Source organism: Halalkalicoccus paucihalophilus, from assembly GCF_001593955.1.
In the GTDB taxonomy this organism is placed as follows: domain Archaea; phylum Halobacteriota; class Halobacteria; order Halobacteriales; family Halalkalicoccaceae; genus Halalkalicoccus; species Halalkalicoccus paucihalophilus.
In genome coordinates, this window is sequence record NZ_LTAZ01000005.1 from 488,791 (window position 1) to 543,130 (window position 54,340).

Below are 54,340 nucleotides of genomic sequence, written 5' to 3' on the forward strand. Positions count from 1 at the left end.
GCGGCGGTGACGATCAGTGGGATCTCGTAGGCGACGTTCTGTGCGACCGCGCGAAGCCCGCCGAGCATCGAGTACTTGTTGTTCGAGGCGTAGCCCGCCGTCGCCAGTCCCAGCGACGCGATCGAAGCGATCGCGAACACCACCACGAGGCCGGTCTCGGGATCGGCCAAGTGAATACCGCTTCCCATCGGGATCACCGCGAAGCCGAGCATCGCAGAAGAGGCGATCACGAGCGGCGCGAGGTCGTAAGCCGGCCGGTCGACGCCCTCGGGGATGATCAACTCCTTCGCGAGCAGTTGGACGGCCGCCGCAGGGATGATCAGCAGTCCGAAGGGGCCGATCCGGTTGACCGCGATCCGGTCAGTGAAGGCGGCGGTGATCTTCCGTTTGGCCCACGGGCCCGCGACGCCGCTCATCGCGAGCATCAGGTTGGCGATCACGAACGCCGCGAGGAAGGCGGCGACGAACTCACCGAGCGCACCGAATTGGCCCAGCCCGGTGAGGTCGGCGATCCGATCCGGTAGTAACACCTCCTGAAGGGGCAGGACCATTCAGCGATCCACCTCCCCGAGGATGATGTCGAGGCTTCCGAGCGAGGCAACCAGGTCGGCGACGTACTCGCCTTCGGACATCTCGGGCAGCGTATGCAGGTTCGAGAAGCATGGACTGCGAATCTTGAACCGGGCGGGTTTGTCGGTGCCGTCCGCACGGATGTAGATCCCGAGTTCGCCCTTCGCGGCCTCGACCGCTCGGTAGATCTCCGTGTCGGGGTCCGGCCGCAGGGTTCGGGGAACGTTCGACTGGATCTCCCGGTCCTCTTCGGGCCAGTCCTCGAGCAGGTCGATACACTGTTCGATGATCCGCGCGGACTGTTCGACCTCGCGCATCCGCACGAGCAGGCGTGCGTAGTTGTCGCGCCCGTCCTCGGTGACGACGTCCCAGTCGAGTTCGGGATAATACCCATAGGGGTCGTCGCGTCGGAGGTCGTAGTCGATCCCAGAGGCGCGTGCGACGGGGCCGGTCGCGCCGTACTGTTTCGCCGTCTCGGGATCGAGAACGCCCGTATCGACGGTTCGGATCTGGAAGATCTCGTTGGAGGTGATCAGGTCGTGGTACTCCTGGGTCGCCTCCGGTAAGTCGTCGAGGAAGTCCCGCGTCTTCTCGAAGAACTCCTCGCGGGGTTCGGGCAGGTCCCACGCCACCCCGCCGAGCCGGAGGTAGTTGAACATCATCCGGCTTCCCGTCAGATCTTCGAGGAGGTTTTGGACCTTCTCGCGGTCGCGCATCGCGTACATGAAGATCGCGGTGAAGTCCCCGTAGATGTCGAGACAGAAGGTCCCGAGCGCGAGCATGTGTGAACAGATCCGACACAGCTCCGCGCCCATCGTCCGGATGACCTGGGCGTACTCGGGCACGTCGATGTCCGCCAAGTCTTCTGCGGCGCGCGCATAGCCCCACTCGTTCATCAGGCCGCCGGGCGCGTAGTCCCAGCGATCGGGATACGGCATGATCTGGTGGCGATAGGTGCCGTTCTGTGCCATCTGCTCCTCACACCGATGGAGGTAGCCGATGTCCGGGTCGACGTCGACGACCTGCTCGCCGTCGAGCACCGTCTTCAGGTGCAACACGCCGTGGGTCGCCGGGTGGTGGGGACCGATGTTGAGGAACATCGTCTCCGTGTCCGAATCGTAGTGGTCCTCGGCGATCGGGTTCTGGTGTTCGGCGAGCGTGACGATCTGTGGACGGTCCTGATCGTAATCGAGCGCGAGCGGGTGACCCTGCCACGTCTCCGGAAGCAGGATGCGCCGCGGATCGGGGTGGCCCTCGTACTCGATACCGACCAGATCGTAGGCCTCGCGTTCGTGCCAGTCGGCGGTCCGGTAGACCGGTTCTGCGGTCTGACTGACCGGGTCGTCCTTCGACGTGGGAACGACGACGCTGACCTCCTGTGTGGGATCGTCGTACTTCTTCAGGTGGTAGATCGATTCGTACCTGTCCGCGTACTCCTGGGCGGTGACCACCGAGAGGTGGTCGAACCCCGCCTCGTCGCGCAGCGCGAAGAGGACGTCCTGAACCTCGTCGGGCCGAATAACGAACCCTTCGGCGTTGAGGTGCGTCTCGCGACCGAGGACGTGCTCGCCGAGCAGGCGCTCGATCGCGTCGTAGTCGACGCCCTCCTCGGTGACGTACTGCTGTCGTTTCGGTCGTTCTAAGCTCATGGTGAATCAGCCCAGTTGTACCGCATGACCAGATCGTCCGTGTCGATCTGACTCGCCAGTTTATCCACCAGCTCGTCCCGCTCCAAGTCGCCGAACTGTTCGAGTTCGTAGGGTTTGACCGTCACCGGCGAGGACTCGCCCTGTGCGATACGCTCTTGGAGTTTGACGACGCCGTAAACCAGCGCCTCGGGACGGGGCGGACAGCCCGGGACGTGGATATCCACGGGGATGACCTCTTCGGCGCCCTTGATGACGTTGTAGCCCTCCTGGAACGGCCCGCCGGAGATGGCACACGAGCCCATGTTCACGACGAACTTGGGTTCCGCCATCTGGTCGTAGACGCGCTTCATCCGCGGGGCGAACTTCGAGACGATGGTGCCGGGGATGATGATCGTATCGGCCTGTCGGGGCGAGGCCCGCGGGACGCCCGATCCGAAGCGGTCGAGGTCGTGTTTCACGGCGTAGGTGTGCATCATCTCGAGGCTGCAGCAGGCGATCCCGAACTGCAGCATGAACATCGAGGAGCCGCGCACCCAGTTCATGAACTGGTCGAACTTCGTGAGGATGAACGGCGAGGAGCCGAACGCCTCGCGGAGCCGCGAGTTGAAGCGGCTGTCGACCTCGCCCATGCGTGCCTCGCGGGTCTTGGACATGGGGTCGGTGCTCCCTGTGATCGTCTCCGATGGTGTGTCGCTCATTGTAGTCTGCTCCGTTTGCTCGATTCCGGGCTCTTGATCCACTGTACCGCACCGTTGCGCCACGCCCAGATCAGCGCGGCGACGAGAACGGCGATGAAGACCAACATCGGACCCAGCGCGTGAAGCAGACCGACCTGCGCCACGGCGTCGCTGTAGATGACCGTCCAGGGGAAGATGAAGACAGTCTCGATGTCGAAGACGAGAAACAACAACGCGACCATGTAGTACTGGATGTTGAACCGGATGCGCGTCGTCCCCGTCGGGATCTCACCGCTCTCGTAGATGCTCCGTTTTCCTTGTTCGGGGACCGTCGGCCGCAACAGCGCTGACACCGCCATCATACCGAGCGGGATCAACACCCCCACGAGCGCCAGTGCCCCGACTGCTATCCATGTGTTCATAGACCGTGTTCTCCGTAACGTCCGAGGGTTGGGAATCCACCTACATAAGGGTTGATTCTCGTTATTTCTCACCCGTCAGGGGCAAGCATCACTGGTCCCGCTGTGCGCGAAATCCGGGCGTTCCCGACTCGTGAAGGTCGCGGGAAACCGCCGCGACCTCCCCCTGTAATCCCTCGTGATACTCGACCAGCCGATTCCGGAGTTCCTCGTGCTCGCGCGCGAGGATCTGGACCGCCGACAGCGCCGCGTTGAACGACTTGCCCGCGTCGACCGCCGTAAGCGGCGCGCCCGTGGGCATCCCGATGACGGAGCTGACGGATTTCTCCTGAACCGGCACGCCGATCACCGGTACGGGATAGGCAAGCGAGGCGGTCATGTTCGGCAGGTCGGCGGACTTCCCGCCCGCGCCCGCGATGATCACGTCCAGTCCCCGGTCGGACGCCGTACTCGCGTAGGCGTCCATCAGCTTCGGGGTGCGATGCGCCGAGACGACGTACGTCTCGAAGGTGAACCGTGCCTCTGGCGGGTCCTCGAGGTCGGTGACCTCCGCGAACCCGAGTTCGGAAAGCGCCTCGTAGGCCCCGTACATGGTATCGAGGTCCGAGTCGCTGCCCATGACGATCCCAACCTCGGGGGTCTCCTCGGAATCGCGGTCGCGCGCGGCCTCGGCTTCGAACTCCTCGATCAGCTCGCGTACTCCCTCCACTGTCATGATTCGAACTCCACGTGCCGGCGGTATGTACGTGCTGACTCCAGCAGTTCGTCGGCGGAGCGGTCTCCGCCGAGAACGGCGAAGTGGCCCATCTTCCGCAGCGGGCGGACCTCGCGTTTCCCGTACCAGTGGAGATGGACCGTGGGTTCGGCGAGCAACTGATCGACGCCCGAGAGGGTCGCTTCCCTCGACTCGCGCTCGTCGCCCAATACGTTCTTCGTCACGACCGGTTCGCGCAGTTCGGTCGATCCCAAGGGAAGCCCCCAGACCGCGCGGGCGTGCTGTTCGAACTGCGAGCTACGCGCGCCCTCGATGGTCCAGTGGCCCGAGTTGTGCGGGCGGGGCGCGATCTCGTTGACGAGGATCCCCTCGCCCTCTTGAAAGAGCTCGATCCCGTACACCCCTCGCCCGTCCATCAGCTCGAGGACCTCGCCGGCGACGTCCTGGGCGCGCTCGCGGACCGCCCCGCTCGCGCGCGCCGGGACCACGGTCTCCCGGAGGATCTCCGTTTCGTGCAGGTTCTCGCCCGCGACGTAGGTCGCGACCTCCCCATCGCCTTTGACGCCGATCACCGAGAGTTCGCGCTCGAACTCGACGAACTCCTCGACCATCGCCGCCCCACCGAGTTCGTCCAGTACCGCCTCGGCCTCCTCGGGACCCTCGATCGGGAGGTTACCCCGACCGTCGTAGCCGCCCTCGCGAGCCTTGACCATCGCGGGCGTCCCCAACTCGTCGAGCGCCGTCCGTAGCTCCTCGGGCGAATCGACCGCCCGGAACGAGGGGACCGACACGCCGGCCTCCCGAAGGGCGCGTTTCTGGACGAGCTTGTCCTGGATCGTCCGGAGGGTGTCGGGTGAGGGCTGGACCTCGATGCCGGCCTCCTCGGAGACCTCTTCGAGCAGGTCGGGATCAGCGAGTTCGATCTCGAACGTGAGAATGTCCGCGCGCGCGGCGAGTTCCCGGACCGAATCGGGGTCGTCGAACGCGCCGACGATCTGGTCCCGACAGACCGCCGAGGCCGGACACTCGGGTGTCGGATCGAGGACGATGGTCTCGATTCCCAAGGGGCCCGCCGCCTCCGCGAGCATCCGCCCCAACTGGCCGCCGCCAACGACTCCCACAGTCGGTCCCGGAAGGGTTTTCGTTGCCATGGGCGACGGTTTCCCGAGCGTGGTCAAAAGCCCACCGCTACCTGCTCAACGCCGTCGCGGTCCACGGCGCGATCGGGTCGCCGGTCCCCTCCATGCGCTCGATCAACCGAGCTTCGAGGTCCGTCCGAACCGATTCGTAGGCGGGGTGCTCGATCAGGTTCCCGAGTTCGTTCGGATCGGCATCCAGATCGTAGAGTTCGTTTCTGTCGGGGCCGTTGTGGACGTATTTGTACCGTTTCGTGCGGAGCATCCGCTGAGAGTAGAGCCCGAACTCGTCGCCGTGATACTGTGCGAAATGCGAATCGGGCCAGTCCGACGGAGCCTCGCCCGAAAAGAGCGGCCGGATCGAGCGCCCGTCGACGTCGGGGACCTCCGTGTCGGCCAGATCGAGGAAGGTCGGCATCAGGTCGTGGAGCGAGATGAACTCCCCGCAGGTCGATCCCGCCTCGATCTCGCCGGGCCAGCGGACCTGCAGGGGGATGTGGTAAGTCTCGTCGTACATGATCGGGCCCTTGTTGAATTGGCGATGAGCACCCGTGAAGTCGCCGTGATCCGAGGCGTGGATCGTACAGCAGTCCTCGATCCCCGCGGCGGCCTCGAGGATCCGCCCGATCTGCTCGTCGAGCAGCGTCATGAACCCCCGATACTTCGCGATCGCTTCCGACCAGGTCTCCCAGTCGAACCCCCGAACGCCCCGGTAGTCGAGGTACTGCTCGTGAACCGCGGGTTTGCCGTCGTAGGTCTCCCGGTAGCTCTCCGGGGGCTCGATCTCGTCGGGATCGTACATCGAGGCGTAGGGCTCGGGGATGACGTAGGGGTGGTGTGGTCCGTAGAGGTCCACCCGGAGGAAGAACGGCTCTGCGATCCCCTCGCGCAGGTGCTCGATCGCCTGCTGGGCGATGTAGTACGGGCGCGTGGCTTCGACCGGCACGGGGTCGGTGGCGGCGACGAGCGTCCCGGTGTCGGTGTAGAGCGCGTCCTCGAGGTCGGCCTCGCTCACGTCGACGCCGAGTTCCTCGCGGTAGTTCGCGAAGTCGCCGGCGAGGTCGGCGTCGTGGTGGCGGTCGGCCCCACCCCGGTACTGGAAGCCGAAGTTCTCGGGCCCCTGATCACGGCCGACGTGCCATTTTCCGACGTAGTGGTTCGTATAGCCCGCCTCCAAGAGGTGCTCGCCGAACGTCGGCAGATCGGGAGGGAGGTTGGGCTGGATCGCGTCCGCCTCGTGGCAGTTGTTCAACATGCCGTGGTTGTGCGGGTACAGTCCCGTCAGCAGCGAGGCACGCGCCGCCGAGCAGATGCTGATGGGGGTATACGCCCGCTCGAAGGCCATCCCCTCCTCCCGGAGGCGATCGACGTTCGGCGTCTCGATCGGCGAATCGGGCGCGGTCAGATCGAAGCGTTCCTGATCGGTGAGGAAAAACAGGACGTTCGGTCGGCTCATAGATAGCCTAGATCACGGAGCCGACCCTTAGTGGCGTCGGTCATCTCGACTTCGCCGTCCGTCTCGGCCTCCTCGAAGGAGTCGAGCCACCCCTCGAGTTCGGCCGCCAGTTCCGCCGCGATGTCGGGTTCGGTCGTCGCGAGGTCGAAACGTTCCTGGGGGTCCTGCTCGACGTCGTAGAGCTCCTCGCTCCCGTCCGATCCTCGGATGTACTTGTACTCACCCGTACGAATCGCTCGTAACGAGCGGTCGTACTCGTACATGTACCCGGGCACCTCCCCGAACCGCTCCTCTAACTGTTCCATCGACGGCTGGGGTGAGACGTACTCGGCGATCACCGACTCGCGGGCCGGCCCGTCTGTCAGCAGGGACCGCCCCTGTGCCTGATCGCGCGCATTCGGGGCGTCGACCTCCGCGAGATCGAGCAGCGTCGGGAACAGGTCCAGCAGCTGAACCAGTTCGTCCTCCCCGGTCGCGGGCTCGAACGCCCCGCCGTGGATCATGAGTGGGACGTGAAGCAGGGTGTCGTACACGTTGTACTGGTGGCCCAGAAAGCCGTGATCGCCGACGTTCTCGCCGTGATCGCCACAGACCACCAACACGGTGTCCTCCCACTCGCCGGCAGCCTTCAGGGCGTCGCGGAACTCGCCGATCTTCGCGTCGAGATAGGCGAGTTCGCCCCGGTAGAGCCCCTCGAGGAGCGAGAACTCCTCGTCACTGAGATCGTACTCGCCCACGTCGTAGGCGCGCGGTTCCTGTCTGATCGCCATCGCCTCCTCGTAGGCCCCGTCGGGGAGGAACGGTTCCGCGTACTCCCGTGGCGGGCGGTACTGGATGTGGGGTTCGATGCAGTTCGCGAAACAGAAGAAGGGCCGATCCGTCTCACGCTCGGTGAGCCAGTCGGCCAGCCACGCGGTCGTGCGTGCGGCCCCGTCGTCGTCGCTGGCCCGGAAGAACTGATCGTAGACCGCGTTCAGCCCGTTGACCAACGGGTTGCCCGAAAGGGCCTGCGAGACGAACGCATTTACCTTCCCGCTGGCGTGTTTGGCCCGCGTCACTCCCCCCAGATCCGTCTCGGACTGGACGAGCTGCCAAGTCTTCTCGAAGCGCTCGAACCCGCGCGTGAACCCAAACTCCTCGGTGATCCACGTGTTGTTCGAGACGCCCACGGTCTCGTAGCCCTCGCTTGCGAGCGCTTCTGCGAGCGTCACGAACCCCTCGTCGAGATACGTATGCCCGCCGTGAGCGCCGTGGCGCGAGGCGTAGGTGCCCGTAAAGAGCGAGGCGTGGGAGGGCAGCGTCCACGGCGCGCTCGTAAAGACGTTCGTATAGGCGGTTCCCCCCGCAGCGAGTTCGGCGAGCGTCGGCATCACTGCCGGGTCCGCCGGAACGGTGTCCGCCGCTCGTGCCGTGTCCATGACGACGACCGCGATGTTTGGATGTCCCATCGTCTCAGTCCCTCTCAGGAACTCAGTATTGGACGATTAATGGGAAATAGTACCCCCCTGCGTGCGCACCCTATTCAGGTGATATCGAGCGGATAGCGCCTCACAACCCCGATATCAGAAGGTAGGATTATTGATACGAATCCGAGTGAAGGAACCACTGACTTCGACGATACATATAAAGGACACGGTATCGCAGGCAGAAGGGGGAGTGCCTGAAGCGTTGTAGGGACTCCACGAAAGGGCCATGAAACCCGCATTAGATGACATATTCCTGCCGTACGGCTGGGCCGCGGCGGCCTTCCGTGAGGACAGGATCGAGTTCAGGCGGGAGGAGGATCGGCTCACTCTCGTCGCGGAGCCGACCGAAGAGAGTCCGGTGATGCCAGAGCTGTGTGCGAGCCAGCTCTGGGGGATCCGATGTGAACAGCGTGCCGGCGAGGCGAAAAGTGGTATGAGGCTGGGCTGCGTAGCGACGATGGACACAGCCGTGGAGACACTACTCACGTACATGCAACAGATCAACGGTATCGCCGACTCGGAGGGCGGTATCTCCGTCGGACGGGTTATGGAGCTACTCGACACCGACACGCCGACCGCCGACCCGGACGGGTGGGGACGGACGCCATCGAATCAGATCGATACGCAACCGCCCCTATGAGCGACCGACAGCTGAGCCCCCGCGTCCTCGAGGCGCTTTCGGAGCGCGAGCTGGTCGTCGTTTCGAACCGCCAGCCGTACGCCCACAACTACGAGGACGACGACGGCGAGATCACCGTCTCGCGGCCGGCCGGCGGGCTCACTGCCGGACTCGATCCGGTGATGCAACGCACCGAGGGGACGTGGATCGCGTGGGGCGACGGCGACGCCGACTTCGAGGTCGCAGACGACGGTCGGGTTCGAGTGCCGCCCGAGGACCCCGCGTATACGCTCTCGCGCGTCGATCTGAGCGAGTCGGACCTCGAGGGGTACTACTACGGCTACAGCAATCAGGCGCTCTGGCCGCTCTGTCACGGGATGATCTACCCGGTCCGGTGTGACGGGCGGGACTTCGAGCGCTATCGGGCGGTCAACCGCCAGTTCGCCAAGGCCGTAACAGAGGAGGCCTCGGAGGGGAGCCTGATCTGGTTTCAGGACTATCACTTCGCGCTCGCGCCCCGGATCGTCCGCCGGGAGGTACCGGAAGCGCTGCTCACCCAGTTCTGGCACATCCCCTGGCCGGCGGCGGACACCTTCGAGGTCTGCCCGCAGGCTGACCCGCTGCTCGACGGGCTGCTCGCGAACGATCTGCTCGTCTTCCACATCCCCGCGTACGTCGAGAACTTCCTCGACTGCGTCGAGCGGGAGATCCCCGAGGCGGCCGTCGACCGGGATCACCGGACGATCCAACGGAACGGGCGGACGACGACGGTTCGGGCGTTCCCGCTGGGGATCGACGCCGAGCGGACCGCCGAACTCGCGAGCGAGTCGAGCGTCTGGGCGGATCTCGCCGGGCGCTACGGGATCGACGACGTGACTGTGGCCCTCGGCGTCGATCGCCTCGATTACACGAAGGGGATCCCCGAGCGCATCGACGCCATCGAGCGCTTCTTCGAGGAGAACCCCGAACGGCGCGGGGAGTTTACCTACGTCCAGAACGGCTCGGCCAGTCGCAGCGAGATCGCGAGCTACGAGTACCTCCAGCAACGGGTCGACGCCGCGATCGGACGGGTCAACCGCCGATTCGGAGCGGGGGACTGGCAACCGATCGTCCGGATCGACGAGATGCTCCCCGAAGAGGAGCTCTACGCGCTGTACCGCCACAGCGATCTCGCGCTGGTGAGTGCGCTTCGTGACGGGATGAACCTCGTCGCAAAGGAGTACGTCGCCTCCCAACTCGACGACGACGGCATCCTCCTGCTGTCGAAGTTCGCCGGCGCACACGAAGAACTCGGCGAGGGCGCGGTGACGATCAACCCCTTCGATACGCAGGACTTCGCCGAGGCCATCGAGCGAGCGCTCGCGCTATCGGCCGAGGAACGCGAGGCACGGATGGCGACCCAGCGACAACGCGTCGGCGAGTACGACCTGTTCGCGTGGATGGACGACGTCCTCGAGACCGCTCTCGACTGCGAGGGCGAGCCCGATCTCGACCGATCGACGACACATGTCTGAGAGCGACACCGGAGTCCGCGACCCGTTCGCCTCGTCCTACGAAACGGTTCGCGAGCGAGTCGAGAATGCCAGCGGGCTGGTCCTCTGTACGGACTTCGACGGAACGCTCGCACCGATCGAGACGGACCCCGACGCCCCGGAGATCGTCCCCGAGAACCGGGATCTCTTGGAGAGCCTGCGGGACGCCGACGACACGCGGGTCGCCGTCGTGAGCGGGCGCGCGCTCGCGGACGTCCGCGAGCGCGTCGGCCTCGATGGGATCGCCTACGCCGGCAACCACGGCCTCGAACTCCGGCGTCACGGGTCGACGGCGGTTCACCCGATCGCCGCGAAACACCGGCGACGGATCGGGCGGATCTGTTCGGCGCTCGAACCCGAGCTCTCGACCGTCGAGGGCGCGACCGTCGAGGACAAGTCGGTTACGGCGACAATTCACTACCGCAAGACACCCACCGAGAGGGTCGAACGAGTCAGAGAAATCGTCAGGACGGTCGTCTCCCGGTTCGGGGACGGACGGATCAGGCTGACGGACGGCAAGGAGATCATCGAGCTCCGACCGGCCGTTCGCTGGCACAAGGGAATGGCCGTCTCGTTGCTGACCGACGACCACCCCGCCGACTGGATGCCGATCTACATCGGCGACGATACCACCGACGAGTCGGCGTTCCGGGCGGTTTCGGACGGACTCGCGATCTACGTCGGCGAGGGCGAAACCGCTGCCCACCGGCGGATCCCGACGCAGTCGGGCGTCAGCGCGTTTCTCTCTGCGCTCGTGGAGTGGCATACGACCGGCGAGGAGGACAGTTCCCCCGAACGGGGCGTATCGACCAGCCGTCCGACGAACACGACTCCAGAACGGACATGAGCCGCTACCCACGCGAAGCGCGCAGCGCACGGATCAAATGCATCGCCTGTAACGCTCCGGTCGTCCGCACGGTCGAGGGGAAATACGTCTGTGTCGATTGCGGTGACTCCCCCCTTCGGCCGCGCGCCGAAACCCCGTCGGCGACCGATTGACCTCACTCCTCGAGATCCAGCGCCTCGACGAGCTTGTCGGTCATCTCCTCGCGACCGAGATTGGCCCTGATGTCGTGGTCCTTCGCGATTGACTGGAGCTTGCGATAGGAGAGGTCGTCTAACTCCTCTCGGCTCGAGGGGGCGTCCTCGCTCTCCTCGTCATCCCCGTCCCCGTCTTCGTCATCATCGGTTGCCTCCTGTTCCCCGCCTTGGTCGTCCTCGTCTTCATCGCCCGCTCCCTCGCCGTTACCGCCGTTCTCATTTCCCTCTTCGTCCTCCCCATCTTCCTCGTCTTCGTCATCCGCTTGGTCTTCCTCGCTCGCTCCCTCGCCGTCGCCGCCGCTTTCATTTCCCTCTTCGTCCTCCCCACCGTCTTCCTCGTCCTCGTCGGTCTCGTCCGTTTCCTCCTCGTCGTCCTCCTCACTATCGGTGCTCTCGTCCTCGTCTCCTTCGTCTTCTTCGTCGCTTTCTTCGGTCTCGTCCTCATCGGCGCTTCTGCCCTCCTTGATCGCTTCTTCGAGGCGTTTCGCGAGGGCCTCGCCGATCTTGCGGCCGATCAGCGCGCCGATTGCCCCACCAAGGGACTCCGCGACGCTCTTTTCGTCGTCGTCCTCGAAGGTGTCTTCGAGTTCCGTTCCTTCGAGTACCTCCTCGAGATCGAGGCTTTCAAGCAGTTTTTCGGGATCGATGCTGCCGGCGAGAGATGTATCGCTCATTGTGTTGGTGTAGATGCCCCGGCAGGGGCGAGTCGGTTGTGATCTATGCCGCCGCTTCGCCGTCGTCGCTGTCGTCGTTCTGGCTGTCCTTATCGCTACTGAGGAGTTCCCTGACCACCTGCTGGACGAGTTGGGTCGCCATCTCCTCGAGCGGGAGGTCCTCGACGATACCGCCGAAGAAGCTCCGGAGCCGGTCTGCGATCGCACGCGCGAACGCACGGATCCGGTCGCCGATGTTCAGGTCGGGAAACGCGGGCAGGAGACCGCTTCCCTCGCTCTCTTCGCCCTCCTCGCCTTCTTCTCCCTCTTCGCCCTCTTCGCCTCCAGCGCCGAGCAGACCGTCCCCGCCCAGCAGACCACCGTCCTCGTCGTCGTCGCCACCGAGCAGACCACCCTCGCCGAGCAGGTCGTCGAGGCCGAGGATGCTCCCCAGATCGCCGCCGTCGAGTAGGCCGCCGACCGCAGACAGCAGGTTCCCGAGCAGGTTGCCCTCGCCGGGGATCGCGGTGATATCGAGGGTTACCTCGTCGAGGTCGACCTCCAGCCCGAGCAGGTCGAGGAACAGCCCGTCGAGGTTGAGGTGGAGGACGCGTGTCCCCTCCTCGGATTCAGCCTCCTCCCGGTCGGTCTCCTCCTCTTCGCCTTCTTCGCCCGCTTCATCGTCGCCCTCTGATTGCTCGTCCTCACCCTCCTCGTCTTCTTCCGCGCCCTCGTCGACTTCCTCGTCCTCCTGTTCTTCCTCGCCCTCCTCGGGTGCGTCCTCTTCGTCCCCGTCCTCTCCGCTTTCGTTGGTTTCCTGCTCTCCGTCTCCTTCCCCGTCGTTCTCCCGTTCTTCCTCCTCGTCTCCCTCAGCCTCCTCGCCGTCCGGAGCCTCTTCTTCCCCGCCGTCGGGCAACAGTACACGGACGTGAACGCCGTCCTCTCGGTTATCGGTCGTAGATTCGTCTCCCATCGTCATTGAAACGACCACCTAGAGACGTAAGAAGGTTCATGGCGGTTTAGTCTAGGTCTTCGCCGTCGGACCGATCGAATGCGGGGGTAAACGACTCCTGACAGTCGAGACAGACGTGCGAGTCCCGGTTGAGTGCGTCGGCGTTGGCGTCGCTCAGTTTGCCGTCGCTCGCGAGTTTCGCCGCCCCCACACCGGCTTTGTAGACCGATCCGGTCTCCCCACAAGAGGGACACTCGATCGAGGACCCGTCCTCGAGGGCACTGACCCGGCGTTCGAGGCGCTCGATCCGTCGTTCGAGCTCCTCGATGTGTTCGTCGTCCTCCCCGGAGGCCTGGGCGACCGTCTCGATCGCCTCCGCGAGCGACATCGGCTCGTCGATCCACGGCAGTGTCACTTCTTCCTCGCTCATGGCTCTCGGTAGAACGTGTACGTCTATAACTCCCGTTGCCGTGACGGCGAATTCGGCGGATCAGATGTCCTGATCCATGTCGTCACGGCGATACCGATGGGTCCGTCGGTAGCCGGTGATCTCGTGGTCGGAATCGAGCGAGATCTCGTAGCGACCGAGGATGTCTTGGGTGTCGGGGATACTCTTGCGTTCGAGTATCTCCACCGCTGCGACCCAGCCCTCTTCGTCCCCGTCGTCGTCGCCCCGGTTCCGATCGCGGTCGACGGAGACGACGCTTACGAGCGGACGACCGATGAGGTCCTCTGCGACCTGCCGTATCTTCTCGCGTACCGCCCCGATCTCGGTTCCCGAGACGGATTCTTCTTCTGTCATATCTGATCCCTCCGATTGGTGGTCGTCGATCGTCTCGTCGTCGGGTCCGTGCTGGTAACAGAACCCGTCGTCCTGTGCCGGCCGAGTGCACCGTTCGCCGTCGGACGTCCGTGCCCGACACTGCCCGTCGTCTGACTCCCCAGCGGACCCCATTCGCTTACGAGGATTCGGCGGACGCCTCGATCTCGATGTCCTCGAGGTCGTCTAAGTCCCCTTCTTCCTCGGCTTGCTCTATCTTCGATATCTCCCTCGCGTAGTGGAGGAAGGTGTCGACAGACGCGATGACGACACGGGCCTCGACGGTGAGGATCTCGATACCGACGAGCGAGACGCGTACCCAGATGTCGATGACGGCGCCTTTGTCCAGGATACGATCGAGTACCTCTGCGAGGCTTGACGTGCTTGGTCTGGCTTGACTCATGGTCTTCCCTTCGTCCACAGAACGAACGCCGACCGTCTTATGGTTTCCCCTTCCCACGCAAGCGCTCGGCTATTGGCCGACCGTGACACATATGCGGGTGCGAACGAGTAGTTCCGCTACCGAACCACCATGTCCGACGCACTCTACGTCTACGGCGTCATCGAAAGCGAGGACCTCGACGTCGAGATCGACGGCGTCAACGGGGCCGATCGCGCCTACACGGTCGGCTACCAGTCGCTTTCGGCCGTCGTCTCCGACATCGACACGGTCGAACCCGAACGTAGCGACGAGAACGTAAAGCGCCACGATGAGGTGCTCCAGACAATCCTCGAGCACGACGGCGGCCGGACGATCGTCCCGATGAGCTTCGGGATGGGATTCAAGAACCAACGCACCCTGAAGAACGTCCTCCGGAACGCACGCCCGGTGTTCTCGCGGACGCTCAGAGAGATCGACGGGATGGTCGAACTCGGACTGAAGGTCCTCACGAAGGAGGACGCCGACGTCGACCCCGAGGAAATCGGCGCGGAGGCCGACGATCGCTTCGACCGGATAAGCGTTAACGTGGTGGAGAACGAACTATTCAGTGATCGACTCGTGATAAACCGATCCTACCTCGTCGAACGCGCCGATCGGGAGGCGTTCAACGAGGCCGTCGGCGAGTTCGAGGACGCCCACGAGGAGCTCCTCGTCCAGTACACCGGCCCGTGGGCACCCTACAACTTCGTCGACATCGAGATCACGGCCCAGCGCTAACCATACCATGTTCATCGTCGACGACATCCTGTTTCAGCCGTTCATCTCGATCCTCGATGCGATCCACACGCTCGCGGTCACCGAGATGTACGACATCGAGGCGATTCAAAACGAGTTGAAGGAGAACCAACTGCTGTACGAACTCGGCGAACGGGACGAGGCCGAATACGCACAACGCAAGGCCGAACTCGAGGCGGAACTCGAAACGGCGGAACTGGCACACGAACAGCTCGACGACAAGAACATCCAGATACGACAATGACAACCGACGACAACCACCGCGACGCCTCGTCGCTGCTCGACATCCTCAGACACGTCGTCGAGACGCTTCAGGAGGCGGAACGCAGCGGCGAGAGGACGGGGGCGGGACACGGAACAGTATCGGGCAGACACACCCGGACCGACTACGGCTTCAGCGTGAGCACGGGACCGGATCCCGACAGCCTCTGGGAGCGCCTCGGTGTCGACGGCCCCACCGAAGAACCGTCCGAGACCACCGAGACGACCCCGGACGACACCGACGAGGAACACCTCGTCGATGTCCGCGAGGAGGAGGACGGCGTGGTCGTGCTCGCGGACCTCCCGCGTGCGACCGCCGAGAGTGTCACCGTCGGGATCGACCGGGGACGGGACGACCTCGTCATCGGGCTCGATGGAGACGTGATCGAGCGAATCCCGCTTGGCGGGGCCGACATCACGGTCGCGAACTCGACGTTCCGAAACGGCGTCCTCGAAGTCCGTCTGCGAACCGAGACCGACGAAACGCTCGGAGGGGGAGACGATGAGTGAAACCGAAACGGAACTCGAGGCGGCGTCGGTCCTCGACCGCCTCGAGGAGCTGATTCCGGGGATCGCCGACGGGCTCGAGGAGCTCAAGACGCAGATCGTCGAGGGCAGCGACGACGAGGACGTCATCGAGACCGCAGAGGAGATCTGGGAGGTCCTCGACGAGGCGGAAGACGTCCTCGATACGATCGACGTCGAGGAACTGCCCGACGTGATCGACGTCGAGGAACTGCCCGACGCGATCGACGTCGAGGAGATCCCGGAAGCGATCGCCGACGGCGACGCCGGCGACGCGATCGATCTCACCGATCTGAAGGAAGCGATCCGGTTCCGCGAGCTGTGGGAGGCCGCGGACATCGGGGACCTACGCGAGCAACAGAAGGAACTGGAAGACGAGATCGACGACGTCACCGGCGACGGGGACGATGGCGACGAGGACGGCGGACTGCTCGATACGGAGATGGGGATGGGCGACGGCGCACACATGCAGTTCGACCCCGACGACCGACAGGAGGCGATCGAGGAGATCATCTCGACGGCGGTACAGGGCTTCCGAACGGCGCTGCTGGAGACCCACGACAAACTCCGACTGCTCTACGAGTTCAACCAGGAGAAACTCGGCGGCTCGGAGTCGTTGAATCCGACGGCGGTCTCGACGATGCCGAGCGGTCCGCTGGCTAACTCGGCGTCGACGCGCCACTCGACGGTCCCCTCGCAGGTGAAGTACTCGCGAGCGAACAACCCACGGCGGATCTACGGCCGGCGGTTCGACAACGCGAACACGGAGAACCATGAGTAGTGCAAAACCAACCCGCAAGCAAAGCGATCTGGCGGACGTCCTCGAGTTAGTGCTCGATAAGGGAATCGTCATCAACGCCGACATCGCGGTGACGGTCGGCGAGACCGAACTCCTGGGAATCGAGATCCGGGCGGCCATCGCCTCCTTCGAGACCGCAGCGGAGTACGGGCTCGCTTTCCCCAGCGGCACGGACATGCGCCGGGTCGAACAGGCGTCGGGCCGCGAACCCCTCGAAGTCGAGAACGACGAGGAGGTGAACCTCGGGATCAGTGCCAGCGAGGGCGGGTCGAACGCCGACGACGAGAACGCGAGTAGCGACCCCCCGAGCGAACGCCCCGATCCGGAGGTCCCGATCGCCACCGACGACGGATCCGGAAGCGATGAAAACCGCGACAGCGAGGAGGTGGCGGACGAGGACGACTCATGAGACAGATCGATCTCGGTGGCGAGGCCGACGAAGGCGGCGAGACGGACGCGGCCTCGGGACTGCTCGCGCTCGTGATGACCGTCGTCGAACTGCTCGTCGAGGCGATGGAGAAGGAGGCGATCCGCCGCATGGAATCGGGCGTGCTGGGTTCCGAGGAGATCGAACGCCTCGGAACCCAGCTGCAGGCGATCGAAGCGGAAATCGAGGCGATCAAGGAGCGCGAAGGGATCGAAAACGAGGTGGGCGAGCTCCGAACCGAACTCAACGACCTGCTCAGCGAGGGGATCGAGCAGGTGTACGACGATCACTACGAGGAACTGGAAGATGAGTGAACAGGGGACACGCGCCACGGAGTTCGACGAGGGGCGCTATCTCTACTGTGCGGTGCGAGTCGAGGAGAACCCCGAACTCGCGGTCGAGGGGATCGAAGAGGGCGAGGTACGGATCATCACACAGGACGGGATCGGCGCGGTCGTCCAGCCCGTCGAGGCGATGTTCGATTCGGACGACCTCTCGAAAGTCCGGCGCTGGTTGCTGGGCCACCAGCGCGTGGTCGACGCCGCCGGCGAGGCCTTCGACACCCCCGTTCCCTTCCGGTTCGACACCGTCATCAAGGGTGACGACGAGCAGGTACGAAACTGGATCGCGGAAAACGAGCACGAACTCGACGAGGCGCTCGAAACGCTTTCGGGCCGTTGGGAGTACCGCATCGAACTCCGCTGGGACGAGTCGCGGGTCCGCGAAGGGATCGCGAGCGAGGACGGGGAGCTGGCCGACCTCGAATCGCGCATCGAGGGGTCGAGCGAGGGGACGGGCTATCTGCTCGAAAAACAGTACGAACAGCGCCTCGCAGAACGGCTCCAGAACCGACGCGACGCCATCGCAGGGGACCTCTACGACCGGGTCGCGGAACACGCAGACAGCGTCGAGACCGCCGGTAGCGGCGGCTCGACCCTACTGGGCGCGGAGGGGACGACCGAATCGAACGACGACTTCGAGACGGTCGTCCAGCTCTCGGTGCTCGCCTCCCGCGAGAGCGAGGATCCCATCGGCGGGATCCTAGAAGAGTTCGTCGAGCGCGAGGGGTTCGACGTCGACTACACGGGGCCATGGCCGCCGTACTCGCACGCTCCGACCATCGGAGAAAGAGGTGAAGAGTGATGGAGCCGACGCGACCCGAGGGCCACGCGATCGTCGACGTGCTCGACGTGTTGCTTACGAAGGGGGCGATCGTTCAGGCGGACGTCGTCGTCACCGTCGCGGACATTCCCCTCGTCGGGATCAACCTCCGGGCGGCGATCGCGGGGATGACGACGATGGTCGAGCACGGCATGTTCACCGAGTGGGACGAGGAGATCCGCAACCAGGAGCGCTATCGCCACTCGGAGTTCGGCCGCCGGCCGCGCCCGACGGTGCCCGAGCCCCGCTCGGATTCGGGATCCAAATCCGATTCGGAGCCGGACGAACGGTAAGCTCTTTTACGACGGTGTGACACCCTCCCGTATGGTCACGCTCGGGTTCGTGGTAGCGCAGTTCAACCGGTCGGTCACCGAGGAGATGGCGGAAACGGCCCGCGACGCCGCCGCCGAGCGCGACGCCGAGATCGCCGAGACGCTTCGCGTTCCGGGCGCCTACGACAGCCCGCTCGCGGCCGATCGCCTCGCCCGACGCGAGGCGATCGATGCCGTCGTCGTGATCGGCGCGATCGTCACCGGCGATACCGACCACGACCGCGTGATCGCACAATCGGCGGCAGACGGGCTCACCGAGGTGAGTTTGAAGCGCGACACCCCCGTTGCGTTCGGCGTCAGTGGGCCGGGGATGTCCGGTGCGGAGGCGCGCGAGCGCGTCGTGAAGGGTGCGGAGGCGGTCGATGCCGCCATCGATCTGGTGGAGGAACTATGATGGAGTTTACAGACAGAGTCAGCCGAGTCGAACCGAGTGCAACGCTTGCGATCAGCCAACTGGCGGGCGAACTCGAAGCCGAGGGCGCGGACGTGGTCGACCTCTCGGTGGGGGAACCCGACTTCCCGACCCCCGAGAACGTCGTCGACGCCGGAAAGGCGTCGATGGACGCCGGGGACACCGGCTACACCTCCTCGAACGGGATCTCCGAGCTTCGTGAGGCGATCGCGGAGAAACTGCAGGGCGACGGGCTGGAGTACGGCCCCGAGAACGTCATCGTCACGCCGGGTGCGAAACAGGCGCTCTACGAGACCTTCCAGACGCTGGTGCAAGAGGGGGACGAAGTGGTACTACTGGATCCCGCGTGGGTCTCCTACGAGGCGATGGCGAAGCTCGCAGGGGCCTCTCTGTCGCGGGTCGACCTCTCGGCCCACGAGTTCCGTCTCGAACCCGCACTCGACGAGCTCGCCGGGACGGTGAGCGACGAAACGGAACTGCTCGTGGTAAACTCACCGAGTAACCCCTCAGGGGCCGTCTACACCGACGAGGCGCTCGAAGGCGTGCGCGATCTCGCGGTCGAGCACGATATCACCGTGATTTCCGACGAGATCTACGAGCGCATCACCTACGGCGAGGAGCCGACGCCGCTCGCCACGTTGGAGGGCATGAGAGAGCGAACCGTCACGATCAACGGGTTTTCCAAAGCGTACTCGATGACCGGCTGGCGGCTGGGTTATCTGGCCGCGCCCGAAGAGCTGATCGACGAGGCCGGCAAGCTTCACTCGCACTCGGTTTCGTGTGCGACGAACTTCGTCCAGCACGCCGGCTGCGAGGCCCTCGAAAACACCGAGGAGTCGGTCGAGGAGATGGTCGAGGCCTTCGAGGATCGGCGGGATCTGCTGGTCGACCTGCTGGCCGAACACGACATCGACGTGCGCGCGCCCGAAGGAGCCTTCTACATGATGGTCCCCGTAGAGGAAGACGACCAGTCGTGGTGCGAGGGCGCGATTCAGGACGCCCACGTCGCGACGGTACCGGGGGGCGCCTTCGGCACGCCCGGCTACGCGCGGATCTCGTATGCCAACAGCGAGGAACGGATTCGAGAGGCGGTCGACCGACTAGTCACAGAGGGCTACCTGTAGAATATCATCGGCAGGTCGCGTTCGATCTCCGCGCGCCGGGGTTCGAGCCACTCCGGTAGCTGGAGCTCCTCGCCCAGTGACGCCTCGGGTTCGTCGACTGTGAACCCGGGCCCGTCGGTTGCGATCTCGAAGAGTACGTCGCCGGGTTCCCTGAAGTAGATCGACTCGAAGTACGTCCGATCGAGCACCGGGGTGACATCGAGGCCGCGCTCCGTGAGGGCCTCGCGCCACTCCTTCTGTGAGGCCCCGTCCTCGGTTCGGAACGCGACGTGGTGGACGCTTCCGACGCCGATCCGCCCGCACCGTAGGTCGGGACGACACCGGACGTCGATGATCGATCCGGCGTCGCCGTTCGTCTCGTACCGGAACCGATCGCGTTCCTCACCCACAGGATCGTAGCCCATCGTTTCGAGCAGGTCCGTCGTCCGTTCGTAGCCCTCGACACCGAGGGTCACGCCGTACAGCCCGCGGATCGCGTCCTCGGAATCGACCGGTCCCTCGGACCACGGGTCCGGCCCGTCCTCGGCGTCGGCCGCGACGAGTTCGAGACGCAGCGCGTCGGGGCCGTGAAAGCGGAGGAGTCGGTCGTCGAAGCGCTCGAGCTCCTCGGCGTCGATCCCTCGGCGTTCGAGGCGGTCGGCCCAGTACCCGAGGGAGTCGGACGGAACGGCGAAGGCGATCGACTCGACCTGTCCGCTGCCGAGGCGTCCCTGCGGGGCGTCGGGCCACGCGAAAAACGTCACCAGCGTGCCGGGCCGTCCGATCTCGTCGCCGTAATAGAGGTGATAGCTGTCGGGGTCATCGAAGTTGACCGTCCGCTTGACCAGACGCAGACCGAGCAAATCGGCGTAGAAGGCGATGTTCTGTCCTGCGGTGTCACAGATCGCCGTGACGTGATGAATGCCACGTATGGTTGCCATACCAACAGGACGACGGCCGTCACTATAGCTGTAGGGCTACGAGAGGCGCGCGGCGATGTCGGCCTCGGTGATTATCCCGATCGTCTCGCCGGCCTCGGTCACCATCACCGCCTTGTAGTGATCGAGCAGGTTTCCGATCTCGTCGGAGGTCGCCTCCCGCGAGACGGTCGGAAAGCTCTCGGCCATATGTTCGACGACCGGTTCGTCGCGGGCTTCGGCGTCGAGGTGGACGAGATCGCTCTGGCTGATGCTTCCGACAGGGATCCCGTTCTGGAGCACTGGAAGCTGCGAGTAGGCCTCCTCGTCCATTTTCCGGACCGCCTCCTGGATCGCGTCGTCGGGGCCGACATGGATCACCTCGGTGTTCATCAGATCGTCCGCCCGGACGATCCCACCCTCCGCCTCGTCGAGCGCCTCGACGATCCGCCGGAGTGTCGAGAGCCGCGGATCGACGTCCCCGCCCTCGATCCGGGCGATCAACGGCTGGGAGACGCCCGCGCGTTCGGCGAGCGAACTCTGGGTCAGATCCAACTCGATTCGGCGCTCACGCAGGTCCTGCGGGGTGGGAAGGTTCATATCCGGACATAACTACGGGTTATTATAAAAGGTTCGGGAGCGCTACTCGTCCTCCTCGATCTCGAAGGTCTCGATCACCGACAGGGGAACGTCACGCAGCGCGCCGCCGACCTCGCTTTTGGCGATGCGCTGGGCGTGTTCCTCGCCCTCGGCGTTGAACACCTTCATCTCCAGTACGAGGCCGACGAGCGCGGTGTCCGCGGCGATGTACGCCGAGTCGAAGGGTTCACCACAGGCCGGACAGCCGGTCGCCCCGACTTCGACCTCGACGTAGTCCATGTCCTGTTGGTTCAGGCGCTTTCCGGCCTCGCTGACCGCGACGCCGATCGCGTCGTCGATCTTCTCGACATCCCGAACCAGCCATGCGGCTTCCATCGCAACGAGATAGTTCATACCACCACTGGCTCCTCCGCGGGGGAGTGCGTTGCGATTCGGCGCGCACGTCATGGCGATTCTCCCCATACGTTATGCGAATCTCGCCAATCGCTCACGTCGAACCATTCAAAAATTTGATGTTTTAGTGGCGTTTCGTCGACCAACCGACGACACGATCGGAAACCAAGAGACGGCGACGGATCGCTATTGTATTGGACAGATCATTATATTCTTTTTGGGCAACAAGATTTATGTAGGGTGTGGTGGTGAGCGACAGGTATCGAATGATTCCCCGGCTGTACCACGCTGCCCTGTTCGCCCTGTACCAAACCACTGTCGCCGTCGGGTTGTGCATGCTCCCGCTGGCGGTGGCGATGAAACAAGTCGGCCTCACCCTCCCGGTCCATCGACTCATCACGAGCGCGGAGCGGGTCTACGAAACACACGCGCCCGCGGAGTAATCGACCGGAACGAGTGGGTTTATCACTCTACGGGAGTAACGTCCGGTAATGCGAACACCGGACAACCTAGAGCTTTCGGAGTCGCTCGCGTCGAGCCCCGGCCAGGCCAACCCCTACGAGCCCGAACTCGGGTCGCTGCCCGAGGCCGAACTCCCCGAGGGAGCCGACGCCGCCGAACTCAAGACCGGGACGACGACCGTCGGCCTCCGTGCGGAGGACGGCGTCGTACTGGCGACCGACATGCGTGCGAGCCTCGGCAACATGGTATCGAGCAAAACGGTCCAGAAAGTCGAGGACGTCCACCCGACGGGCGCGCTCACCATCGCCGGGTCGGTCTCGGCCGCCCAGTCGCTGATCCGGACCCTGCGAGCGGAGGTCAACCTCTACGACGCCCGTCAGGGCGAGGACATGAGCATGACCGCGCTGTCGACGCTCACCAGTAACCTGCTTCGCAGCGGCGGCTTTTTCATCGTCGTTCCCGTGCTGGGCGGCGTCGACGACGAAGGCCCCCACATCTACAGCATGGACGCGCTCGGCGGCACCACCGAGGAGACGTACGCCGTTTCGGGCTCCGGCTCGCAGTTCGCGCTGGGCGTGCTCGAACAGCACTACGAGGAAGGAATGAGCGTCGAGGAGGCCCGCGACGTCGCCATCAGAAGCGTCGGTAGTGCCGTCGAACGCGACACCGCGAGCGGCAACGGCCTCAACATCGCCACCGTCACCGAGGAGGGCGTCGACATCGAGCGCTTCCAGGACTTCGAGGGCATCGACGACATCCGTAGCGGCCGGTAATCAGCGGTCGTCGATCCAGTCGGCGAAACTGCCCTCCAACAGCGTTTCTTTCTGCCGGTCGATGTACTCGCGTTGAGCCGTGTGGATGGCCGTCTCGAGCGAGTCGCCCGCGTCGACGAGGTCGCTCACCCGCTCGTGGCGCAACTCGGCGGGCGAGTAGCCGTGTCGGGCACGGTGGCGAAGCGGCCAGAGGTAGGTCTCGACCTCCTGATCGGAGAGCCCCCGGAGTTTCAGCCCGTCGCGGGCGTGATCGAACAGATCGGTGAAAAGCGCCTCGCTTTCGACTACCGTTTCGCCGCCGCCGGTGATCCACGAGAGGCTTGCGCCGAGACCGTCGCGCATCGCACAGTAGAAGTTCTCGCGGGCGTCGGCCCAGTCGAGGCCGATCACGGGGTGGTCCCGGCGGGGAAGGCTCTCCAAGAGCCCGGCGAACATCGCGAGAAACGCCACCGAGTCCCGGACAGTCGGTTGAGAGCCGATGGGGCGGAACTCGATGCGGGCGTTGGCCGCCGAACGCGTCGCCCCGCCGAAAACCGGACGCACCCACCGCCAGTAGGTGCCGTGTTTCATGCGGAAATGGGCGAACTCGTCGTCGAACCGATCGGAGGTCTCGACGGGCATCGGGACGATGGTGTCGTCGGCGACGACCCGGTCGACGGCCTCCTCGACGCTCGAGAGGTCGTGGGGAAAGCGCACCTTTCCGGGCGTCCGCTCGTTGAGGACGCTCTCGAAGACCGCGATCCGGTGGGCCATCCACGCGTCGTCGAGGATCCGCTCGTCCGAACAGTCGTCGTAGAGATCGGGCGGGAAAAACGGCGAGTTCGCCCCGAGCGCGAGCAACGGCCCGGCGATCCGCAGCGCGTAGTTGAAGTACGCGGGCAGGTCGGCGGCGTGGGCCACTTGGTAGTGGGGCTGGATCGACGTGATGAGGCTTTCCGGCATCACCGTGGCCGAATCGAGCGTGACGTTGGGCGCTCTGAGGGACATCCCCGCGGTGGTCTCGCCCTCGGCGTTGGCCATCGCGTGATACCTGACAGAGTCGCTCATGTTGGTCGCGATCCGAATCCCGCCATCGGTGACGTGATCGGTGAGATACTCGCGGGCCCCCTCGCCCTCGGGCGGGATCGTCCACATCCCGTCGCTGACGAGCGTGATCCCCTCGGGACGGACACAATCGAGGGCGGTCGTCAGGCGGGCTTTGATCTCGGCTTCCTGAGCGCGCAGGCCGTGGGCGTTCAGCGGCTGGGGGCTCGTCGACATCTCGGCGTTGTGCAGGCCCAGTTCCTTCTCGAAGCCGATGTACTCGAGCATTCGTCGGGGGACCCGCCGCAGAGCGCTCGTCTCGCCGTCGACGGCGTAGAACTCGTACTCGAAGCCGACGATCGCCTGCGGGTTGTCGAACACACCGTCCGAAAGCCCCTCGATGAGCACGTCGGCCTCCTCGGCGGCGCGACGCTGGAACGTCTCCGAGTCGATACTCAGAGCGTCCTGTACCGCCGTCGCGAGCGTGGATTCGGTCATTGCACAGGGATCGGCCGCCGATCACCTTGAAAGTAGGAGTGTTCGGTTCGTCATCCGACGGGTTCCCTGGCCCGTCCCGCCTACCGGTGAGTTAATGCGACCGGCAGCCATCGTGAAACGACATGGAGTACGACAGGGAGACGGGCCGACGGCTCGGGCTGGGGCTGATCGTCTTCGGGCTGTTTCTCGTCGCTGCCTACGTGGTCCGGGCGTTCATCGCCGTCGTCGTCTTCGCGCTCTTCCTGTACTACTCGGTCCGCCCGATCCACCGCTTTCTGCGCCGGTTCGGGATCCCCCAGCGACTGCGCGCGCTTCTTGCGATCACCCTGTTCGGGGTCCCGTTTCTGATCCTGTTGGTCTACACCATCGGGATCGTCGTCATCGAAACCCAGACCCTCATCGAGGCCTACGACGTGCAAGACCAAGTGCTCGGTCGGGGGTTGGAGGCGTTCGATATCGCCGCGCTCGATCTCGACGCCCTGCAGGAGGCGCTCACCAGCGCCAGCGCACAGAGTTCGATCCTCGCTGCGCTCTTCAGTCTCTCGGGTGCACTGAGCGTCGTCGGCAATGCGTTCGTCCAGTTCATGATCCTCGTCGTCCTCACCTACTACATGCTCGTCGACGGCCCACGACTGCGCGCGTGGATCCTCGCGAACTTCGACGACACGGGGATCATCCGGCGATACGTCGAGGAGGTCGATCCCGAACTCTCGATGACGCTCTTCGGTAACATCGTCAACGTGTTCGTCACCGCCATCATGGGCGTCATCGTCTTTTTCACGTACAACTTCTTCGCACCCGAGCCCGCACAGCTACCGTTTCCCGGGCTGCTCGCCGCACTCGCCGGTATCGGCAGCCTGATACCCGTCGTCGGGATTAAACTCGTCTACATTCCCGTCGGAATCGGCCTCGCGGCGGCGGTCGTCGCGGCCGGGCAGACCGCGCTGTTGCTCTACGTCGGGGTCTTCTTCGTCGTTGCAGGGGTCTTCGTCGATTTCATCCCCGACTTCTTCATCCGCGCGCTCATCAGCGGCGACAACACCCATACCGGGATGTTGCTCCTCAGCTACATCGTTGGCCCCACCGTCTTCGGCTTCTACGGGCTGTTCTTGCTCCCGATACTGCTGATCCTCTTCATCAACGCGACGTATATCCTGTTGCCGTACGTCCTCTGGGGCGAGGACACTCCCGCCCAGCAGACCCGACTCGAGGACTTCGGCGGACCCGAACGGGAGGCGCCGCCGGTCGCCACCGCGGAGAAGCCGGACACTACGCCGATGGTCGAGGACTAACGCGGCTTCCAGTCCAGCGTCAGGGTGACGGTCTCCCGGTCGCCCCGGAGGATCGAGGACCCCTCGCGGACGCCGATCTCGTAGCCGATCTCCTCGGGCGGGTCGAGACGGACCCGTTTGTTGCCGACCGGGACCTCGATCCCGCCGTCGACCTCTCCCTCGACGTCGTCGGTATCTCCGTCCTCGTCTGCGGGATCCAACTCGTCGGCGAGCCGTCTGAGCTGTGTCGCGACGTCGGCTCGGCTCATGCGCGCTTCGTGTAGGGTCTTTTCGGCCATACCCGAACTGGGGCCACCGAACCGATAAATCTAGGGCGGGGATCGAAGCCCGGACCCACCCCAGCCGACAATCACCGCCACCAAAGTACAGCGAGTTCGCCGCCCGTGTCCGCGGGATCGAGTCCACGGCGCCAGAAGACCGCTTCGCTGGCGGATGTCCGGCGGTTCGTCGGCGACCAGCCGTGAGTCGACGGCACCATCTCGACCCGCCGTGTCACTCCGCGTGTTGGGGGTACCGCTCCTCCATGACGAACGCGTCCTCGCCGCACGCGCCACAGCGGGCGGGTGGCTCGTATCGGTGATCGCCGTCGGCGTGTTCGACGACGCCGACGCTCACGACCAAGCAGTTCGTACAGACGTATCGCTCGGGTATCTCGGGAGAGTGTGCCATGCGACGGTATACGGGGGAACCGGGCTTAGTCACCGGTGATAATTTTCTGATATATCGGGCCCGCCGCTACAGGACGCCCATCTCGCCGAGCCGTTCGGGGAGGTAGGTGTCGGTGACGAAGTCCAGGCCGCGCGAGGCGAGCGCCTGCTGTTCTGCCTTCTTCCCGATCTCCAACTGGAGTTCGATCTGTTCTTCCCAGTAGTCCGTCTGGAATCGCGGGTCTTCGAGTTCGTTCTCGAGGGCGTTGATGTCCGAGTCAGAGAGGGGATCGGTCGGCAAGTCGTACTCGACGATATCCGTGGGCTGGATCCCGATGAACTCGGCCTGTGGCGTCGCCAGATACTCCGAGAGGTGCGCGGACTTGATCGAACCGTACGCCACCGAGCCGTAGATCCGGTAGGACCACGGGTCGCCGTCGGTGAACACGGTGACGGGCAGGTCGAGTTCGTCGTGGAGACGCTTGGTGATCCGACGGGTCGCACGCGCCGGTTGACCCTTCAAATGGACGACGATGACGTTGTACGCCTCGTCGAAGCCGTTTTCGACGAGACGGTCGCGCATCCCACCCGTCTCGACACAGAGGACGAACTCCGCGTCGTGATCGAGGAAATCGATCGTGTCGGGGTTGTTCGGGATCTGATAGCCACCCTCGCCGACGTCCTCCTGACAGTGGATCACCCGCTCGCCCCGACGGGTCTGTTCTCGCAGTTCGAGCGGACCCATCAGGGTCGCGCCCGATTCCTCGGGGCGCATGTGGAAGTCCTCGCGGGTGACCGACGAGACGATCTCCAAGTCCTCGATCAGCTGGTTGGACTCGTCCTGATCGGAAAACTGGGCCTCCTCGTTGTCCCAGCTTTCGGAAAGGTAGTAGAGTTCACGCAGCGTCGAGGAGCGGTCCTCGCCCAGTTGGTCGGCGAGGAAGTCGATCGTGTAGATCGCCTTCAGCAGTTTTCGTGCCCCCCGAACCGAGTTCGCAGACCGGGTGCTCGTCCGATCGCCGTAGACCCATACTTGACTACTCTCGTCGTACTCGATGTTGCTTTTCGTCCGCGTGGGGAGCGTCATCTCGGGGATGTCGCCCTCGGCGAACTGGTCGTAGAACTCCGCGGCGAGTTCGATCAACTGCTCGCGTGCGTCGTGTGGTGTGTCCGTGCTCATTGTTCGACCGTTAGTTTCGCCGTCTCGACCCCGCTCACGTCGAGGTCGAAGGTCGCCTCGCCGTCCACGCTGTACTCGAGGCTCGCCGTCTCGCCCGCCGATATCGTCGGCGACCACTTGACGAACCACTCGCCGTCCATCTCTATTACTGTTCCCGCAGAGAGGTCGCTCGGCTCCGTCGAGACGATATCGGTGACGTCGAGGTCTTCGGCCGTGTTCGAGTGGTTCTCGACGAGCAGCTTCACCGAGCCGTTCTCGGTCACGCGCGAGACCTGGACGTTGTTCATGATTCGGGCGAGCGCCGCGTCGATGTTTGGCGATTCTCGCCCCGTCACTTCCGCGACCTTCTCGGCCATCTCGGGCAGGATCGTCGCCAGAACGTCCTGTTTCTTCCGGCGTTTGGCGATCGAGCGCTGTTTCGAGAGGTAGGACTTGAGCTCGCGGGCGGCCTCCCGGATCGCGAGTTCGATCTCGTCCTCGATCGCGGGGACGTTCGCGATGGCGTCCTTCGACTCACTCGTAAAGGGGACGTTCGTCGAGGCGACGTGGACCATCACGACCGCGGGGCCGTTCGGAAGGCCGCTGTCGCCGGGTTGATCCAGCCCGTAGTTGCGCCAGCCGATCCGTTTGACCACGTCGGTGGTCGCACACGCCCCGCGCTGGTAGACGAGCGGGACGCGGTTCGCAAAGCGCATCACGTCGATGCTCCCCTCGGCAGGGATCTCGCCGCCGTAGGCGATACCGGCCTCGACGATGAACGGATCGCCGCCGTGGACCTCGGCGTCCCGGGTCGCCGCAGCGTAGAACTCGGCGTCGAACTCCTTTTTCAATCCCGCTTCAACCAACTCGTCGGTGATCGGCGCGAGGCAGTCCGTCGGCGGCGCGATGATGTCCGTCTCGCGCATCGCTGCGACGAGGTCGCGGGCTGCGTTGCGGTCGCTCGCAACCTCCCTCGCGAGCGGCACGTCGTCGGGAACCGTTTTCATGGCCGACCAAAACTCGGCGACGATGTTCTCGCGGGCGGTCTCGCCCACCGCGACGTCGTCGCGCTCTTGGGTCATGTCCGCCGCGCGGGCGACGTACTCTTCGAGGTCCGATCGGGTCAGGCGGTGTCGGCCGTCGTCGAACTTCGCGGCGATCCGCTGAGAGAGCGCCTCGATCGTCGCCTCGTCCTTTCGGGTGCTCGTCGCGGCGTCCACCAAGCGATAACACTCCCCCTCCCGACTCTCGATGATCGCGCTCCACCCCGCCTCGACCGCTTTTTGACGGGCGGTCTCACCGAAGGTGCCGTGTTCGGCGGCGATACCGTCCGCGATCTCGGCGACGATCGCTTCGAGTTCGTGGTGGGCGAGGTGGTCGCGGGCCGCGACCCCCTCCGCGATCCCGCTTGCGAACGCCTCGATCGCCTCGGCGGCTTTGTTCGTCGTCGCCTCGCTCACGGCGTCAGCTATTTCGTCCTCGGCAGTCGGTTCCCAGGCCATCTCGCGGCCGAAGTACCGGTCCCGGAAGTTGTCGAGCACCTTCCCGGCGGTCTTCTTACCGACGCGAGTGAACTCCTCCTGGAGAAAGCCCGACAGCGAATGGGAGTCGGTCGATCCGAGCATCTTGATGACCGTTCCGAGCTCGACACCGTGGGGGTGGGGGCGGATCTCCTCGGTCTCGGCGGGGAGTTGGTCGGTCGCCCGTTCAGCTTTGAACGAGTCGGAGGGCTCGTGGAGCTCGATCCGGGCGTGGGGATTGACGACGGCGGTGTGTTTTATGTAGTCGCGAAGCTGTCCCCGGGCACGCATGTTCGCCTCCATCTCGAGTTCGATGCGCGTACCGTGGGGCCGATCCCACGAGGTGGTCTCTTCCCTACTTATCTCGGGTTCGTTGGTATCGGTGTCGATGATCAGTTCGAAGTACTGCGCTTCGTCCGAGCTCTGCGTTCGGGAAGTGATCTTCGCGGGCTTTCCGGAGGTGAGCTGGCTGTAGAGCACGGCAGCAGAGATACCGATCCCCTGCTGGCCGCGGGACTGTTCGCGGGCGTGGAACCGAGAGCCATACAGCAGCTTCCCGAAGACCTTGGGGATCTGCTCTTTGGTGATGCCGGGGCCGTTGTCCTCGACGACTAACCGATAGTAGTCCCCGACCTCCTTGATCTCGACGTAGATATCGGGGAGGATTCCGGCCTCCTCGGTGGCGTCCAAGGCGTTGTCGACGGCCTCCTTGACAGCGGTGACGAGTCCCCGAGCCCCGCTGTCGAACCCGAGCATGTGCTTGTTCTTCTCGAAGAACTCGGCGATGGAGATCTCCCGCTGATTGGCAGCGAGCTCGTCGGCGATCCCCGGTTCGTCGCCGAGCGTCGACTGGAGCGACGTCATTCGTACCCGTCTCTATCGGCGCGGTACGTAAAACCCGTGCGGTAGCTCGGTGAAAGTGGAAGTGGCCGGTTCAGACCGCCAAGACGGTATCGACGAACAGCATGATCACAAACCCAGAGTCTTGCTGTGGAAAGCGGCGTATGAAACCGACACGGCAACGTCAGTCCGCCCTACGCGCGGGCGCGCGTACGGGAAGTTTAATCACTACGGAGTGCCAAGCCCTAAACAGATTTTATGTCCGAGCAGAGTGAGTACGGAGCCGGCCAAATCCAGGTGCTAGAGGGGCTCGAAGCCGTTCGCACCCGTCCGGCGATGTATATCGGTTCTACCGATTCTAGAGGGTTGCACCACCTCGTCTACGAGGTCGTCGACAACGCGATCGACGAGGCGCTCGCAGGGTACTGTGACACCATCGGGGTGACGATCCATGATGACGACTCGGTGAGCGTCTCCGACGACGGTCGGGGAATCCCGGTCGATACCCACGCCGAGTACGACCGACCCGCACTGGAGGTGATCATGACCGTGCTTCACGCCGGCGGGAAGTTCGACTCGAAGTCCTATCAGGTCTCGGGCGGCCTCCACGGCGTCGGTGTCTCGGTGGTCAACGCCCTCTCGAAGTGGCTTGAGGTCGAGGTCAAACGGGACGGTGCGGTCTGGCACCACCGCTTCGACCACGGCGCGCCAGAGGGAGACATCGAGCGGGTACGCGATCTCGAAGGGGACGAGGAGACGGGGACCACGGTCCGGTTCTGGCCCGACGACGAGATATTCGAGAGCGGCGAGTTCGACGCCTCGACGCTCGAAACGCGCATTCGAGAGCTCGCCTTCCTCAACCCCGGCGTTGCGATCACGCTCACCGACGAGCGCGACGGAAGCGAATCGACCTTCCAGTACGACGGCGGGATCCGCGAGTTCGTCGAATACCTCAACGAGACGCGCACCCCGCTTCACGACGACGTCCTCTATCTGGCCGACGAGGAGCAAAACATCCAGATCGAGGTGGCGATGCAGGCCACCGACGAGCTACAGGGATCGATTCACGCCTTCGCGAACAACATCAACACACGCGAAGGGGGGACGCACCTGACCGGCTTCAAGACCGCGCTCACGCGCATCGTCAACGACTACGCCAACGAGCAGGGACTGCTCGATGACATCGACGAGAACCTCCGCGGCGAGGATGTCCGCGAGGGTCTTACTGCGGTTATCTCGATCAAACATCCCGACCCGCAGTTCGAGGGCCAGACGAAGACCAAACTCGGCAACTCGGAGGTCCGAGGGATCGTCGAGAGCGCCATGCACGCGGGCCTCTCGACGTACTTCGAGGAACACCCCGACACCGCACAAGCGATCATCCGCAAGGCCGTCGAGGCCGCAAAAGCGCGCAAAGCCGCAAAGCAGGCCGAGGAGCTCACCCGCCGGAAGTCGGCGCTCGAATCGACGGCGCTGCCTGGCAAGCTCGCGGACTGTCAGACCCGTGATCCGAGCGAGGCGGAACTGTTCGTCGTCGAGGGCGACTCGGCGGGCGGGAGCGCCAAGCAGGGTCGCGCCCGGGAGTTTCAGGCCATCCTCCCGCTGAAGGGGAAGATCCTCAACGTCGAGAAACACCGCCTCGACCGAATCCTCGAGAACAACGAGATCCGCGACCTGATCACGGCCGTCGGCGCGGGCGTCGGCGAGGAGTTCGACATAAGCGAGGCGCGCTACCGGCGGATCATCATCATGACCGACGCCGACGTCGACGGGGCACACATCCGTACCCTGCTACTGACGCTGCTCTACCGACACATGCGCCCGCTGATCGAGGCGGGCCACGTCTATGCCGCCCAGCCGCCGCTCTATCGCCTCCGATACGGCGGACAAACCCGCGAGGCGATGACGGAGGCCGAACGTGAGGAGATCATCGCCGAACACGGCTCGCCCGACCGGATTCAGCGCTTCAAGGGGCTCGGCGAAATGAACCCCGAGCAGCTCTGGGACACGACGATGAACCCCGAGAACCGCGTACTCAAACAGGTTACCGTTGAGGACGCCGCCGCAGCCGACCGGATGTTCTCGGTGCTGATGGGCGACGCCGTCGAGCCGCGAAAACAGTTCATCCAGGAGCACGCAAAGGAGGCCGAATGGGTCGACATCTGAAAGCCCTCCCAGTCGCTTGGCAGCGGCTGCTCGCCCTTTGCATGTCCACCAGGACAGCAGGGCGCGGCGCGCGATTACGCGCCGCTTTCGGGAAGACCAGCCCTTCCCCGCCCTGCTCGCGGAGCCGCCGGAAGTGGCGGCTTCGCTCGCACCGGCCACCGTGCCGTGGACCGCTACCACGGTACCACACCACGAACGACATCCACAGCGATCATCCCACCCTGAACACCCCACACAATGAGTTCTGACGTTCCGAGCCCGACCATCGACGCCGCACGCATCGACACCGTCCGAATCGAGGACGAGATGGAACAGTCGTACATCGACTATGCGATGAGCGTCATCGCGGGCCGCGCACTCCCGGACGTCCGGGACGGCTTGAAACCCGTCCACCGGCGCATCCTCTACGCGATGCACGAGATGGGCGTCTCGAGTCGCTCGGCTCACCGCAAGTCCTCCTCGATCGTCGGCGAGACGATGGGTGATTATCACCCCCACGGCGACAGCGCGATCTACGACACGCTCGTCCGCATGTCCCAGGACTTCTCGATGCGCTACCCGCTCGTCGACGGACAAGGCAACTTCGGTTCGGTCGACGGTGACCCCGCGGCGGCCATGCGCTACACCGAGGCGCGCATGAGCCCGATCTCCGAGGAGCTGCTGACGGACATCGAAAAGGAGACCGTGGACTTCACGGCCAACTACGACGACCGACTCGAAGAGCCGGAGGTCCTTCCCGCCGCCGTCCCGAACCTCCTCGTGAACGGCTCGTCGGGAATCGCCGTCGGGATGAGTACGAACGTCCCGCCCCACAACCTGCGAGAAGTGATCGACGCGACGATCCACCTGATCGACGATCCGGGGTGTTCGATCCCGGACCTGATGGAGCACGTCAAGGGGCCCGATTTCCCGACGGGCGCGAACATCGTCGGCCGGGAGGCGATCCACTCGGCGTACACGACGGGCCGCGGTCGGCTCCGCGTACGCGCGGAGTTCAAACGCGAGCAGGCAGGCAAGCGCGAGCGGATCGTCATCACCGAGTTACCCTTCCAGCAGAACAAGTCCCGGCTCGTCGAACGCATCGCCGAGAACGTCAACGAGGGCACGATCGAGGGGATCAGCGACCTGCGCGACGAGTCCGACAGGGACGGCATCCGCATCGCGATCGACCTCAAGCGCGGCGCGAACGCGGACGTCGTCGAGAACCAGCTCCTCGAGCACCACCTCGAACGGACTTTCGGCGTGATCAACCTCGCGCTGGTCGACGGCCAGCCCCAGGTGCTCGACTTAAAGGAGACCCTCGAACACTACGTCGAGCACCGAAAGGACGTCGTCCGACGGCGCAGCGAGTACGACCTCGGAGAGGCGGAAGACCGCGCACACATCCTTGAGGGGCGCCTGAAGGCCCTGGACAACGTCGATAGCGTCGTCGAACTGATCCGCGGGGCCGAGGACAGAAACGGCGCGAAGGAGGCTCTCAGCAGCGAGTTCGACTTCTCGGAGGCCCAGGCCGAACACATCGTCCGGATGCAACTCGGAAGCCTCACCTCGCTCGAACGCGAGGAGATCAACGAGGAGTACGACGACCTCACCGCGGAGATCGAGCGCCTCGAAACCATCCTCGCGAACGAGTCCGAACTCCTCTCGGTCATCAAGGAGGAACTACGCGAGATCCGCGAGGAGTACGGCGACGACCGCAGGACCAGCATCATCGAGGGCGGCGACGCCGTCCTCCACGAGGACCTCATCCCCGAGGAGGAGTCGCTGATCCTCGTCACCGAGGACGACTACGTCAAACGAATGCCCGTCTCGGCGTTCGACCCCCAGGGTCGGGGCGGCAAGGGGATCATCGGCGCGAACCTGAAGGAGGGCGATCGCGTCTCGAAGGTGTTCCGCGCGAACACCCACGACTACCTGCTTTGCTTTACGAACCACGGCAAGGCCTACCAGATCCGCGGGTTCGACGTCCCCGAGATGAGCCGGACGGCGAGGGGCAAATCGGCGGTCAACATCCTCGATCTGGATCCCGACGAGGAACTCACCGCCGTCGTGAACACCGACGACTTCGACGACGAGGAGTTCCTGACGATGGTCACCGAGAACGGCTACGTCAAACGAACCGAAGCCGGGTCCTTCGAGCGCGTCCGATCCTCGGGGCTGATCGCCGCCTCGCTCGAGGAGGGTGATCGACTCGTCGACGTCACCGTCACCGACGGCTCGACGGACCTCCTGATCGCCACACGAAACGGGATGGCGATCCGATTCCCCGAGCGCGAGGCCCGCGCGATGGGGCGTACCGCCAGAGGGGTCAACGGGATCAAGCTTCAGGGCGCGGACTCGGTGGTCGGCCTCGTCACGGCCGATGAGGGTCGGAGCCTGTTGACGATCACCGAAAACGGCTACGGGAAACGGACCTCCTTTTCGGAGTACCGCACCCAGTCGCGCTACGGCAAAGGACTGATCGACATCAAAACCGGAGACCGTAACGGGTCGGTTGCGGCCGTCGAATCGGTAAGCGAGGACGATGACCTGATCGTAATGAGCGACGACGCCCAGATCATGCGGATCCGCGCCGCCGACGTCTCACGGGTCGGGCGAAACACCAAGGGCGTGATCGTCATGCGTCTCGCGGATGACGACCACGTCGCAAGCGTCGACGTAATCCCCGACGCCACCTGAAACCGAACGGATCGGGAGGTGGCCCTACTGGGGTGTGAGCTCTTCGACCGCTTCGAGGCTGGCCGCGACGATCCCCAACCGGGGACCGGGAGCGACGGTTTCTGTCTCCCGATCGAACTCGACGATCCCCTTGTCGACGAGTTTCGGGAGATGCGAGTGATGCAACGCGTGACGCGTTGATTCGCGGTCGGCCTCCGAGAGGGCAACCGGTTCGATATCCATTCGAGTGGCGGCCACGCTCGTGACGAGCGATTCGAACGCCACCGTCTCACCTCTCCGTGCGAGACAGTCGACGACCTGCCGGCGGGCGGCGAGTACGTCGAACACACGGTCGATCGGCGGGTGAGAACGGCGCACGTCGAGGTTCGGGCTATCCGGTCCGGCTTCGGCATCAAATACGGCGCTTCGCTCCGTCATCTCGTTTCTATCGAGACACCCACGACGGGTAAACACCGACCCAAATCGTTGTGGTATTGCTAGATATCGATGTGTGTGTGATACGGCTTCGCTCGTTTCGCACCCCTCGGCGAGCCGTCAGAGGAGATGGACGAGGGGAAAACGCCCGACGAGGGGCTCGACGGGCCGTTAGATTATGTCCTCCTGTTCGAGGCCGACCATGACGTCGTCGACGAGGGAATCGACGTCCTCGTAGGGGAACTCCTGGTGGCCCGAGAGACGGGTGGCGATCTCCATGGCAGTGAAACTCGTGCCGTCGGATTCGAACTTCGTCGCGGGGCCGTTGGGGAGGGCGGGCACGAGGTCCATCTGGTTTTTGACTGGGTAGTCGGCGCCCTCGAAGGCGTCGTGGAGCTGCGAGCGGATCTCGTCTTTGTCTGCCATAGCGGGTATCTGCTCGCCGACGAGATAAAAACGTTCTGAAACAATTATAACTAACGTGAGGGGTTTCGTCCGGCAAACTGAAGCTTTTTGACCACGCCGGGCCACCTCCGCGGTATGCGGGACGTCCTCACCGAGTGGCGGCCGGTCGTCGACGGCGCGATCGAGGAACTCCTCCCTCGCGCCGTTGACGAGGCCTACCTCACCGAATGGTTCGGGCCGGCGAGCCACCGGTACGACCCGGAAGCGATCCAGCGGGCGCTGTCGGATCCGGTCTGGGACCTGCTGGATCGCGGCGGAAAACGCTGGCGAGCGGTCGTTTGCTTGCTCCTGATCGACGGGTTCGGGGCGGACCCACACGAGTACCTCACGTACGCCTGCATCCCCGAGATCCTCCACAACGGGACCATCATCGTCGACGACGTGGAAGACGAGGCGCGGATCCGACGCGGGGAACCCGCCTTACACCACCAGTACGGCGAAGACATCGCGCTCAACGCGGGCAACGCGATGTACTTCCTTCCCCTGAAAGTCGTCGGGAAGAACCCCGCCGACCTCGATTCCGGGACCCAACTCGCCATGTACGAGATGCTGATGGACGAGCTCAACCGCACGCATCTGGGTCAGGGGATGGACATCTACTGGCACCGCAACCGCGAGGCCGAGGTCGCAGAGGCGGAGTACCTCGAGATGTGTGCGTGCAAGACGGGCTGTCTGGGCCGTATCGTCGCCCGACTGGCCGCGATCCTCACCGACCAGTCGCCCGAGATCGAGCGCGAGATCGCCAAATACGCCGAGGACATGTCCATCGCGTTCCAGATCGGCGACGACATCCTCGACATCGAGAGCACCATTGAGGGCACCACCGAGTTCGGCAAGGCCTTCGGCAACGACATCCGCGAGGGCAAACGCACCCTGATGGTGATTCACGCGCTCTCGGAGGCCGACGCCGAGAGCGCCGAGCGCCTCTCGTCGATCCTCCACAAACCCGAAAACACCCGCGAGGAGATCCTCGACGCCATCGGGATCCTCCAATCGACCGACAGCGTCGAGTACGCCCGCGAGTGTGCGCTTTCCTTCGCCGAGAGCGCCCGCGATCACCTCCGTAAGGTACCTCTAGAGGAGGAGCGGGCCACGCAACTGGCCTCTTTTACCGAGTTCGTCATCGACCGGGACGTCTGAAATGGAGCTCTTTGCTCGGTAGAGATGGCGGAGCCGTCTCTACACCTCGGAAATAGAGGATCCGACCGCGGCCACAGCAGTAGATCGTCGGTTAGATACGGATGTCACACTCGCAACCCTCACACGAAACATCCGGTATGAACATCTGAGAGGTAACCGAATCTATTTCAGCAGTATGAATAGATATAGAGTTGGATAGTTCGAGCTAATGGATCACTCATCGGAGACCATTATGCGCGACTGGAAAATAATCGCGACATATATCATTGTCGGATTCTGTTTAGTAGTGTTCGTGCTCACCAACCCGAGATTAGCGTTCTATGTCGCTCTGTGCCTGTGGGTTCTCGGAGCGGTAGTTCTACTGCTGTCGAGATGAGGGTTCGTTGTATATGCCAAACGGGAACCGTACCGAAAACCAGAGCAGTCCCCTCGTGATTTATACGCGCCGCGCCGTGGATCCGGTATGGCAGTCGAACCTGACTTCGAGTACGACCTACTGAAGCGCCTGAGCGAAACATGCGGGGTCCCCGGCTACGAAGACCGAGTGCGGGAGGTCGTCCGCGAAGAACTGACCCCGCACGTCGATGAGATCCGCACCGACGCGATGGGCAACGTGATCAGCACCCTTGAGGGCGATTCGGACTATTCGGTGGTCGTCGCGGCCCACATGGACGAGATCGGCTTCATGGTCACACACGTCGATGACGACGGCTTTCTCGCGGTCGATCCGTTAGGCGGGTTCGATCCCCGCGTGCTGAAAGCCCAGCGGGTGACGGTTCACACCCAATCGGGCGACCTGTCCGGCGTGATCGGCTCGCCGCCGCCGCACACGCTCGACGAGGAGGAACGAGAGCGGACCCCGAAGACCGAGGACGTGCGCATCGACCTCGGACTCGACGCCGAGGACGTCGAGGAACGCGTCTCTCCCGGCGATCTCGTGACGATGGATCAAGGTACGGAGATCGTCGGCGAGCATGTCACGGGAAAGGCGATCGACAACCGGGTCAGCGTCTTCACGCTGATCGAGGCCGCCCGGCGGAGCGAAAGCCCGGCGGTGACGGTCCACTTCGCTGCGACGGTTCAAGAGGAGGTCGGCCTCCGAGGGGCTCACGCGCTCGGGGTGGATCTCGATCCGGATCTGGCGATCGCGCTGGATACGACCGTCGCGAACGACGTACCGGGTTTCGAGAAGCGCGAATACGTCACCGAACTCGGCGAGGGGGCCGCGATCAAACTGAAGGATTCGAGCGTGATCACCAGCCCGAAGGTCCACAGACGCCTCACCGAGGTCGCCGAGGAACGGGGGATCAGCCACCAGTTCGAGGTCCTGCCCGCCGGTGGGACCGACACTGCGGGCTTCCAGACCTCCGCGGGGGCCAAGCCAGTCGGTGCGATCTCGATCCCCACCCGCTACCTGCATACCGTCACCGAGAGTGCCCACGTCGAGGACATCGAGGCAACGATCGGACTTCTCAGCGCGTTTCTCGGGAGCGAGACCGGCGAGTTCGACTACCGGCTCTGACGGACGGCCGAAACCAACATATTCAGTACGGCGCGTTCCCAACCCCCGCGTATGACCGAGGACCGAGACCGAGACCGAGACCTCTCGCGGCGACGGTTCATTCGCGAGGCGACCATCGGCGGGGCGGCAGCGGTCGCCGCGAGTGGCACAGCGGCCGCACAACAGGAGGGCGGGAACGAAAGCGGCGGGAACGAAACCGGCGGGAACGAAAGCGGCGGGAACGAAACCGGCGGAAACGAAAGCGGTGGCGAGGGGAACGAGAGTGGCGGGAACGAAAGCGGCGGAGGCGGTGGCGGCGATCAGGTGCCCGCTTGGTCGAGTTTCGTCCAGGACGCGAACAACTTCGACGGCACCGAGGACCTGCGTGGGCAATCGGAGGCCACCGTCCAGGTCGGTGCCGGCGACGGACTCGCGTTCGATCCGGCGGGCATCTGGATCGACACCGGCACGACCGTGATCTGGGAGTGGACCGGTGAGGGCGGGAGCCACAACGTCAGCAACACCGGCGACCTCGGGTTCGAGAGCGAGACCAGCGGCGAGGCCGGGTTCACTTTCGAGTACACCTTCGAGGAGGGCGGGATCTTCGAATACGAGTGTGTTCCCCACACCGCACAGGGGATGCACGGCGGCGTCGCGGTCGGCGAGGACATCGAGACTACCGCAGCACCGACCGAGAGCGGCGGTAGCGGCGGCGGCGGCGGCGGGGAGTCCGCGGGCGTCCAGTTGCCCGGCGCGGCGAAGTCGGCCGCCGTCGCACTCACCGTCGCGCTTAGCTCGACGCTCGGGCTCACCTACGTGTTCATGAAGTATGGCGGCGACTACGAGGGCGACCGCGTCGAGTGACCCGCAAACGAACCGCTTAAGCCGCCGGTTCGGTCAGTAACGATGTGTACCAACGACCGGTCGCAGGTCGTGATACCCCATGAGGGGAAACGTCGACTGGCGGGTGAGCGCGACCCTCGTCGGAACCGTTCTCAAGTGGTTGAGCGTTCCGCTCGTCTTTCCCCTCCTGATCGCGGTCTACTACGGCGAGTCGCTTTTCCCGTTTCTCGTGACGATCGCGGTCTCGATCCTCGTCGGCGAGGCGCTCGTCCGCGCGGGCCACGAGGGCCGTCTCGGGCCGCGCGAGGCGTTTCTCATGGTCGCGGTGACGTGGTTCGCCGTCCCCCTCGTCGGCGCGATCCCCTTCGTTCTCGCGGGAACCGGGTCGATCGCCCACCCGGTGAACGCGCTGTTCGAGTCAATGAGCGGCGTCACGACCACCGGCGCGACCGTCCTGCTGGAGTTCGAAACCCATTCTCGCTCGATCATGATGTGGCGCCAGGTCAGTCAGTGGCTCGGCGGGCTCGGGATCCTCGTCCTCGCGACGGCGATCCTCTCGCAGATCGGCGTCGGTGGCGCACAGCTCATGGAGTCGGAAACCCAGACCCGCGACGTCAACAAACTCACCCCGCGGATCGCCCAGACCGCCCGACTGCTCGGCGGACTCTACATCGGGCTGACGCTCGCGCTCGTGGCACTTTTGTACGGACTGCATCTCGTCGGTCTCGCCCCGAACATGGACCTCTACAACGCGGTCGCCCACCCGCTGACGACCGTCTCGACGGCAGGTTTCTCGCCGGAGGCCGACAGCATCATGGCCTTCTCGCCGGCCGCCCAGTGGGCCATCACCCTCTTTATGATCATCGGGGCGACGAACTTCGTGCTCATCTACTTCGCCCTGCAGGGGGACTGGCGCAGGCTCCTTGACAGCGAGGAGTTCCGGTTCTACGTCGCGTTGCTCGCCCTGTTGAGCGGCCTCACGGCGGTCTTGCTGGTGTTCGACGGTACCTACCCCGGGGGGACGGAGGCGACCGCGCGCCACGCCGTCTTCAACACCGTCTCGATGATGACGACCACCGGCTACGCGAACGTCGACTTCGACCTCTGGGAGGCCGGCGCGAAACACGTCATGTTCGTCTGTATGTTCATCGGCGGGATGGCCGGTTCGACTACCTGCTCGATCAAGACCCTGCGGTGGTTGGTCGTCCTCAAGGGCTTTCGCCGCGATCTCTTCACCTCAATCCACCCCGAGGCGATCAGACCGGTGCGTCTGAGCGGCGGCGTGATCGACGAGGAGACGATCCGGGACATCTACGCGTTCACGCTCGTGAACCTGCTGTTGTTCGCGGCGGCGACGGTCTTCGTCGTCGTCGACGGCGCGCGTGTGGGCCTCGCGCTGAGCGAGTTCGACGCGATGGGGGCGGCCGCGGCGACCTTCCTCAACATCGGCCCCGCGTTCGGGATCGCCGGCCCCTTCGGCACCTACGAGGCATTTCCGGTGACGACCAAACTGGTGATGATCGTGTTGATGTGGATCGGCCGCATCGAGGTGATCCCCGTGCTCGTCCTCTTTACGAGGGTGTTCTGGACCTCATAGCGCGGCGGCGACGGCATCGGCCACGTCCGTACGCGCGAAGACAATAACGTGATCGCCGACCTCGATGTGCGTGTCCCCTCGGGGGATGATACACTCCTCGCCGCGGGTGATCGCGCCGACGACAGCCGCCTCCGGCAGGTCGGCCATGGACTCTTGTAGCGTTCGCCCCGCCAGAACGCTCCTCTCGTTGATCTCGATCTCGAGGACCTCCGCCCGGTCGTTGTGGATGAGCGAAATGTTCTCCGCGCGGCCCTGATGGGTGAAGCGGGTGATCTCTTCTGCGGTGATCTCCCGAGGGTTGACCGCCGCGTCGACGCCGACCGACTCGAAGAGGTCAACGTAGGCGCCGTGCTCGACGACCGCCACGGCACGGGAGGACCCGAGCTGTTTGGCCAGAAGCGAGATCAGCAGATTGGCCTCGTCGTGGGTCAGCGCGCTGATCACCACGTCCGCCTCGTCGATGTGTTCACGTGAGAGGAACTCGATGTCGGTCGCGTCGCTCTCCATGACGACGGTGTTGGGTAGCCGCTCGGCGAGGTCGCGCGCCCGGTCGTGGTCCTCCTCGATGAGTCGGGGTTCGAAGCCCTGTTCTTCGAGCATCCGGGCGACCTGAAACCCGATCTCGCTGCCGCCGACGATGACGATCTCCTCGGCCGATCCCGGCGTCTGTTCGGGCGAGAGTTCGGCTCCGAAGCGCTGGACGCTCTCGGGGCTGCCGATCACGACGACGTAGTCGCCCGCCAGAAGAGGGGTGTTGCCGCGTGCGATCTCGACGTCCTCGCCCCGAAGCAGGCCGACGAACGTCAGCGAATCGAAGCGGTCGGCCTCCTGTACGGTTTGTCCGGCCACCGAGCTGTCTTCGGGGATCTCGAACTCCGCCATCTGGACGGTTCCCCCGGCGAAGGGGTCGGCGTCACGGGCGGCGGGCAGTCCGACGATGGTGACGATCGCTTGGGCCGACAGCAGATCCGTACAGACCATGAAATCGACGCCGAAGGCCTGATCCGAGCGGTTCCACGTATCGAGCAGGTCGGGTTTCTTCACCCGGGCGATGGTGAAGACCTCGCCGAGGGCCTTGGCGGCACTACAGGCGACGATGTTGGTCTCGTCGTTGTCGGTGCTCGCGATGAGGAGGTCGGCCTCGTCGATGCCCGCCTCTTCGAGCGTTCGCATCGACGTGCCGTCGCCCTGAATCGCCAGTACGTCGATCGAATACGTGAGTTCGTCGACGCGATCGCCATCGACGTCGACGACGACGACCTCGTGGCTCTCCGAAAGGTCCGCCGCGATCGAGGAGCCGACCTCGCCGGCCCCGATGACTATTACGCGCACGAAACCACCGCTCGTCTCATTGCTCGCCGGTTCGCGACGGGCGGGTATGGGTATTTCCCTTCAGATCGAGTCGGGCGTCCGGTGGATCTCCAGTTCAACCTCGCGGGGTTCGCCCTCGAGGTCGGCGACGATCCGCTCGACGATGCGTTCTGCCTCCTCCTCGACTTTCGGTTTCACCTTGTCGATCACCCATCCCAGCGAAACGAACGCCGGGAGGTCGAGCATACTCGGGCTGGCGCTGTCGGGGTCGAACCCGATGTGCAGATAGACCCGAGAGGCCGTCCCCTCGCCGTCGGGGGCCTCTTCGGGCACCTCCTCGACGCGCCAGTGGCCACGGGCGTGGATGTCCTTGACGATCCGCCAGTCGATCCGCGTGGGGGGATCGACCTCCGTGACCTCCGAACGCGCGGTATACGAGAGCTTCCACCACTCGAGTCGGAGGTCGTACTCGGTGCCGGGCGAGCCGTCGCCGTGCTGGCGGACGTCGGTGAGGTACTTCGAGTAGTTCGCGTACCGGGGAAAGTCGATGAGGAAGTCGTAGACCTCCTCGGGCGGCAGATAGACGACCGTGCTCAGTTCGACTTCGTCCACAGGATGGGTTGCGACGAACCCGCCCTAAGTGTTTGGATACTGGGCTGATCGGCGACCCCATCCTCGAAAGTCCGGTCGAGTGAGTCGCCGCGATAGACACCCTTACGGCCAGGTCCGTGTTCCCGTTCGATATGGAATCGAACGCGGACACGGACGTACTGATCGTCGGCGGCGGGGTCGCCGGACTCACGGCGGGGACCTTCACCGCCCGCGCTGGACTAGAGACGCTGGTCGTCGACGGTGGAGAGTCGATCCTGCGGCGCAACGCCCACCTCGAGAACTACCCCGGGTTCCCCGCGGGCGTCGATTCCCGGCTGTTCGTGGACATGACGCGCGCACAGGCCGAACGCACCGGCTGTGAGTTCGTAGAGGGACGGGTCACGCAGATCACCCGCGACGAGGGCGGGTTCGAGGCTGCCACGGAGGACGGCACGGTCCACGGGGCCGATCGGGTGATCGCGGCCTCGTGGTCGGATTCGAGCTACCTCGAATCGCTCGACGTGGACCTCGACCGCCGGGGGAGCAAGCAGTATATCGGTATCGACGACGAGGGCCGCACCGCAGTCGAGGGTCTGTATGCCGCCGGGCGGATCGCCCGTCGGTACCACCAGGCGGTGATCGCGGCGGGCCACGGCGCGGAGGTCGCCCTGACGCTGATCCACGATTCTGACCTGCACTTCTACAACGACTGGGTCGTCCCCGAGGGCTACTTCACCGACCGCGGACGCGAGGTCCCGCCGGGCTGTGAGGAGATCGACGCCGAGGAGCGCGAGCGCCGGGCGGCGGAGAGCCGCGAGACCATGCGCGAGTGGTTCGCCGAGCCCTACGGGGAGAAACCGACGCCGCATCCGAGCCTCGCCGAGGAGTGACCTCTCAGGGGAGCGTCTCGCAGGCCACCCCGTCGCCGTCGGCGTCGAGGCGATGGGGATCACTCGGGTCGTCGTCGAGGACCGCCTGGGCCTGTGCCTGCGTCTCGAAGTCCGAACAGTCGAGGTCGCCGTCAGTCCCGGCGGGCGGACTCTCGGTTCCGCCCTCGTCGTTCCCCCCACCCTCCTCAGGTGGTTCTTGGGTTTCTCCCTCGAAGCCCCACAGGCCGACTCCCTCGTTTCGGGCCTCGTCCTCGGCGTTCGCGTACGCCGACCGTTCCGTGAACTGCGAGTCGTACATCCGGGCCAGCCCCTCGTCGATCAGCGCGCGGTTGAACGAGTCCCCGTCGTCGGTGTAGACGTAGACGAGCAGGCGGCCGAACGACCCGCGTCGATCAGCCTCGGGGTCGACCGCGATGCGGACCTCCTCCCCGTCGAGTTCCTCGGTGGCGTACGCCGTCGCGCGGTCGCCCCACTCGGCGAGCCAGTCCGCCCCAGCAGCGGTGTCGGGGATCCCCTCGAAGTCATCGGGGTCGCTCTGGCCGTAGGTCTCGGGCGTATCGACCCCGAGCAGTCGGATGGTATCGACCTCGCCGTTCGGGAACCGGACCTCCATCGTGTCGCCGTCGATCACCCGTTCGATCGAAACCGTCCACTCCGTGCCGTCGGCCGGCCCGCGTTCGGACGCCGATGTGTCGGTCCCGTCCCCCTCGGAATCGTCCTCGGAACCCGACGGGTCGTCACCGGTATCCTCCTCGGATGGCGAATCCGAGGACCCGTCGGTCGGTTCGCCGTCGGCGTCGGGGGTCTCGTCGGGTCCGCTCGACGAATCGTTACCCGCGTCCGTAGAATCGCCCCCATCGGAGCCGTCCGATTCCTCTGTCGCCTCTGAAACCGGTTCGTCAGGGCTCGACTCCACGGAATCGGACTCGTCGGGCGGTTTCTCGGCGTCCGAACCACTGGTGTCGGTCGAGTCGGATTCGCTCCCGTCGTCGCCGGCCGCATCGTCGCTGTTGGACTCCTCGTCGGTCCCTTCGAGGTCGTCGCTGTCGTTCGAGTCGATCGGGTCGCCGCCTCCGGAGCCGGGGTCGTCGGTTCCCACACCGGTACAGCCGGCGAGCACGACGACGAGACAGAGGGCGACGGCGATGAACAGTCCTCGGGAACGTCGGGCCATACTCGCTCCTCACCGATCCGTTATGTGAGTGTTTGGACTAGTACGATTGAGCTAGAGAACGGATCGACACGAGATCGGACGGGAATCGACCAGCGAGCCGACGAACGAGAACGGGGAGTTCAGCGACGATCGGCCACGTTTAACCCCTCGGATCGAGAAGGGCGAGTGAATGCTCTCGGGAGTGAACGTCGCGCTGGGCGTCACGGGATCGATCGCCGCGGTCAACGTCGTGGAAATCGTCCACGAACTGCGCCGGCGCGGCGCGAACGTCAGGGCCGTGATGAGCGACAGCGCGAGAGGGATCGTCCACCCGTGGAGCGTCGAGTTCGCCACCGACGAGGAGGTGATCACCGAAATAACGGGAGGAGTCGAACACGTCGCCCTCTGCGGGCGGGAGGGCTGGGCCGACGTGCTGTTGATCGCGCCCGCGACGGCGAACACGGTGGGAAAGATCGCGGGCGCGATCGACGACACGCCCGTCACGACGTGTGCGACGACCGCCCTCGGTGCGGACCTGCCGGTCGTGATCGCGCCCGCGATGCACGAGCCGATGTACGACCACCCCGGGGTGCTCGATGCGATCGAGTGCGTCGAGGAATGGGGCGTTTCGTTCGTTTCCCCCCGTATCGAGGAGGGGAAGGCCAAGATCGCCACCACCGACGCCATCGCGCTTGCGAGCGCGCAGGCGGCGGGACCCTCACCGCTGTCGGGCGAGCGAATCGTCGTGAGCGCCGGGGCGACCGCCGAGTCGATCGACCCCGTGCGCGTGTTGACCAACCGGTCGTCGGGCAAGACGGGGCGAGCGGTCGCCCGTGCCTGCTACGTCGCCGGGGCCGAGGTGACGCTGATCCACGCGCTCGTCGGCCCGCACCCGGTCGAGGCGGGCGAGGAGTGCGATCCGGCGACCTACGCCGAGGTCGAAAGCGTTGAGAGCAGCGCCGAACTCTCCGAGGCAGCACTCTCGGCGGCCGCGAAGGCCGACGCGTACGTCTCGGTCGCGGCGATCAGTGACTACACGATCGAGCCCGAGGACGAGAAGATCCGCTCGGGCGAGGACCTCTCGCTCGACCTGCTCCCGAGCCCGAAGGTGGTCGACGCGGTCCGGGAGGCGAACCCCGAGTTACCGATCGTCGGGTTCAAGACCGAGACGAGCGGCGACGACGAGGCCATGGTCGAGGCCGCCCGCGAAATCGCGGATCGGGTCGGTATGAGCTTCGTCGTCGCCAACGACGCGAGCGTGATGGGCGAAGAGGAGACCCGCACGCTGTTCGTCGGGGACGACGTCGCGGAACACCGCGGGACGAAAGCCGAGATCGGCGAGGCGGTCGCGAGCGAACTCGCGGGCGTCCTCGTCAGGGAGAACTGTCGCGAGGAATAACGAAATCGTTTTCCTACGTGTAACGCTTGATGCGAGTAGCATGGACCCCAGCCATGAGTAGAGTATCCGTACCACCAGGAGGGGTCGTTCGTGGCGACTGAGCGGGTTCTCGTACCGATCGAGCAGTCCGTGACGCTCCGGCGCACCGTCGGCTACGCCGTCGAATCGGCGCTCGATAGCGCGGGGGCCGTCGAACTGCACTTCGTCGCCGCGGTGACCAACGACGAACGGACGCCGACCGGCCGACGGGCGGTCGAGGACGCCGAGGGGTTGCTCGACCGCGTCCGGGCGTGGGTCGACGAGGACGGGGGCGAGTCGATGACTGTCGAGACCGCCGCCATCGGGACGGATCGCTACCTGTTCAGCCCGCGCGATTACGCCGACACCATCGTCGAGTACGTCCACGAAACCGGCATCGATCGCGTGATCCTCGACCCGGAGTATCGTCCCGGCGCGAGCGCGCCGATGCTCCGGCCGATCGAACACCGTCTCGACGAGCAGGACATCGCCTACGAGGAGGCGCCGGTCGAGCGTCGCACCCGTCGAGCGCAGTTCGTCACCGGCGGCGGCGCGAGCCGTTTTCTCGCGCTGTTTCTCGTCTCCGTCGGCTTCTACCTCGTCCTCGGGGACCCGACCTACTGGTTCGACCTCGTGACGGGCGCGGTGACCGGTCTGATCGTCGCTCTCACGCTCTCGCATGTCACGTTTCCGAAGCCACCCCAAGCGGTTCGATCGACGCTTCGGACGCTCCGGTTTTTCGTCGTGTACGTCCCGTATCTCCTCTACGAGATCGTCAAGGCAAACCTGCAGGTCGCGGCCGTCATCCTCCGGCCGTCGATGCCGATCGAGCCGCGCATGACCCGCGTTCGGGTCGCGGTTCCCGGCGGCCTGCCGCTGACCTCGCTCGCAAACAGCATCACGCTCACGCCGGGGACGCTGACGGTGCGGGCCGACGACCAGGAACTGATCATCCACGCGCTGATTCCCGACGCCCGCGAGGGGCTGTTCGCCGGCGGCCTCGAACGGGGTATCCGGTTCGTCTTCTTCGGGCGAAGCGCCACGAGCATCGCGAGCCCCGAGGAGCGCGGCGACACCGAGATCATACGGGGTGAGGAGTCGTGAGCCTCCTCTCCGACGTCTTCCTCGGCGCGGCGGCGATCTTCGTGGTCCTCGCGATCGCGCTGCTCTATCGCGCGATCAAGGGACCGACAATGCAGGATCGCGTCCTCGCGGTCAACGTGCTGGGAACCAACACCGTGGTGATCCTCGCGCTGCTTGCGGCGGGACTCGATCAGCCGTGGTTCCTCGACATCGCGCTCATCTATGCGCTGCTCAACTTCCTGGTGACGATCGCCATCTCGAAGTTCACCGTCGAACGCGGGGGGATCATATGATCGAGCGCCTCAGAGTCGGCGCGATCGTCGTGCTGATCGCCGGCGGCGTCTTCTTTACGTTCGTCTCGACGACGGGCGTGCTCCGCCTTCCGGACGTCTATACGCGCGCCCACACCGCCTCGCAGGCTGACACCCTCGGGGCCGGGTTCGCGCTCGCGGCGGTCGCACTCGCGTTCGGCTGGCAGCCGACGACCGTGATCACCGTGCTGTTGTTGTTCTTCATCTTCATCACCAACCCGACGGCGGCCCACGCGGTCGCGCGGGCGGCCTACGAGTCCGGGGTCGAACCCTGGCGGGAGGACGAGCCATGACGCCGCTGGAGGTCGCGTTGATCGCCTTCGTGCTGGTGACGGCGCTCGCGACGGCGCTGTTCCGGGACGTGCTCTCGGCGATCATCGTCTTCGGGGCCTACAGCCTGGGGATGGCGATCATCTATACCGTGTTGCTCGCGCCCGACGTCGCCATGACCGAAGCCGCAATCAGCGCCGGCGTCACGACGATCCTCCTGCTTCTGACGATCGCCAAGACGGTACGCCCGTCGACCGACGCGCTGTTCGAGTCGGTCAACGTCCCCGCCGTCCTCACGGTCGGCGCGTTCGCGCTCGTCTTCGGGGCGGCCGTCCTGCCGGCGATCCCGGCGATCGGCGCCGAGAGCGCGCCGGTGTGGTCGAACCCCGAGGTCACCCAGTACTACCTCGAAAACACCTACGCCGAGACCGGCGTCCAGAACACCGTCGCGGCGGTGCTCGCCGCGTATCGTGGGTTCGATACCTTCGGCGAGGCGGTCGTCGTCTTCGGCGCCGCCGTCGCCGTCCTGTTGGTCCTCGACCGGGAGGTGTTCGCATGAGTTCGCTCGCGGCGAAGCCGCTCGCTACACACACTTGCCACCGGAGGTGGCTCCGATGAGTGCCGGCGATTCCTACACCGAGAGTCAGGTGATCATGTCGACGGTCAAGATAGTCACGCCGTTCGTGCTGACATACGGCCTGTTCATCACCTTCCACGGGGCCGACGCGCCGGGCGGGGGCTTCCAGGGCGGGGCGGTCATCGGCGTCGTCGTCCTGATGCTCGCCTTCGCCTTCGGGATCGAACCCACCCGCGAGTGGCTCGATAACCGCGTCGTCACGGGACTGATCGCCGGCGGCGTGCTGGCCTTCGGCGCGATCGGGCTGGCGTCGATGCTTCTTGGGGGCGCGTTCCTCCAGTACGAGCTGTTGCCGATCCACCACCCCTCCCGGTACGGTATCGAGGGCATCGAGATCCTCGGGATCGCCGCGATCGTTTCGGGCACCGTGATCGGGCTGTTCTTCGCGACGGCCGCCGGCTTCACCGCCGACGCGTTCGCACCGTCCGACGAGCGGATCGAGACGCAGAGGGACGACCGGCCCCGAACCGGCCGAACGGAGGGCGAGGAGTGATGCTCGAACTGCTCGCGACGCGATACGCCTACGTCGCGTTCATCGTCCTGCTGTCGGTGGGCCTCTACATGGTGATCGCCAGTCAGAACCTCGTCAAGAAGGTCATCGGGGTCAACCTCTTCCAGACGGCGATCTTCCTGTTCTTCGTCGCGTCGGCCTACGTCGAGGGCGGTGCGGTGCCGGTCGTACCGAAGGATTCGGCGGGGCCGACAGAGGTGATCGTGAGCCCGCTGCCCCACGTGATCGTGCTGACCGCCATCGTCGTCGGGGTCGCGCTCACGGCGGTCGGGCTCGCGCTGATCGTCCGGATCTACACCGAGTACGGCACGCTTCGCGAGGACGTCCTCCGGGAGGTGCGGTCGGATGATTGAGAACGTCCCGGCACTGCTGATCGTTCTGCCGATCCTCGTGGCGACCCTGCCGCTCCTCGTCGGGCTGCGCTACGAGCGGGTGGGATGGACGGTCGCCGCGCTGACGACGACGGCGGCGTTCGCGATGGCGCTCTGGCTCGCGCTCGTCATCTTCACGACGGGCGAGGCAGTGATCCACCAGCTCGGTGGCTTCCCCCGACCGATCGGGATCGAACTCGTCGCCGACCGGCTCTCGGCGCCCTTCGTCGTCCTCGCCACCGGAATCTCGATGGGCGTGCTCGCGTACACCCGCCGGGGCGGCCCGCGCGGGAACAGCTTCTACAGCGCGTACCTCCTGTTGCTGGGCGGTCTCCTCGGACTCTCGCTGACGGGTGACGTCTTCAACATGTTCGTCTTCCTCGAGATTACGGGACTGACGACCTACGCGCTGATCGCCAAAGGGAAATCGGGCGAGTCGGCGATCGCCGCGCTCAAGTACCTGATCATCGGGACCGTCGGGGCTTCGATGTACCTGATCGGCGTCGGCTTCCTGTTCGTCGCGACGGGCACGCTGAACATGATCGATCTGGCCACGGCGATCCCACAGCAGGCGGGCTACGGGAACCCGCTGATCCTGACCGCGTTCGCCTTCGTCTTCGTTGGCTTCGCGATCAAGATCGCGCTGTTTCCCCTCCATACGTGGCAGCCAGACGCCTACCAGCGTGCGCCCGACGGCGCGACGCCGCTGATCGCGGCGCTCGTCTCGACGGTCTCGGCGTACGCGCTGTTTCGACTGGTCTACACGGTGTTCACCGTCGAGTTCCTCGTCTCGATCCCCCACGCGAGCGAGATCGTCGTCACGGTCGGGTCGATCAGCGTCCTCGCGGGGAGCGCGCTGGCCGTGATGCAGAGACGGGTCAAGCGGATGCTCGCGTACTCGTCGGTCTCGCAGTTCGGCCTCGTGGTGCTCGCTTACGGGCTGATGAACGACACCGCGCTGCTCGGTGCGCTCGTCCACCTGATCGGCCACGCGATCATGAAGGGCGGGCTGTTCCTCGCGGTCGGAACGATCGCCGCGGGGACCGGCGCGCGCACCGTCAAGGAGTACGCCGGCCTCGCGAAACGGATGCCGTTCATGGCGGGCAGTCTCGCGGTGCTCGGCCTCGCCCTGGTCGGCGTTCCGCCGTCGATCGGCTTTCTTGGCAAGTGGTTCATCGCGGTCGGCGCGATCGAGGCGGGCATCTGGCCCGTCGCCGTGGTGGTCCTTCTGAGCACGATGTTGACCCTCGGATACATCGCCCGTCTGCTGGAGAGGATGTACTTCACGCCCGCTCCCACACGGGGCGGCGCGCCCGAGGGCTCGCTCGCGACCGACGGAAGCGGAAACGACCCGACGCCGGGTGCTGTCTCGGCGGGAATGCTCGGCGTGACGGTGCTCGCGGCACTGTTGGCCGTCGCGCTCGGCTTTTCGGGGGGTGCCTTCGATTCGTTGCTCGGTCCGTTCATCGAGGTGATTCTCAATGGTTGACGTAGCTAGTATCAGACCGCTCGCGGCCGTCCTCGTCTCGTTTCTCGCTGCGGGGGCGATCGTCGCGTCGCATCGTTATCCCAACGTCAGAGACAGCTGGTCGGTGATCGCCGCGCTCACCAAGTTCGGGATCGTCGCCAGCATGCTGCCGGGCGTAATGGACGGAACGGTCTACGTCTGGAGTCTCGGTACCTTCGTCCCCGGCGTCGAGTTCGCCCTGCGGGCCGACCCGCTGGGGATGCTCTTTGCCCTGCTCGCCTCGTTCCTCTGGATCTTCACCGCCTTCTATGCGACAGGCTACATGCGCGGGCTCGACGAGCCCAACCAGACGCGGTTTTTCGCCGCGTTCGCGATGAGCCTCTCGACGGCGCTCGGCATCGCCTTCGCCCAGAACCTCGTGACGATCTTCGTCTTCTACGAGCTGCTATCGGTGTCGACCTACCCGCTGGTGGCCCACGACGAGGACGCGGAGGCCCGCATCGCCGGCCGGAAGTACCTCGCGTACACCTTCTTCGGCGGCGGCGTGCTCGTGCTGGCGGGCACGGTGCTGGTCTTTCAGCTGGCCGGCACCGTCGACTTCGCAGCGGGCGGCATTCCCGCGCTCGCCGAAGCGGCCGGTGCGGATCCGTGGTTCGCCCGCCTCGCGTTCGGCCTGCTGGTGACGGGCTTCGGCGTGAAGGCCGCGCTCATGCCGATCCACTCGTGGCTCGCCGACGCGATGGTCGCGCCCACGCCCGTCTCCGGGCTGTTACACGCGGTGGCGGTCGTCAAATCGGGTGCCTTTGGCATCTCGCGGGTGATCCTCGACGTCTACGGGCCCGACCTCGCCGCGGACCTCGGGGTGCATATTCCACTGGCGATCGTCGCGGCGTTCACCCTGACTGCGGCCTCGATCATCGCGCTGCGAAAGGACCACCTGAAACGTCGGCTCGCCTACTCGACGACCGCACAGCTCTCGTATATCGTGCTGGGCCTCTCGATGCTCCATCCGTACGCGATTCTCGGTGGGCTCTTTCACATCCCCGCCCACGCCTTCGGGAAGCTCACGCTGTTCTTCTGTGCGGGCGCGATCCACGTCGAGACCCACACCGACTACATCAGCGAGATGGCGGGCATCGGCAAGCGGATGCCCTTTACGATGGCCGCCTTCACGATCGGGGCGGCGGGTATGGCCGGCATCCCGCTGATCGCGGGCTTCGTCAGCAAGTACTACATGCTGATCGGGGGGCTCGGCGCCGGCGGCATCGGCGTCATCGGGGCCGAGGGTGCGACGATGAGCCCACTGATGGGGACGATATTCTCGGGCTCGCTGATCGTCAGTGGCTTGCTCAACATCGCGTACTTCTGGCCGATCGTCTATACGGCCTACTTCGAGAGCGAAAACGACCACGACGCAAAACCCTTACTCGAGTTCCCGATGGGCGGAAAACCCGAGTCCTACGGCGTTAGCGTGGGGCGGCTCACGGACGGGGGTAAGCGGATCGAGGACCCCGAACACGAAACCGGCTACGCGGTCGACCGGTTCCCGAGCGACCACGCCGGCGCGGACGCGGACGATCACGAGCATGAGCACGACGACCACCACGGCGGCGGGCCGCCCGCCGAGGGCTGGGAGCGCCGGCGACCCTGGGCCGAAAGCACCTGGCTGATGCTCGTCCCCATCGGGCTGATCGCGACCGGCGCGATCGTCCTCGGGGTCGTCCCGGGGCAGGCGGTGTTCTTCGATCTGGCCGTCTACATCGTCGAGACGGTCACCGGGGTGGTGGTCCCATGAGCCCCGTCGACCTGCTCACGAGCGTCCCGCCCGCGGTTCCGATCGTCCTGGCGGCCCTCGTCGTGGCGGTCGTCCCCCGGACGGCGGGCTACGCCGTCGGCGCGCTCGCGACGATCTACCTGTTCGCCGTCTCGCTGCTCACGCCGCCCGGGGAGTACCTCTCGGTGCTCTTCCTCGGCTTCGACGCCCAGTTGTTTGTCGCCGACGACTTCTCTAGACTGCTGGGGCTGGGTTTCGGCTTCCTCGGGACCGCCGCGGTCGCCTATGCCGCCTCCAGCGGCCTCCCGCGGACGACGCTGGCGTTCGTCCTCTCGTACATCGCCTCGGTGGCGGGCGTGATCTTCGCGGGCGACTGGCTCACCCTCCTCTTTTTCTGGGAGCTGATGGCCGTCACGAGCACGGTCGTCGTCTGGGCCTACGGCGGCGACGCCGTGCGGGCGGGCTTTCGGTACGCCATCGCCCACGGCACCGGCGGCGTACTGTTGATCTGGGCGGTCGCCTGGCACTACGTCGAGACGGGCAGCCTCGCGCTCGAGGGCGGCATCGCCCCCGGCGCGCCCGCGCTACTCGCGGTGCTGGGGATCGGCGTCAACTGTGCCTTCATCGGGCTGCACACCTGGCTGCCCGACACCTACAAGCGCCCCCACATCGCCGCATCGGTGTTCCTCTCGGTGTTCACCACGAAGAGCTCGGCATACGTCCTCTATCAGGCGTTCCCCGACGGCCATCTCTACATCGCCTACATGGGCGGGCTGATGGCGGTCTACGGGGCGACCTTCGCGCTGCTCCAACACGACATGCGCGCACTGCTGTCCTACCACATCCAGGCCCAGCTGGGCTACATCGTCGCGGGAATCGGGATCGGAAGCGCCATCGGGATCACCGGCGCGATGGCCCACCTGTTCAACAACATCCTCTTCAAGGCGCTGCTGTTCATGGCCGTCGGCGTCATCATCTATCGAACGGGAGAGGAGGACCTCTACGAACTGGGCGGGCTGTGGCGCGAGATGCCACTGACGGCCCTTGGCTACCTGTTCGGGGCGCTCTCGATCACAGCGATCCCGGGCTTCAACGGTTTTATCAGCAAGGGGATGATCCTCGACGCCGCCGACCCGCACTACTACGGCGCGCCCGAGTACGAGGCACTGTACTGGCTGCTCATGGCCGGGGCGGTCGGCACCCTGCTGTCGTTCGTCAAACTGGGCTACTACGCCTTCCTCCACGGGCCGGCGACGACCGACGTGAGGGACGCCAAACCCGGCCAGACGGCGGGGATGCTCTCGGTCGGTCTCGTCTGTCTCGGGGTCGGGGTCTTCTGGCCGGCGTTCGTCGACATCCTGCCGTTCTCGTCGGGGCTCGACCTGCATCCCTACAGTCCGGGTCACCTGACCGACTCCGCGTTGCTGGTGGCCGTCTCGCTGATCGGCTTTGCGATCATCAGGAAACCGCTCTCGGCGCTCGGGCACGTCCCCGACGTGGATCGGATCCTCAACCCGCTGGTCTTCTACACCGGTCGGGTGAGCATGCTCGCGATCACGGGGACGTTCGCCGCGGTCGATCGGGGAGGAGTGGCGTTCGTCCGGGCGTGCTACTGGGTCGGCAACAACCCCGTGCTGGCGGTCGGTCGGGTCACCCGCCGACTCCCGGCGTGGCTCGTCGGCGAACACAGCCCCGCCGACGGCGGGTCGAGGGCCTCCTCCG

The 54,340-nt window shown here is 65.1% G+C and carries 60 protein-coding genes (2 of these 60 running past the window's edge); 34 read left to right on the forward strand and 26 right to left on the reverse strand.

The window, feature by feature from the left end; translation table 11 throughout:
• The 8 genes from HAPAU_RS12030 to HAPAU_RS12065 form a co-directional block, all read right to left on the reverse strand.
• Nucleotides 1-551, reverse strand: the 5' portion of a protein-coding gene (locus HAPAU_RS12030) for a complex I subunit 1/NuoH family protein (protein ID WP_066382927.1). It extends 517 nt beyond the left edge of the window; only the first 551 of its 1,068 coding nucleotides appear in the window; its start codon is at nt 549-551; its stop codon lies off the left edge, out of view.
• A complete protein-coding gene (locus HAPAU_RS12035; protein ID WP_066382932.1) occupies nt 552-2,219 on the reverse strand; it encodes an NADH-quinone oxidoreductase subunit D in 1,668 nt (555 codons plus the stop codon).
• Nucleotides 2,216-2,872, reverse strand: coding sequence for an NADH-quinone oxidoreductase subunit B (locus HAPAU_RS12040; RefSeq protein ID WP_368085887.1), 657 nt, complete (start codon nt 2,870-2,872; stop codon nt 2,216-2,218). Before HAPAU_RS12040 ends, HAPAU_RS12035 begins: the two co-directional genes overlap by 4 nt.
• A 41-nt stretch (nt 2,873-2,913) precedes the next feature.
• Complete coding sequence (locus tag HAPAU_RS12045) at nt 2,914-3,318, reverse strand: NADH-quinone oxidoreductase subunit A (RefSeq protein WP_066382936.1); 405 nt, start codon at nt 3,316-3,318, stop codon at nt 2,914-2,916.
• Nucleotides 3,319-3,406: 88 nt separating this feature from the next.
• Nucleotides 3,407-4,030 (reverse strand): 5-(carboxyamino)imidazole ribonucleotide mutase, encoded by a 624-nt coding sequence (gene purE, locus HAPAU_RS12050; protein ID WP_066382937.1) that lies wholly within the window; start codon nt 4,028-4,030, stop codon nt 3,407-3,409.
• A complete protein-coding gene (locus HAPAU_RS12055) occupies nt 4,027-5,181 on the reverse strand; it encodes a 5-(carboxyamino)imidazole ribonucleotide synthase (protein WP_066382938.1) in 1,155 nt (384 codons plus the stop codon). Before HAPAU_RS12055 ends, purE begins: the two co-directional genes overlap by 4 nt.
• Before the next feature lie 37 nt (nt 5,182-5,218).
• The gene (locus tag HAPAU_RS12060) at nt 5,219-6,622 is read right to left on the reverse strand and encodes a sulfatase-like hydrolase/transferase (protein WP_066382939.1); all 1,404 of its coding nucleotides are present in this window, start codon (nt 6,620-6,622) and stop codon (nt 5,219-5,221) included.
• A complete protein-coding gene (locus tag HAPAU_RS12065) occupies nt 6,619-8,070 on the reverse strand; it encodes a sulfatase (RefSeq protein WP_066382941.1) in 1,452 nt (483 codons plus the stop codon). Before HAPAU_RS12065 ends, HAPAU_RS12060 begins: the two co-directional genes overlap by 4 nt.
• Before the next feature lie 244 nt (nt 8,071-8,314).
• Here HAPAU_RS12065 and HAPAU_RS12070 point away from each other — a divergent pair, with 244 nt between their 5' ends.
• Genes HAPAU_RS12070 through HAPAU_RS21690 form a run of 4 tightly spaced genes read left to right on the forward strand, consistent with a single transcriptional unit; the run spans nt 8,315 to nt 11,238 of the window.
• A complete protein-coding gene (locus HAPAU_RS12070) occupies nt 8,315-8,728 on the forward strand; it encodes a hypothetical protein (RefSeq protein ID WP_066382943.1) in 414 nt (137 codons plus the stop codon).
• Nucleotides 8,725-10,221, forward strand: coding sequence for an alpha,alpha-trehalose-phosphate synthase (UDP-forming) (locus HAPAU_RS12075; protein ID WP_066382945.1), 1,497 nt, complete (start codon nt 8,725-8,727; stop codon nt 10,219-10,221). Before HAPAU_RS12070 ends, HAPAU_RS12075 begins: the two co-directional genes overlap by 4 nt.
• Nucleotides 10,214-11,086: a trehalose-phosphatase gene (gene otsB / locus HAPAU_RS12080; RefSeq protein WP_084383706.1), complete on the forward strand. Its 873-nt coding sequence runs from the start codon at nt 10,214-10,216 to the stop codon at nt 11,084-11,086. Before HAPAU_RS12075 ends, otsB begins: the two co-directional genes overlap by 8 nt.
• A complete protein-coding gene (locus HAPAU_RS21690) occupies nt 11,083-11,238 on the forward strand; it encodes a hypothetical protein (protein WP_169802649.1) in 156 nt (51 codons plus the stop codon). Before otsB ends, HAPAU_RS21690 begins: the two co-directional genes overlap by 4 nt.
• Nucleotides 11,239-11,240: 2 nt before the next feature.
• On the opposite strand, the gene HAPAU_RS12085 is transcribed toward HAPAU_RS21690, so the two are convergent.
• From HAPAU_RS12085 to gvpA, 5 genes are read right to left on the reverse strand one after another with little or no spacing between them, the layout of a single operon-like run.
• On the reverse strand, nt 11,241-11,954 hold the full coding sequence (locus HAPAU_RS12085) for a hypothetical protein (protein ID WP_066382947.1): 714 nt from the start codon (nt 11,952-11,954) through the stop codon (nt 11,241-11,243).
• A gap of 43 nt (nt 11,955-11,997) precedes the next feature.
• Nucleotides 11,998-12,906, reverse strand: coding sequence for a hypothetical protein (locus HAPAU_RS12090; RefSeq protein WP_066383257.1), 909 nt, complete (start codon nt 12,904-12,906; stop codon nt 11,998-12,000).
• A 46-nt stretch (nt 12,907-12,952) separates the two neighbouring features.
• Nucleotides 12,953-13,315, reverse strand: coding sequence for a hypothetical protein (locus HAPAU_RS12095; RefSeq protein ID WP_066382949.1), 363 nt, complete (start codon nt 13,313-13,315; stop codon nt 12,953-12,955).
• 60 nt (nt 13,316-13,375) lie between these two features.
• Nucleotides 13,376-13,840, reverse strand: coding sequence for a gas vesicle protein GvpO, halophile-type (gvpO, locus tag HAPAU_RS12100; protein WP_066382951.1), 465 nt, complete (start codon nt 13,838-13,840; stop codon nt 13,376-13,378).
• Nucleotides 13,841-13,844: 4 nt separating this feature from the next.
• Nucleotides 13,845-14,108, reverse strand: coding sequence for a gas vesicle protein GvpA (gvpA, locus tag HAPAU_RS12105; RefSeq protein WP_049934428.1), 264 nt, complete (start codon nt 14,106-14,108; stop codon nt 13,845-13,847).
• A 129-nt stretch (nt 14,109-14,237) separates the two neighbouring features.
• Here gvpA and HAPAU_RS12110 point away from each other — a divergent pair, with 129 nt between their 5' ends.
• Genes HAPAU_RS12110 through HAPAU_RS12155 form a run of 10 tightly spaced genes read left to right on the forward strand, consistent with a single transcriptional unit; the run spans nt 14,238 to nt 19,923 of the window.
• Nucleotides 14,238-14,864, forward strand: coding sequence for a GvpL/GvpF family gas vesicle protein (locus HAPAU_RS12110; protein WP_066382952.1), 627 nt, complete (start codon nt 14,238-14,240; stop codon nt 14,862-14,864).
• Between the two features lie 7 nt (nt 14,865-14,871).
• Nucleotides 14,872-15,126, forward strand: coding sequence for a gas vesicle protein GvpG (gene gvpG, locus HAPAU_RS12115; protein WP_066382954.1), 255 nt, complete (start codon nt 14,872-14,874; stop codon nt 15,124-15,126).
• Entirely contained in the window at nt 15,123-15,653 is a 531-nt protein-coding gene (gvpH, locus tag HAPAU_RS12120; RefSeq protein ID WP_066382956.1) for a gas vesicle protein GvpH, read from the forward strand. The genes gvpG and gvpH overlap by 4 nt, the downstream gene beginning before the upstream one ends.
• A complete protein-coding gene (locus HAPAU_RS12125; protein WP_066382958.1) occupies nt 15,646-16,449 on the forward strand; it encodes a hypothetical protein in 804 nt (267 codons plus the stop codon). Before gvpH ends, HAPAU_RS12125 begins: the two co-directional genes overlap by 8 nt.
• Nucleotides 16,442-16,876, forward strand: coding sequence for a gas vesicle protein GvpJ (gene gvpJ / locus HAPAU_RS12130; RefSeq protein WP_066382960.1), 435 nt, complete (start codon nt 16,442-16,444; stop codon nt 16,874-16,876). The genes HAPAU_RS12125 and gvpJ overlap by 8 nt, the downstream gene beginning before the upstream one ends.
• Nucleotides 16,873-17,208: a gas vesicle protein K gene (locus tag HAPAU_RS12135; RefSeq protein WP_066382962.1), complete on the forward strand. Its 336-nt coding sequence runs from the start codon at nt 16,873-16,875 to the stop codon at nt 17,206-17,208. The genes gvpJ and HAPAU_RS12135 overlap by 4 nt, the downstream gene beginning before the upstream one ends.
• Complete coding sequence (gene gvpL, locus HAPAU_RS12140; protein WP_066382964.1) at nt 17,201-18,037, forward strand: gas vesicle protein GvpL; 837 nt, start codon at nt 17,201-17,203, stop codon at nt 18,035-18,037. The genes HAPAU_RS12135 and gvpL overlap by 8 nt, the downstream gene beginning before the upstream one ends.
• Nucleotides 18,037-18,348 (forward strand): gas vesicle protein GvpM, encoded by a 312-nt coding sequence (gene gvpM / locus HAPAU_RS22805; protein WP_066382965.1) that lies wholly within the window; start codon nt 18,037-18,039, stop codon nt 18,346-18,348. Before gvpL ends, gvpM begins: the two co-directional genes overlap by 1 nt.
• Nucleotides 18,349-18,379: 31 nt before the next feature.
• A complete protein-coding gene (gene ribH, locus HAPAU_RS12150; protein ID WP_066382967.1) occupies nt 18,380-18,781 on the forward strand; it encodes a 6,7-dimethyl-8-ribityllumazine synthase in 402 nt (133 codons plus the stop codon).
• The gene (locus HAPAU_RS12155; RefSeq protein ID WP_066382969.1) at nt 18,781-19,923 is read left to right on the forward strand and encodes a pyridoxal phosphate-dependent aminotransferase; all 1,143 of its coding nucleotides are present in this window, start codon (nt 18,781-18,783) and stop codon (nt 19,921-19,923) included. Before ribH ends, HAPAU_RS12155 begins: the two co-directional genes overlap by 1 nt.
• Here the strand turns inward: HAPAU_RS12155 and HAPAU_RS12160 are convergent.
• Genes HAPAU_RS12160 through HAPAU_RS12170 form a run of 3 tightly spaced genes read right to left on the reverse strand, consistent with a single transcriptional unit; the run spans nt 19,914 to nt 21,812 of the window.
• Nucleotides 19,914-20,843, reverse strand: a complete 930-nt coding sequence (locus HAPAU_RS12160; protein WP_066382970.1) for a ring-cleaving dioxygenase — start codon at nt 20,841-20,843, stop codon at nt 19,914-19,916. The genes HAPAU_RS12155 and HAPAU_RS12160 overlap by 10 nt on opposite strands.
• A gap of 36 nt (nt 20,844-20,879) precedes the next feature.
• Entirely contained in the window at nt 20,880-21,419 is a 540-nt protein-coding gene (locus HAPAU_RS12165) for a CBS domain-containing protein (RefSeq protein ID WP_066382973.1), read from the reverse strand.
• A 42-nt stretch (nt 21,420-21,461) separates the two neighbouring features.
• On the reverse strand, nt 21,462-21,812 hold the full coding sequence (locus tag HAPAU_RS12170) for a DUF555 domain-containing protein (protein WP_066382975.1): 351 nt from the start codon (nt 21,810-21,812) through the stop codon (nt 21,462-21,464).
• Between the two features lie 266 nt (nt 21,813-22,078).
• Between HAPAU_RS12170 and HAPAU_RS21695 the strand changes: the two genes are divergently transcribed.
• Together HAPAU_RS21695 and psmB are read left to right on the forward strand one after the other, a co-directional pair.
• Nucleotides 22,079-22,255: a hypothetical protein gene (locus HAPAU_RS21695; RefSeq protein ID WP_169802650.1), complete on the forward strand. Its 177-nt coding sequence runs from the start codon at nt 22,079-22,081 to the stop codon at nt 22,253-22,255.
• 48 nt (nt 22,256-22,303) lie between these two features.
• Entirely contained in the window at nt 22,304-23,047 is a 744-nt protein-coding gene (gene psmB / locus HAPAU_RS12175) for an archaeal proteasome endopeptidase complex subunit beta (protein WP_066382978.1), read from the forward strand.
• Here the strand turns inward: psmB and HAPAU_RS12180 are convergent, their stop codons facing one another.
• On the reverse strand, nt 23,048-24,568 hold the full coding sequence (locus HAPAU_RS12180; RefSeq protein WP_066382980.1) for a hypothetical protein: 1,521 nt from the start codon (nt 24,566-24,568) through the stop codon (nt 23,048-23,050).
• Between the two features lie 122 nt (nt 24,569-24,690).
• On the opposite strand from HAPAU_RS12180, the gene HAPAU_RS12185 reads away from it, so the two are divergent.
• Nucleotides 24,691-25,860: an AI-2E family transporter gene (locus HAPAU_RS12185; RefSeq protein WP_066382982.1), complete on the forward strand. Its 1,170-nt coding sequence runs from the start codon at nt 24,691-24,693 to the stop codon at nt 25,858-25,860.
• On the opposite strand, the gene HAPAU_RS12190 is transcribed toward HAPAU_RS12185, so the two are convergent.
• The 4 genes from HAPAU_RS12190 to HAPAU_RS12200 all read right to left on the reverse strand — a co-directional run bounded on the left by HAPAU_RS12190 (nt 25,857) and on the right by HAPAU_RS12200 (nt 30,050).
• Nucleotides 25,857-26,138, reverse strand: a complete 282-nt coding sequence (locus HAPAU_RS12190; RefSeq protein WP_066382985.1) for an amphi-Trp domain-containing protein — start codon at nt 26,136-26,138, stop codon at nt 25,857-25,859. The genes HAPAU_RS12185 and HAPAU_RS12190 overlap by 4 nt on opposite strands.
• 214 nt (nt 26,139-26,352) lie before the next feature.
• Complete coding sequence (locus HAPAU_RS21700; RefSeq protein WP_169802651.1) at nt 26,353-26,529, reverse strand: hypothetical protein; 177 nt, start codon at nt 26,527-26,529, stop codon at nt 26,353-26,355.
• Between the two features lie 66 nt (nt 26,530-26,595).
• Nucleotides 26,596-27,687, reverse strand: coding sequence for a DNA topoisomerase IV subunit A (locus HAPAU_RS12195; protein WP_066382987.1), 1,092 nt, complete (start codon nt 27,685-27,687; stop codon nt 26,596-26,598).
• Nucleotides 27,684-30,050 (reverse strand): DNA topoisomerase VI subunit B, encoded by a 2,367-nt coding sequence (locus HAPAU_RS12200; protein ID WP_066382991.1) that lies wholly within the window; start codon nt 30,048-30,050, stop codon nt 27,684-27,686. Before HAPAU_RS12200 ends, HAPAU_RS12195 begins: the two co-directional genes overlap by 4 nt.
• Before the next feature lie 234 nt (nt 30,051-30,284).
• Here HAPAU_RS12200 and gyrB point away from each other — a divergent pair, with 234 nt between their 5' ends.
• Nucleotides 30,285-32,192: a DNA topoisomerase (ATP-hydrolyzing) subunit B gene (gene gyrB, locus HAPAU_RS12205; RefSeq protein ID WP_066382995.1), complete on the forward strand. Its 1,908-nt coding sequence runs from the start codon at nt 30,285-30,287 to the stop codon at nt 32,190-32,192.
• A gap of 237 nt (nt 32,193-32,429) precedes the next feature.
• A complete protein-coding gene (gene gyrA, locus HAPAU_RS12210) occupies nt 32,430-34,871 on the forward strand; it encodes a DNA gyrase subunit A (RefSeq protein ID WP_066382997.1) in 2,442 nt (813 codons plus the stop codon).
• 24 nt (nt 34,872-34,895) lie between these two features.
• Here the strand turns inward: gyrA and HAPAU_RS12215 are convergent, their stop codons facing one another.
• Both HAPAU_RS12215 and HAPAU_RS12220 read right to left on the reverse strand, forming a co-directional pair.
• Nucleotides 34,896-35,288 (reverse strand): DUF7344 domain-containing protein, encoded by a 393-nt coding sequence (locus HAPAU_RS12215; protein ID WP_066383000.1) that lies wholly within the window; start codon nt 35,286-35,288, stop codon nt 34,896-34,898.
• Between the two features lie 168 nt (nt 35,289-35,456).
• Nucleotides 35,457-35,711 carry an MTH865 family protein gene (locus HAPAU_RS12220; protein ID WP_066383002.1) on the reverse strand — a complete coding sequence of 85 codons (255 nt, stop codon included), beginning with the start codon at nt 35,709-35,711 and terminating at the stop codon, nt 35,457-35,459.
• Between the two features lie 114 nt (nt 35,712-35,825).
• Between HAPAU_RS12220 and HAPAU_RS12225 the strand changes: the two genes are divergently transcribed.
• The 4 genes from HAPAU_RS12225 to HAPAU_RS12240 all read left to right on the forward strand — a co-directional run bounded on the left by HAPAU_RS12225 (nt 35,826) and on the right by HAPAU_RS12240 (nt 40,831).
• Nucleotides 35,826-36,890 carry a polyprenyl synthetase family protein gene (locus tag HAPAU_RS12225; RefSeq protein ID WP_066383003.1) on the forward strand — a complete coding sequence of 355 codons (1,065 nt, stop codon included), beginning with the start codon at nt 35,826-35,828 and terminating at the stop codon, nt 36,888-36,890.
• A 463-nt stretch (nt 36,891-37,353) separates the two neighbouring features.
• Nucleotides 37,354-38,412 carry a M42 family metallopeptidase gene (locus tag HAPAU_RS12230; RefSeq protein WP_066383005.1) on the forward strand — a complete coding sequence of 353 codons (1,059 nt, stop codon included), beginning with the start codon at nt 37,354-37,356 and terminating at the stop codon, nt 38,410-38,412.
• Between the two features lie 51 nt (nt 38,413-38,463).
• Complete coding sequence (locus tag HAPAU_RS12235; protein WP_066383007.1) at nt 38,464-39,255, forward strand: halocyanin domain-containing protein; 792 nt, start codon at nt 38,464-38,466, stop codon at nt 39,253-39,255.
• A 79-nt stretch (nt 39,256-39,334) separates the two neighbouring features.
• Entirely contained in the window at nt 39,335-40,831 is a 1,497-nt protein-coding gene (locus HAPAU_RS12240; protein WP_066383008.1) for a TrkH family potassium uptake protein, read from the forward strand.
• Here the strand turns inward: HAPAU_RS12240 and trkA are convergent.
• On the reverse strand, nt 40,826-42,163 hold the full coding sequence (gene trkA, locus HAPAU_RS12245) for a Trk system potassium transporter TrkA (protein ID WP_066383009.1): 1,338 nt from the start codon (nt 42,161-42,163) through the stop codon (nt 40,826-40,828). The genes HAPAU_RS12240 and trkA overlap by 6 nt on opposite strands.
• 60 nt (nt 42,164-42,223) lie before the next feature.
• Nucleotides 42,224-42,754 carry a type II toxin-antitoxin system RatA family toxin gene (locus HAPAU_RS12250; protein WP_066383010.1) on the reverse strand — a complete coding sequence of 177 codons (531 nt, stop codon included), beginning with the start codon at nt 42,752-42,754 and terminating at the stop codon, nt 42,224-42,226.
• Between the two features lie 131 nt (nt 42,755-42,885).
• On the opposite strand from HAPAU_RS12250, the gene HAPAU_RS12255 reads away from it, so the two are divergent.
• A complete protein-coding gene (locus HAPAU_RS12255) occupies nt 42,886-43,623 on the forward strand; it encodes an NAD(P)/FAD-dependent oxidoreductase (RefSeq protein WP_066383012.1) in 738 nt (245 codons plus the stop codon).
• A 4-nt stretch (nt 43,624-43,627) separates the two neighbouring features.
• Here the strand turns inward: HAPAU_RS12255 and HAPAU_RS19700 are convergent, their stop codons facing one another.
• Nucleotides 43,628-44,797 (reverse strand): thermonuclease family protein, encoded by a 1,170-nt coding sequence (locus HAPAU_RS19700; protein WP_084383707.1) that lies wholly within the window; start codon nt 44,795-44,797, stop codon nt 43,628-43,630.
• A gap of 169 nt (nt 44,798-44,966) precedes the next feature.
• On the opposite strand from HAPAU_RS19700, the gene coaBC reads away from it, so the two are divergent.
• The 10 genes from coaBC to HAPAU_RS12310 all read left to right on the forward strand — a co-directional run.
• Nucleotides 44,967-46,175, forward strand: a complete 1,209-nt coding sequence (gene coaBC, locus HAPAU_RS12265) for a bifunctional phosphopantothenoylcysteine decarboxylase/phosphopantothenate--cysteine ligase CoaBC (protein WP_066383014.1) — start codon at nt 44,967-44,969, stop codon at nt 46,173-46,175.
• Nucleotides 46,176-46,265: 90 nt separating this feature from the next.
• Nucleotides 46,266-47,297, forward strand: coding sequence for a monovalent cation/H+ antiporter subunit E (locus HAPAU_RS12270; protein WP_066383017.1), 1,032 nt, complete (start codon nt 46,266-46,268; stop codon nt 47,295-47,297).
• Nucleotides 47,294-47,569: a cation:proton antiporter gene (locus HAPAU_RS12275; protein WP_066383019.1), complete on the forward strand. Its 276-nt coding sequence runs from the start codon at nt 47,294-47,296 to the stop codon at nt 47,567-47,569. The genes HAPAU_RS12270 and HAPAU_RS12275 overlap by 4 nt, the downstream gene beginning before the upstream one ends.
• A complete protein-coding gene (gene mnhG / locus HAPAU_RS12280; RefSeq protein ID WP_066383021.1) occupies nt 47,566-47,880 on the forward strand; it encodes a monovalent cation/H(+) antiporter subunit G in 315 nt (104 codons plus the stop codon). The genes HAPAU_RS12275 and mnhG overlap by 4 nt, the downstream gene beginning before the upstream one ends.
• Nucleotides 47,877-48,416: a DUF4040 domain-containing protein gene (locus HAPAU_RS12285; RefSeq protein ID WP_066383023.1), complete on the forward strand. Its 540-nt coding sequence runs from the start codon at nt 47,877-47,879 to the stop codon at nt 48,414-48,416. The genes mnhG and HAPAU_RS12285 overlap by 4 nt, the downstream gene beginning before the upstream one ends.
• A gap of 55 nt (nt 48,417-48,471) precedes the next feature.
• A complete protein-coding gene (locus HAPAU_RS12290) occupies nt 48,472-48,987 on the forward strand; it encodes an MnhB domain-containing protein (protein WP_066383025.1) in 516 nt (171 codons plus the stop codon).
• Entirely contained in the window at nt 48,987-49,358 is a 372-nt protein-coding gene (locus HAPAU_RS12295) for a cation:proton antiporter subunit C (protein ID WP_066383026.1), read from the forward strand. The genes HAPAU_RS12290 and HAPAU_RS12295 overlap by 1 nt, the downstream gene beginning before the upstream one ends.
• A complete protein-coding gene (locus HAPAU_RS12300) occupies nt 49,351-50,865 on the forward strand; it encodes a monovalent cation/H+ antiporter subunit D family protein (protein WP_066383028.1) in 1,515 nt (504 codons plus the stop codon). The genes HAPAU_RS12295 and HAPAU_RS12300 overlap by 8 nt, the downstream gene beginning before the upstream one ends.
• The gene (locus tag HAPAU_RS12305) at nt 50,858-52,639 is read left to right on the forward strand and encodes a proton-conducting transporter transmembrane domain-containing protein (RefSeq protein ID WP_066383030.1); all 1,782 of its coding nucleotides are present in this window, start codon (nt 50,858-50,860) and stop codon (nt 52,637-52,639) included. The genes HAPAU_RS12300 and HAPAU_RS12305 overlap by 8 nt, the downstream gene beginning before the upstream one ends.
• On the forward strand, nt 52,636-54,340 hold the 5' portion of the coding sequence (locus HAPAU_RS12310) for a Na(+)/H(+) antiporter subunit D (RefSeq protein ID WP_066383031.1). The gene runs 152 nt beyond the window's last position; only the first 1,705 of its 1,857 coding nucleotides appear in the window; the start codon lies at nt 52,636-52,638; its stop codon lies off the right edge, out of view. Before HAPAU_RS12305 ends, HAPAU_RS12310 begins: the two co-directional genes overlap by 4 nt.

Excerpts from the sequence above, each read along its gene's own strand:
- HAPAU_RS12295 (WP_066383026.1), top strand. The coding sequence starts at position 48,987 with ATGCTCGAACTGCTCGCGACGCGATACGCCTACGTCGCGTTCATCGTC.
- HAPAU_RS12220 (WP_066383002.1), bottom strand. The coding sequence starts at position 35,711 with ATGGCAGACAAAGACGAGATCCGCTCGCAGCTCCACGACGCCTTCGAG.
- HAPAU_RS19700 (WP_084383707.1), bottom strand. The coding sequence starts at position 44,797 with ATGGCCCGACGTTCCCGAGGACTGTTCATCGCCGTCGCCCTCTGTCTC.
- HAPAU_RS12305 (WP_066383030.1), top strand. The coding sequence starts at position 50,858 with ATGGTTGACGTAGCTAGTATCAGACCGCTCGCGGCCGTCCTCGTCTCG.
- HAPAU_RS12165 (WP_066382973.1), bottom strand. The coding sequence starts at position 21,419 with ATGAACCTTCCCACCCCGCAGGACCTGCGTGAGCGCCGAATCGAGTTG.
- HAPAU_RS12110 (WP_066382952.1), top strand. The coding sequence starts at position 14,238 with ATGTCCGACGCACTCTACGTCTACGGCGTCATCGAAAGCGAGGACCTC.
- HAPAU_RS12290 (WP_066383025.1), top strand. The coding sequence starts at position 48,472 with ATGAGTGCCGGCGATTCCTACACCGAGAGTCAGGTGATCATGTCGACG.
- gyrB (WP_066382995.1), top strand. The coding sequence starts at position 30,285 with ATGTCCGAGCAGAGTGAGTACGGAGCCGGCCAAATCCAGGTGCTAGAG.
- gvpA (WP_049934428.1), bottom strand. The coding sequence starts at position 14,108 with ATGAGTCAAGCCAGACCAAGCACGTCAAGCCTCGCAGAGGTACTCGAT.
- HAPAU_RS12070 (WP_066382943.1), top strand. The coding sequence starts at position 8,315 with ATGAAACCCGCATTAGATGACATATTCCTGCCGTACGGCTGGGCCGCG.
- gvpL (WP_066382964.1), top strand. The coding sequence starts at position 17,201 with ATGAGTGAACAGGGGACACGCGCCACGGAGTTCGACGAGGGGCGCTAT.
- HAPAU_RS12230 (WP_066383005.1), top strand. The coding sequence starts at position 37,354 with ATGGCAGTCGAACCTGACTTCGAGTACGACCTACTGAAGCGCCTGAGC.
- HAPAU_RS12060 (WP_066382939.1), bottom strand. The coding sequence starts at position 6,622 with ATGAGCCGACCGAACGTCCTGTTTTTCCTCACCGATCAGGAACGCTTC.
- HAPAU_RS12255 (WP_066383012.1), top strand. The coding sequence starts at position 42,886 with ATGGAATCGAACGCGGACACGGACGTACTGATCGTCGGCGGCGGGGTC.
- HAPAU_RS12240 (WP_066383008.1), top strand. The coding sequence starts at position 39,335 with ATGAGGGGAAACGTCGACTGGCGGGTGAGCGCGACCCTCGTCGGAACC.
- HAPAU_RS12160 (WP_066382970.1), bottom strand. The coding sequence starts at position 20,843 with ATGGCAACCATACGTGGCATTCATCACGTCACGGCGATCTGTGACACC.
- ribH (WP_066382967.1), top strand. The coding sequence starts at position 18,380 with ATGGTCACGCTCGGGTTCGTGGTAGCGCAGTTCAACCGGTCGGTCACC.
- HAPAU_RS12040 (WP_368085887.1), bottom strand. The coding sequence starts at position 2,872 with ATGTCCAAGACCCGCGAGGCACGCATGGGCGAGGTCGACAGCCGCTTC.
- otsB (WP_084383706.1), top strand. The coding sequence starts at position 10,214 with ATGTCTGAGAGCGACACCGGAGTCCGCGACCCGTTCGCCTCGTCCTAC.
- gvpG (WP_066382954.1), top strand. The coding sequence starts at position 14,872 with ATGTTCATCGTCGACGACATCCTGTTTCAGCCGTTCATCTCGATCCTC.
- HAPAU_RS12185 (WP_066382982.1), top strand. The coding sequence starts at position 24,691 with ATGGAGTACGACAGGGAGACGGGCCGACGGCTCGGGCTGGGGCTGATC.
- HAPAU_RS12215 (WP_066383000.1), bottom strand. The coding sequence starts at position 35,288 with ATGACGGAGCGAAGCGCCGTATTTGATGCCGAAGCCGGACCGGATAGC.
- HAPAU_RS21700 (WP_169802651.1), bottom strand. The coding sequence starts at position 26,529 with ATGGCACACTCTCCCGAGATACCCGAGCGATACGTCTGTACGAACTGC.
- gvpO (WP_066382951.1), bottom strand. The coding sequence starts at position 13,840 with ATGGGGTCCGCTGGGGAGTCAGACGACGGGCAGTGTCGGGCACGGACG.
- HAPAU_RS12125 (WP_066382958.1), top strand. The coding sequence starts at position 15,646 with ATGAGTGAAACCGAAACGGAACTCGAGGCGGCGTCGGTCCTCGACCGC.
- HAPAU_RS12095 (WP_066382949.1), bottom strand. The coding sequence starts at position 13,315 with ATGAGCGAGGAAGAAGTGACACTGCCGTGGATCGACGAGCCGATGTCG.
- HAPAU_RS12075 (WP_066382945.1), top strand. The coding sequence starts at position 8,725 with ATGAGCGACCGACAGCTGAGCCCCCGCGTCCTCGAGGCGCTTTCGGAG.
- HAPAU_RS21690 (WP_169802649.1), top strand. The coding sequence starts at position 11,083 with ATGAGCCGCTACCCACGCGAAGCGCGCAGCGCACGGATCAAATGCATC.
- HAPAU_RS12195 (WP_066382987.1), bottom strand. The coding sequence starts at position 27,687 with ATGAGCACGGACACACCACACGACGCACGCGAGCAGTTGATCGAACTC.
- HAPAU_RS12035 (WP_066382932.1), bottom strand. The coding sequence starts at position 2,219 with ATGAGCTTAGAACGACCGAAACGACAGCAGTACGTCACCGAGGAGGGC.
- HAPAU_RS21695 (WP_169802650.1), top strand. The coding sequence starts at position 22,079 with ATGATTCCCCGGCTGTACCACGCTGCCCTGTTCGCCCTGTACCAAACC.
- gyrA (WP_066382997.1), top strand. The coding sequence starts at position 32,430 with ATGAGTTCTGACGTTCCGAGCCCGACCATCGACGCCGCACGCATCGAC.
- HAPAU_RS12055 (WP_066382938.1), bottom strand. The coding sequence starts at position 5,181 with ATGGCAACGAAAACCCTTCCGGGACCGACTGTGGGAGTCGTTGGCGGC.
- HAPAU_RS12135 (WP_066382962.1), top strand. The coding sequence starts at position 16,873 with ATGAGACAGATCGATCTCGGTGGCGAGGCCGACGAAGGCGGCGAGACG.
- HAPAU_RS12225 (WP_066383003.1), top strand. The coding sequence starts at position 35,826 with ATGCGGGACGTCCTCACCGAGTGGCGGCCGGTCGTCGACGGCGCGATC.
- psmB (WP_066382978.1), top strand. The coding sequence starts at position 22,304 with ATGCGAACACCGGACAACCTAGAGCTTTCGGAGTCGCTCGCGTCGAGC.
- HAPAU_RS12190 (WP_066382985.1), bottom strand. The coding sequence starts at position 26,138 with ATGGCCGAAAAGACCCTACACGAAGCGCGCATGAGCCGAGCCGACGTC.
- HAPAU_RS12285 (WP_066383023.1), top strand. The coding sequence starts at position 47,877 with ATGACGCCGCTGGAGGTCGCGTTGATCGCCTTCGTGCTGGTGACGGCG.
- HAPAU_RS12180 (WP_066382980.1), bottom strand. The coding sequence starts at position 24,568 with ATGACCGAATCCACGCTCGCGACGGCGGTACAGGACGCTCTGAGTATC.
- gvpM (WP_066382965.1), top strand. The coding sequence starts at position 18,037 with ATGGAGCCGACGCGACCCGAGGGCCACGCGATCGTCGACGTGCTCGAC.
- HAPAU_RS12170 (WP_066382975.1), bottom strand. The coding sequence starts at position 21,812 with ATGAACTATCTCGTTGCGATGGAAGCCGCATGGCTGGTTCGGGATGTC.
- gvpJ (WP_066382960.1), top strand. The coding sequence starts at position 16,442 with ATGAGTAGTGCAAAACCAACCCGCAAGCAAAGCGATCTGGCGGACGTC.
- HAPAU_RS12155 (WP_066382969.1), top strand. The coding sequence starts at position 18,781 with ATGGAGTTTACAGACAGAGTCAGCCGAGTCGAACCGAGTGCAACGCTT.
- HAPAU_RS12235 (WP_066383007.1), top strand. The coding sequence starts at position 38,464 with ATGACCGAGGACCGAGACCGAGACCGAGACCTCTCGCGGCGACGGTTC.
- HAPAU_RS12200 (WP_066382991.1), bottom strand. The coding sequence starts at position 30,050 with ATGACGTCGCTCCAGTCGACGCTCGGCGACGAACCGGGGATCGCCGAC.
- HAPAU_RS12045 (WP_066382936.1), bottom strand. The coding sequence starts at position 3,318 with ATGAACACATGGATAGCAGTCGGGGCACTGGCGCTCGTGGGGGTGTTG.
- HAPAU_RS12090 (WP_066383257.1), bottom strand. The coding sequence starts at position 12,906 with ATGGGAGACGAATCTACGACCGATAACCGAGAGGACGGCGTTCACGTC.
- purE (WP_066382937.1), bottom strand. The coding sequence starts at position 4,030 with ATGACAGTGGAGGGAGTACGCGAGCTGATCGAGGAGTTCGAAGCCGAG.
- HAPAU_RS12085 (WP_066382947.1), bottom strand. The coding sequence starts at position 11,954 with ATGAGCGATACATCTCTCGCCGGCAGCATCGATCCCGAAAAACTGCTT.
- coaBC (WP_066383014.1), top strand. The coding sequence starts at position 44,967 with ATGCTCTCGGGAGTGAACGTCGCGCTGGGCGTCACGGGATCGATCGCC.
- gvpH (WP_066382956.1), top strand. The coding sequence starts at position 15,123 with ATGACAACCGACGACAACCACCGCGACGCCTCGTCGCTGCTCGACATC.
- mnhG (WP_066383021.1), top strand. The coding sequence starts at position 47,566 with ATGATCGAGCGCCTCAGAGTCGGCGCGATCGTCGTGCTGATCGCCGGC.
- HAPAU_RS12300 (WP_066383028.1), top strand. The coding sequence starts at position 49,351 with ATGATTGAGAACGTCCCGGCACTGCTGATCGTTCTGCCGATCCTCGTG.
- HAPAU_RS12065 (WP_066382941.1), bottom strand. The coding sequence starts at position 8,070 with ATGGGACATCCAAACATCGCGGTCGTCGTCATGGACACGGCACGAGCG.